This is a genomic window from Blastococcus goldschmidtiae, assembly GCF_031845325.1.
In the GTDB taxonomy this organism is placed as follows: Bacteria; Actinomycetota; Actinomycetes; order Mycobacteriales; family Geodermatophilaceae; genus Blastococcus; species Blastococcus goldschmidtiae.
In genome coordinates, this window is the sequence record NZ_JAVREI010000012.1 from 57286 (window position 1) to 114956 (window position 57671).

The 57671-nt window shown below is 69.7% G+C and carries 47 protein-coding genes and 2 pseudogenes (2 of these 49 only partly in view); 26 read left to right on the forward strand and 23 right to left on the reverse strand.

Annotated features, from left to right (window positions below; genetic code table 11):
* From fdh to nrfD, 3 genes and pseudogenes are all read left to right on the forward strand, one after another.
* Nucleotides 1-324, forward strand: a pseudogene (gene fdh / locus RM425_RS15680) (formate dehydrogenase) (it extends 2979 nt beyond the left edge of the window).
* On the forward strand, nucleotides 321-1385 hold the full coding sequence (locus RM425_RS15685; RefSeq protein WP_311346151.1) for a 4Fe-4S dicluster domain-containing protein: 1065 nt from the start codon (nucleotides 321-323) through the stop codon (nucleotides 1383-1385). The pseudogene fdh and the gene RM425_RS15685 overlap by 4 nt, the downstream one beginning before the upstream one ends.
* A 19-nt stretch (nucleotides 1386-1404) precedes the next feature.
* Complete coding sequence (nrfD, locus tag RM425_RS15690) at nucleotides 1405-2445, forward strand: NrfD/PsrC family molybdoenzyme membrane anchor subunit (protein ID WP_311346152.1); 1041 nt, start codon at nucleotides 1405-1407, stop codon at nucleotides 2443-2445.
* Between the two features lie 695 nt (nucleotides 2446-3140).
* Here the strand turns inward: nrfD and RM425_RS21685 are convergent.
* Both RM425_RS21685 and RM425_RS15695 read right to left on the reverse strand, forming a co-directional pair.
* A complete protein-coding gene (locus RM425_RS21685; RefSeq protein ID WP_396137056.1) occupies nucleotides 3141-3956 on the reverse strand; it encodes a glycosyltransferase in 816 nt (271 codons plus the stop codon).
* Nucleotides 3953-4603 carry an O-antigen ligase family protein gene (locus tag RM425_RS15695; protein WP_311346153.1) on the reverse strand — a complete coding sequence of 217 codons (651 nt, stop codon included), beginning with the start codon at nucleotides 4601-4603 and terminating at the stop codon, nucleotides 3953-3955. Before RM425_RS15695 ends, RM425_RS21685 begins: the two co-directional genes overlap by 4 nt.
* A gap of 833 nt (nucleotides 4604-5436) precedes the next feature.
* Between RM425_RS15695 and RM425_RS15700 the strand changes: the two genes are divergently transcribed.
* Nucleotides 5437-6150 carry a hypothetical protein gene (locus RM425_RS15700; protein WP_311346154.1) on the forward strand — a complete coding sequence of 238 codons (714 nt, stop codon included), beginning with the start codon at nucleotides 5437-5439 and terminating at the stop codon, nucleotides 6148-6150.
* The gene (locus tag RM425_RS21690; protein ID WP_396137057.1) at nucleotides 6140-7618 is read left to right on the forward strand and encodes an oligosaccharide flippase family protein; all 1479 of its coding nucleotides are present in this window, start codon (nucleotides 6140-6142) and stop codon (nucleotides 7616-7618) included. Before RM425_RS15700 ends, RM425_RS21690 begins: the two co-directional genes overlap by 11 nt.
* Before the next feature lie 1154 nt (nucleotides 7619-8772).
* Here the strand turns inward: RM425_RS21690 and RM425_RS21695 are convergent.
* Nucleotides 8773-9060: a hypothetical protein gene (locus RM425_RS21695; RefSeq protein WP_396137058.1), complete on the reverse strand. Its 288-nt coding sequence runs from the start codon at nucleotides 9058-9060 to the stop codon at nucleotides 8773-8775.
* A gap of 509 nt (nucleotides 9061-9569) precedes the next feature.
* On the opposite strand from RM425_RS21695, the gene RM425_RS15710 reads away from it, so the two are divergent.
* Nucleotides 9570-9704, forward strand: a complete 135-nt coding sequence (locus RM425_RS15710) for a hypothetical protein (protein ID WP_311346155.1) — start codon at nucleotides 9570-9572, stop codon at nucleotides 9702-9704.
* A gap of 362 nt (nucleotides 9705-10066) precedes the next feature.
* Here RM425_RS15710 and RM425_RS15715 read toward each other — a convergent pair.
* Nucleotides 10067-11252, reverse strand: a pseudogene (locus RM425_RS15715) (IS3 family transposase).
* 1077 nt (nucleotides 11253-12329) lie between these two features.
* On the opposite strand from RM425_RS15715, the gene RM425_RS15720 reads away from it, so the two are divergent.
* Together RM425_RS15720 and RM425_RS21700 are read left to right on the forward strand one after the other, a co-directional pair.
* Nucleotides 12330-12932: a hypothetical protein gene (locus tag RM425_RS15720; protein WP_311346156.1), complete on the forward strand. Its 603-nt coding sequence runs from the start codon at nucleotides 12330-12332 to the stop codon at nucleotides 12930-12932.
* Between the two features lie 219 nt (nucleotides 12933-13151).
* The gene (locus RM425_RS21700; RefSeq protein ID WP_396137059.1) at nucleotides 13152-14093 is read left to right on the forward strand and encodes a glycosyltransferase; all 942 of its coding nucleotides are present in this window, start codon (nucleotides 13152-13154) and stop codon (nucleotides 14091-14093) included.
* 671 nt (nucleotides 14094-14764) lie between these two features.
* Here the strand turns inward: RM425_RS21700 and RM425_RS15725 are convergent.
* The 4 genes from RM425_RS15725 to RM425_RS15730 form a co-directional block, all read right to left on the reverse strand.
* Nucleotides 14765-15355, reverse strand: coding sequence for a class I SAM-dependent methyltransferase (locus RM425_RS15725; RefSeq protein ID WP_311346157.1), 591 nt, complete (start codon nucleotides 15353-15355; stop codon nucleotides 14765-14767).
* A gap of 259 nt (nucleotides 15356-15614) precedes the next feature.
* A complete protein-coding gene (locus RM425_RS21705; RefSeq protein WP_396137060.1) occupies nucleotides 15615-16625 on the reverse strand; it encodes a glycosyltransferase family 2 protein in 1011 nt (336 codons plus the stop codon).
* Nucleotides 16622-17167, reverse strand: a complete 546-nt coding sequence (locus tag RM425_RS21710) for an acyltransferase (RefSeq protein WP_396137061.1) — start codon at nucleotides 17165-17167, stop codon at nucleotides 16622-16624. The genes RM425_RS21705 and RM425_RS21710 overlap by 4 nt, the downstream gene beginning before the upstream one ends.
* Nucleotides 17168-17296: 129 nt before the next feature.
* Entirely contained in the window at nucleotides 17297-18454 is a 1158-nt protein-coding gene (locus RM425_RS15730; protein ID WP_311346158.1) for an LCP family protein, read from the reverse strand.
* 236 nt (nucleotides 18455-18690) lie between these two features.
* Here RM425_RS15730 and RM425_RS15735 point away from each other — a divergent pair, with 236 nt between their 5' ends.
* The 4 genes from RM425_RS15735 to RM425_RS15750 all read left to right on the forward strand — a co-directional run bounded on the left by RM425_RS15735 (nucleotide 18691) and on the right by RM425_RS15750 (nucleotide 23281).
* Nucleotides 18691-20313: a sugar transferase gene (locus RM425_RS15735; protein ID WP_311346159.1), complete on the forward strand. Its 1623-nt coding sequence runs from the start codon at nucleotides 18691-18693 to the stop codon at nucleotides 20311-20313.
* 127 nt (nucleotides 20314-20440) lie between these two features.
* Entirely contained in the window at nucleotides 20441-21328 is an 888-nt protein-coding gene (locus RM425_RS15740) for a hypothetical protein (protein ID WP_311346160.1), read from the forward strand.
* 106 nt (nucleotides 21329-21434) lie between these two features.
* On the forward strand, nucleotides 21435-22430 hold the full coding sequence (gene rfbB, locus RM425_RS15745) for a dTDP-glucose 4,6-dehydratase (RefSeq protein ID WP_311346161.1): 996 nt from the start codon (nucleotides 21435-21437) through the stop codon (nucleotides 22428-22430).
* Nucleotides 22427-23281: an SDR family oxidoreductase gene (locus RM425_RS15750; RefSeq protein ID WP_311346162.1), complete on the forward strand. Its 855-nt coding sequence runs from the start codon at nucleotides 22427-22429 to the stop codon at nucleotides 23279-23281. Before rfbB ends, RM425_RS15750 begins: the two co-directional genes overlap by 4 nt.
* A 1-nt stretch (nucleotide 23282) precedes the next feature.
* Here RM425_RS15750 and RM425_RS15755 read toward each other — a convergent pair whose 3' ends face one another.
* Together RM425_RS15755 and RM425_RS15760 are read right to left on the reverse strand one after the other, a co-directional pair.
* Nucleotides 23283-23450: a hypothetical protein gene (locus tag RM425_RS15755; RefSeq protein WP_311346163.1), complete on the reverse strand. Its 168-nt coding sequence runs from the start codon at nucleotides 23448-23450 to the stop codon at nucleotides 23283-23285.
* Between the two features lie 81 nt (nucleotides 23451-23531).
* Entirely contained in the window at nucleotides 23532-23699 is a 168-nt protein-coding gene (locus RM425_RS15760) for a hypothetical protein (protein WP_311346164.1), read from the reverse strand.
* Between the two features lie 242 nt (nucleotides 23700-23941).
* Between RM425_RS15760 and RM425_RS15765 the strand changes: the two genes are divergently transcribed.
* Complete coding sequence (locus tag RM425_RS15765; RefSeq protein WP_311346165.1) at nucleotides 23942-25261, forward strand: UDP-glucose dehydrogenase family protein; 1320 nt, start codon at nucleotides 23942-23944, stop codon at nucleotides 25259-25261.
* Between the two features lie 57 nt (nucleotides 25262-25318).
* On the opposite strand, the gene RM425_RS15770 is transcribed toward RM425_RS15765, so the two are convergent.
* Genes RM425_RS15770 through RM425_RS15780 form a run of 3 tightly spaced genes read right to left on the reverse strand, consistent with a single transcriptional unit; the run spans nucleotide 25319 to nucleotide 29429 of the window.
* Nucleotides 25319-26449 (reverse strand): right-handed parallel beta-helix repeat-containing protein, encoded by a 1131-nt coding sequence (locus tag RM425_RS15770; protein ID WP_311346166.1) that lies wholly within the window; start codon nucleotides 26447-26449, stop codon nucleotides 25319-25321.
* Nucleotides 26446-28161, reverse strand: coding sequence for a right-handed parallel beta-helix repeat-containing protein (locus RM425_RS15775; protein ID WP_311346167.1), 1716 nt, complete (start codon nucleotides 28159-28161; stop codon nucleotides 26446-26448). Before RM425_RS15775 ends, RM425_RS15770 begins: the two co-directional genes overlap by 4 nt.
* Nucleotides 28158-29429, reverse strand: a complete 1272-nt coding sequence (locus RM425_RS15780) for a glycosyltransferase (RefSeq protein ID WP_311346168.1) — start codon at nucleotides 29427-29429, stop codon at nucleotides 28158-28160. The genes RM425_RS15775 and RM425_RS15780 overlap by 4 nt, the downstream gene beginning before the upstream one ends.
* Nucleotides 29430-30037: 608 nt before the next feature.
* On the opposite strand from RM425_RS15780, the gene RM425_RS15785 reads away from it, so the two are divergent.
* A complete protein-coding gene (locus RM425_RS15785) occupies nucleotides 30038-31357 on the forward strand; it encodes a UDP-glucose dehydrogenase family protein (protein ID WP_311346169.1) in 1320 nt (439 codons plus the stop codon).
* A gap of 290 nt (nucleotides 31358-31647) precedes the next feature.
* On the opposite strand, the gene RM425_RS15790 is transcribed toward RM425_RS15785, so the two are convergent.
* Nucleotides 31648-32352 (reverse strand): GAF and ANTAR domain-containing protein, encoded by a 705-nt coding sequence (locus RM425_RS15790; RefSeq protein WP_311346170.1) that lies wholly within the window; start codon nucleotides 32350-32352, stop codon nucleotides 31648-31650.
* 381 nt (nucleotides 32353-32733) lie between these two features.
* Between RM425_RS15790 and RM425_RS15795 the strand changes: the two genes are divergently transcribed.
* The gene (locus RM425_RS15795) at nucleotides 32734-33462 is read left to right on the forward strand and encodes a GAF and ANTAR domain-containing protein (RefSeq protein WP_311346171.1); all 729 of its coding nucleotides are present in this window, start codon (nucleotides 32734-32736) and stop codon (nucleotides 33460-33462) included.
* A 166-nt stretch (nucleotides 33463-33628) separates the two neighbouring features.
* Here RM425_RS15795 and RM425_RS15800 read toward each other — a convergent pair whose 3' ends face one another.
* Nucleotides 33629-33904 (reverse strand): hypothetical protein, encoded by a 276-nt coding sequence (locus RM425_RS15800; protein ID WP_311346172.1) that lies wholly within the window; start codon nucleotides 33902-33904, stop codon nucleotides 33629-33631.
* Between the two features lie 54 nt (nucleotides 33905-33958).
* Nucleotides 33959-35164, reverse strand: a complete 1206-nt coding sequence (locus RM425_RS15805) for a L,D-transpeptidase family protein (RefSeq protein WP_311346173.1) — start codon at nucleotides 35162-35164, stop codon at nucleotides 33959-33961.
* Between the two features lie 288 nt (nucleotides 35165-35452).
* Between RM425_RS15805 and RM425_RS15810 the strand changes: the two genes are divergently transcribed.
* On the forward strand, nucleotides 35453-35776 hold the full coding sequence (locus RM425_RS15810; RefSeq protein WP_311346174.1) for a hypothetical protein: 324 nt from the start codon (nucleotides 35453-35455) through the stop codon (nucleotides 35774-35776).
* Nucleotides 35777-36036: 260 nt separating this feature from the next.
* Here RM425_RS15810 and RM425_RS15815 read toward each other — a convergent pair whose 3' ends face one another.
* On the reverse strand, nucleotides 36037-36237 hold the full coding sequence (locus RM425_RS15815) for a hypothetical protein (protein WP_311346175.1): 201 nt from the start codon (nucleotides 36235-36237) through the stop codon (nucleotides 36037-36039).
* Nucleotides 36238-36642: 405 nt separating this feature from the next.
* Here RM425_RS15815 and RM425_RS15820 point away from each other — a divergent pair, with 405 nt between their 5' ends.
* Nucleotides 36643-37947 (forward strand): sugar transferase, encoded by a 1305-nt coding sequence (locus tag RM425_RS15820; protein WP_311346176.1) that lies wholly within the window; start codon nucleotides 36643-36645, stop codon nucleotides 37945-37947.
* Nucleotides 37944-38984: a glycosyltransferase family 2 protein gene (locus RM425_RS15825; protein ID WP_311346177.1), complete on the forward strand. Its 1041-nt coding sequence runs from the start codon at nucleotides 37944-37946 to the stop codon at nucleotides 38982-38984. The genes RM425_RS15820 and RM425_RS15825 overlap by 4 nt, the downstream gene beginning before the upstream one ends.
* A 41-nt stretch (nucleotides 38985-39025) precedes the next feature.
* On the opposite strand, the gene RM425_RS15830 is transcribed toward RM425_RS15825, so the two are convergent.
* Nucleotides 39026-41626 (reverse strand): alginate lyase family protein, encoded by a 2601-nt coding sequence (locus RM425_RS15830; protein ID WP_311346178.1) that lies wholly within the window; start codon nucleotides 41624-41626, stop codon nucleotides 39026-39028.
* 405 nt (nucleotides 41627-42031) lie between these two features.
* Between RM425_RS15830 and galE the strand changes: the two genes are divergently transcribed.
* From galE to RM425_RS15850, 4 genes are all read left to right on the forward strand, one after another.
* Nucleotides 42032-43042 carry a UDP-glucose 4-epimerase GalE gene (gene galE, locus RM425_RS15835; protein ID WP_311346179.1) on the forward strand — a complete coding sequence of 337 codons (1011 nt, stop codon included), beginning with the start codon at nucleotides 42032-42034 and terminating at the stop codon, nucleotides 43040-43042.
* Nucleotides 43039-43944, forward strand: coding sequence for a metallophosphoesterase family protein (locus RM425_RS15840; RefSeq protein WP_311346180.1), 906 nt, complete (start codon nucleotides 43039-43041; stop codon nucleotides 43942-43944). Before galE ends, RM425_RS15840 begins: the two co-directional genes overlap by 4 nt.
* A 166-nt stretch (nucleotides 43945-44110) precedes the next feature.
* Complete coding sequence (locus tag RM425_RS15845) at nucleotides 44111-45310, forward strand: YveK family protein (RefSeq protein WP_311346181.1); 1200 nt, start codon at nucleotides 44111-44113, stop codon at nucleotides 45308-45310.
* Nucleotides 45310-46500, forward strand: a complete 1191-nt coding sequence (locus RM425_RS15850) for a phosphotransferase (protein ID WP_311346182.1) — start codon at nucleotides 45310-45312, stop codon at nucleotides 46498-46500. Before RM425_RS15845 ends, RM425_RS15850 begins: the two co-directional genes overlap by 1 nt.
* 36 nt (nucleotides 46501-46536) lie before the next feature.
* Here RM425_RS15850 and RM425_RS15855 read toward each other — a convergent pair whose 3' ends face one another.
* The 3 genes from RM425_RS15855 to RM425_RS15865 all read right to left on the reverse strand — a co-directional run bounded on the left by RM425_RS15855 (nucleotide 46537) and on the right by RM425_RS15865 (nucleotide 49931).
* On the reverse strand, nucleotides 46537-47799 hold the full coding sequence (locus tag RM425_RS15855; protein WP_311346183.1) for a hypothetical protein: 1263 nt from the start codon (nucleotides 47797-47799) through the stop codon (nucleotides 46537-46539).
* 288 nt (nucleotides 47800-48087) lie between these two features.
* Nucleotides 48088-48855 carry a polysaccharide deacetylase family protein gene (locus RM425_RS15860; protein WP_311346184.1) on the reverse strand — a complete coding sequence of 256 codons (768 nt, stop codon included), beginning with the start codon at nucleotides 48853-48855 and terminating at the stop codon, nucleotides 48088-48090.
* Nucleotides 48852-49931: a glycosyltransferase family 4 protein gene (locus tag RM425_RS15865; protein ID WP_311346185.1), complete on the reverse strand. Its 1080-nt coding sequence runs from the start codon at nucleotides 49929-49931 to the stop codon at nucleotides 48852-48854. Before RM425_RS15865 ends, RM425_RS15860 begins: the two co-directional genes overlap by 4 nt.
* Before the next feature lie 205 nt (nucleotides 49932-50136).
* Between RM425_RS15865 and RM425_RS15870 the strand changes: the two genes are divergently transcribed.
* The 4 genes from RM425_RS15870 (at nucleotide 50137) to RM425_RS15885 (ending at nucleotide 55919) form a co-directional block, all read left to right on the forward strand.
* A complete protein-coding gene (locus RM425_RS15870; RefSeq protein WP_311346186.1) occupies nucleotides 50137-51351 on the forward strand; it encodes a hypothetical protein in 1215 nt (404 codons plus the stop codon).
* The gene (locus RM425_RS15875; protein WP_311346187.1) at nucleotides 51348-53084 is read left to right on the forward strand and encodes a hypothetical protein; all 1737 of its coding nucleotides are present in this window, start codon (nucleotides 51348-51350) and stop codon (nucleotides 53082-53084) included. Before RM425_RS15870 ends, RM425_RS15875 begins: the two co-directional genes overlap by 4 nt.
* Nucleotides 53085-53250: 166 nt before the next feature.
* Complete coding sequence (locus RM425_RS15880; protein WP_311346188.1) at nucleotides 53251-54357, forward strand: hypothetical protein; 1107 nt, start codon at nucleotides 53251-53253, stop codon at nucleotides 54355-54357.
* Nucleotides 54358-54599: 242 nt separating this feature from the next.
* The gene (locus tag RM425_RS15885) at nucleotides 54600-55919 is read left to right on the forward strand and encodes an O-antigen ligase family protein (RefSeq protein ID WP_311346208.1); all 1320 of its coding nucleotides are present in this window, start codon (nucleotides 54600-54602) and stop codon (nucleotides 55917-55919) included.
* On the opposite strand, the gene RM425_RS15890 is transcribed toward RM425_RS15885, so the two are convergent.
* Both RM425_RS15890 and RM425_RS15895 read right to left on the reverse strand, forming a co-directional pair.
* A complete protein-coding gene (locus tag RM425_RS15890; RefSeq protein WP_311346189.1) occupies nucleotides 55871-57124 on the reverse strand; it encodes a glycosyltransferase family 4 protein in 1254 nt (417 codons plus the stop codon). The genes RM425_RS15885 and RM425_RS15890 overlap by 49 nt on opposite strands.
* A gap of 232 nt (nucleotides 57125-57356) precedes the next feature.
* Nucleotides 57357-57671 carry the final stretch of a flippase gene (locus RM425_RS15895; protein WP_311346190.1) on the reverse strand. Its footprint extends 1344 nt past the window's final position, so the window shows 315 of its 1659 coding nt (coding positions 1345-1659); its start codon lies off the right edge, out of view — the gene reads right to left on this strand; its stop codon occupies nucleotides 57357-57359.

Below are 57671 nucleotides of genomic sequence, written 5' to 3' on the forward strand. Positions count from 1 at the left end.
ACCGAGCGGATGCGGCCCATCAGGCTGCGCAACGGCACGGTCGTGCACCAGATCGGCATGCCGTACCACTGGTCCTACAGCGGCATCTCCACCGGGGATTCCGCCAACGACCTGCTCGGGATCGTGCTGGACGCGAACACGCACATCCAGGAGGACAAGGTCAGCACCGCCGACATCGTGCCGGGACGACGCCCGCGCGGGCCTGCGCTGCTCGAGTTCGTGGAGTCCTACCGGCAGCGGGCCGGGGTGGCCTCGGGCCGCGTGGGGCTCAACGGCCGCGACCCGGTGGCGGCCGAAGCCGGAGAAGGGTCGACCCAGACATGACCTCCATCAGCTCGGCGAGCGCAGCGTTCACCGGCCGCGACCCCGGAAACCGGCTCTACGGCCCGGTGCCCGACGTGACGGAACAGTCCGGCTACACCGACGAGCACCCCGCGCGCGTGGGGTTCTTCACCGACACGTCGGTGTGCATCGGGTGCAAGGCGTGCGAGGTGGCCTGCAAGGAGTGGAACACCCTGCCGATGGACGACTCGCACGGTGTGCGGGACGCGATCGGCCTGTCCGGGATGTCCTACGACAACACCGGCCAGCTGGGCGCCAACTCCTGGCGGCACGTGGCGTTCATCGAGCAGAGCCGTGCGGTGGACCTGCCGATGCCGACCTTCGGCCGGCCGGGCGACGACCGGCAGGGCTCCGGCCCGTCGGTCTCCGGGTGCGGCGACCACGACAGCACCGCGAAGGCGCAGGCCAGCGTGCTCAACGTCGAGGCGCTGAGCGAGTTCGATCCGCAGACCGGCCAGAGCGGCGCGGACAAGCAGGTGCGGTGGCTGATGAGCTCCGACGTCTGCAAGCACTGCACGCACGCCGGCTGCCTGGACGTCTGCCCGACCGGGGCGCTGTTCCGCACCGAGTTCGGCACCGTGGTGGTGCAGGGCGACATCTGCAACGGCTGCGGCTACTGCGTCGCCGCCTGCCCCTACGGCGTCATCGACCAGCGCAAGGACGACGGCCGGGTCTTCAAGTGCACGATGTGCTACGACCGGCTGACCGACGGGCTGCAGCCCGCGTGCGCCACGGCCTGCCCCACGCAGTCGATCCAGTTCGGCGATCTCGACGAGCTGCAGGCCCGCGCCGACGCCCGGCTGGCGACCCTCAAGGACCAGGGCGTGGAGACGGCGCGGCTGTACGGCCGCGACGAGAGCGACGGCGTCGGCGGGGTCGGGGCGTTCTTCCTGCTTCTCGACGAGCCGGAGGTGTACGGGCTGCCGCCGGACCCGATCGTGACCACCCGCGACCTGCCGGCCATGTGGAAGGCGGCCGGTCAGGCCGCGGCGATGATGATCGGGGTCGCCGTCACGGCGATCCTCGGCTCGCGGAGGCGTTGATGGCCGGGGGAGGGCGCTCGTGACCGGCGGGATCACCAGCCCGGGCGCGGGGTGGCGCCAGGCCGACCGGGGCCCGGCGACGCAGCAGCCGGCCAGGAAGCGCCGCAAGCGCGGTGGCGGTCGCGGCCGCGGCGAGGTCGCCATGGTCGACGACGTCGAGTTCACCTCGTACTACGGCCGGCAGATCGTCAAGACGCCGGTGTGGAAATCGCCCGACGTGCCGCTCTACCTGTTCCTCGGGGGAGCGGCCGGCTCGTCGGCGATCCTCGGTGCGCTGGCCGACGTCACCGACCGTCCGGCGCTGACCCGCACCGCCCGGCTGACCGCCGGCGGCGGATCGATCCTGTCGGTGGTGTTCCTCATCCACGACCTGGGCCGGCCCGAGCGGTTCCTGCACATGCTGCGGGTGTTCAAGGTGACCTCGCCGCTGTCGGTGGGCACCTACATCCTGGCGCCGTTCAGCGCGGCGGCCGGGGCGACGGCGGCGGTGGAGCTGCTGGGCTGGTTCCCGCGGCTCAAGCGCTTCGGTGGCGCGGTGGCCGCCGTGTTCGGGGGGCCGCTGGCCACCTACACCGGCGTGCTGCTGGCCAACACCGCGGTGCCGTCGTGGCACGAGTTCCACAGCAAGCTGCCGTTCGTCTTCGGCGGCTCGGCGATGGCGGCCGGTGGGGGCATCTGCATGGCGCTGACGCCGGTGGGGGAGGCGGAGCCGGCGCGGAAGATGGCGATCCTCGGCGCCGGCATCGAACTCGCCGTTATTCGCGGGATCGAGGGCAGCGACCGCATCGAGGCCGAGCCGTACCACGAGGGGCGCCCGGGGAAGTTCATGCGGGCCGCGCGGGCGTGCACCGCCGCCGGGGCGGGGTTGGCCGTCGTGGGCGGGCGCCGGCGGTGGGGTGCGGTTGCGTCAGGAACGCTATTGGCGGCCGGCTCGCTGCTCACCCGGTTCGGCGTCTTCGAGGCAGGCATCGCCAGCACCAAGGACCCGAAGTACATCGTCATCCCGCAGCGCGCGCGGATGGCCGCCCAGGTTGCCGACAAAGGCTTGTGGACGCTATGAGGCCGGCCGGAGTACCCACGTGGGATGCCGGCGCGCTTCCCAACTGCCCTCGAGGACCCAAGATTCGACGCCGCGTGTCGCTGGGTGCCCTGGCGGTAGCGCCGCGCGTCACCGGCCAAGGGCTCACCGGCCAGCGAGCCAGGAGAGGTCGGCTGCAGCCGGTCCGCGCGGTGTTCGCTGGCGTGGACACGCGGCGGCGGAATGTTTGTGCTCCAGCTCCCGAAATTGTGGAAGACAGTCCGATTCATTGAGGCCCAGAGTGTTCCGCCCCACCTCGCAAGCACGCGGCGCTTTGGGTCCGCTCGGCCGAGACCGGCTGTAGAATTCCCTGTCCGGTTGCGGTCCGGTTACGCCGCGGAGCTGAGTTGTCGAGCCGCTACCTTAAGGGGCTTCCTCGCACGGGCGACGTTATGGCGGGTCGGCGTCAGCTCCGGCACGGGCCAACCGGCACACATGCACCTGTCCGTCAGTCATCAGTTGAGCTCGGTCTCGGCGTACTAAAGGAGCTTTGCGCCGCCAGTGCCGCTAGCGCGTCCGACGTTGACGCGGTCTTTCCCCATCTGCTATTTATGGGCGTCTGTACCTTCGGATTCAGGCAGTCGGTACGCTAACCCCCGCCAGTCAACCCATCGACAGATGGGCAGATATGACAGACCTCCGCCAACCACGACCAGATTGGCGTGTCCACCCAGACGTCAGGCCGTTCGACCTCGTCGCGATGACTCGTCTCGCGACCAAGCGATGTCTCCTTTCGTCCCACTCAGTCGGACGAGGAAGCGTATCAACAGACTGGTTGCGAAGAAAGCGAGCGCATCCAATGGGTGGGCCAAGCCCCACTCGGTAGGTCGAGGCGCCCGGTCTGCAACCGTAGAAGATACCTGACGATTCCCCTTCTGGATTCTAACTCCGCGGCGAATCAAGGACTTGTAGTTCCGCGGCGGAAAGACGGTTACCGTCTTGCATAGCTGTCGTCGATTGTCGCGCGGAAAAGACGTGCGAACGTAGTGATCGTCGGCCACTATTTCTGGGAATGGCGCAATCGCCGCGTGGCCTTGTTCGCTGAGGCCGTACACTCCAGATCCAACATACGCGTCGTGCAGTACCCTGCGACGCTCCCAGTACCGGAAGTATCGCCCGACTAGCCAAGAGCAGCCGGTGGTGTCCACTCTGACAGTGAGTCCCGCCGCGTGAATCCCGTCCTTACGGAGAGCGGTCGCCAGACCGCGAAGTGCTCCCGGCTCTACCTCGACGTCTGCGTCTAGGTAGATTCTCGGGAACGAGCGCGCGAGCTCGTCGCCACGTCGGAGTGCTCCGCTCTTGCCGACGGCCTCCATTTCTACAACCTCGATATCGGCACTGACCTCACGCGCTGCATCGGCGGTTCCATCCGTGCAGCCATTCGCTACAACCAATACATTGCACGGCTCGTCCGTGAAGTCGTCGAGAACGCGATGTAGGACCTCACGAATCGTGGCGGCCTCATCATGCGCTGGGATAATCACGGTCGTCATGTTTCTCCGCTTCCGAGTTGACGGCCCCCGACACTGCGGCTCGCCGTGCTGTTCGCTTGCGCCGACGACCCGAACAGTGCGCCCAAAAAGGCGAACAGCAGGAAGGTGGACTGCGGGAAGGAGAGCAGATCGAATGACAGGGCACCTACAGCAACAGTCAGGGATCCCGCAACCAGTGCACCTACGTAGGCGCGGCGGCCTGCAGCGATATCGCGCCTACCCAGCACTCGCGATCCCAGATAGAGTGGTGTCACCACAGCCACTATTGCAAAGGTCCCGGCCGCGAAGAGTCCACCGTCGACCAAGGTCGCAAGCCATTGATTGTCCAGAATAAGTCCGCGCAACGGTAGAGGCTGACCGAAGAGGGGATGCTCTCTCACGCTGTCCAAGACGATGGGGTAATCGTCCAACCGACCCGCAACGCTATTGTCTGTTCCTGCGCCCTGAAAGCTTTGCGCCAGAGAGCTGACATAGGATGGCAAGGCCATCGCAGCGGCGGCCGTGGCCGCCAACACAGCAGCCGCCAGGCTTAGGCGGGACGAAGCTGGCAGGAACACGCTCCACACCGCCAGACCCACCAAAATGCAAATAACGGCGGTGCGTGAAATCCCAAGCGGGAGGGAGCAGGCAATCAACGCGGTGGTCAAGTGCCCGATCCGCCGACGCCATACCGTCGAACTATAGCGAGCCATCCAGACAGCGAGGGGCAGGATGGCGGCAAGTATGACTGAGTACTCAATTGCGTGGCCTGTGGTTCCCAGTACCCGCACGGCGCCGAAGCGCTCAGTTAGTCCACCCGGCTCAGGGACGAGTTGTGTCCCTGGCAATCGGAACAGATTTCCCCATGACGCAACAAGTCCCCCCGCCTGCAGCACGGCCACCAGCCCAACGAATCCTGCACCCAAGATGAGCAGAAGCGCAAATACTTCATCGCTCAGTCGACGCTCTGCGAGTAAATCCGTGAGCCTTAAGGCAAGCCCGACGCACGCTGCGATCAGTAGGACCGTTCGCAGGGAAGTGGCTGCTTGACCTGGTGATGGGCCGTTCTGCAAGAACATGGCATACGAGACAACACTCTGACCTAGCAGAATCAGCAGCAGCGTCCGATATGGTCGACCAGCCGGCGCCCTATTCGGATTATGCGCATACGCCGCCATTGCAAGCAATAGGCAAACGTATCCAGCTATACGTGCCGGCGTCCCGTTAGATCTTAGCGGCCCAGCCAAGCTGAGCTCGCTCGGGAGTACGAGAAGTGTTGCGAGCAGGAGGAACGCCGGGTCCGGCCACAGTCGATCGGGTGCCCGATGCCGCCCAAGCATATGGACCTGCGTGGGAGGCCCACTTGCTCCCCCAAGTGCCATAACGCCCGTCCTTCGCACCTTCGCACCTTCGCGTAACGCTAGGCTACGCTATGCCGCCGCTGTCGATAGGCGCGTGCGCCGCCAGCCTAGGCGAACTGCTGCAACGAGGAGCTTCTCGGGTGATGACACTGGCGACAGTACTCAGGATTATGAGCCAGCACCGCCTCCTTGCTGGTTTCTTGCTCGTGGTCGTGGCGGCGGCCGCCTCTGTGCTGTACTTGACGGCTCCCCGCCAATATGCGGGCGCCGCAACTCTCGTTGTCGTACCGAATCAAGAGCTATCTGTCGCCCTAGCATCACCTGTGGACGTGAATCCGGCCACCAACCCCTTTACGTCGGCGGGAGCAGCCAACGCCCTAGCTGGAGTTCTTCAGCAGGTGCTCGCCGACGCGGTGCCAACAGATAAGGCGGTTGCCGCTGGCCCGGGACTGGAAGTAGAGACCCTCGAGGTCACGCGCGATGATGCTTCGATTTCCATTACATATGACGACATCTCACGCCCTCCCTATCTGTCGATCGAGTCGTCGGCTTCGACTGCCCGCGGTGTGAGTCAGGCTCTTGGGGTGACCGAGGATATAGCTAACGAGCGCCTTGTCGAACTGCAGGACGACGCGGATGCCCCGGTCGCCCAACGATATCGTGCCGTTATCGCAAACTCCGCCGGCGGCTTCACCGTCACGTATCCCGACCGACTTCGTAATGCGCTCGGTGCTGCGCTGGTAGGGACGGTCCTGGCTGTCCTTCTGGTCGTCTTCCGTGACGGGCGCCAGCAGTCGGCGGCGAGTCGGCGCGGGAATCAAGCCGGCCGCCAGCGAGCCACTAGTGACGAGTGAGCGAGTCGACAGGACACTCAGTAGGCTGGAAAGAACAGGCAGGAAAGAATCTGCTTTTCGTGGCGCAACGCCAACGCTAGTGGCACGGCTCTTCGTCCAGCTGCTTCAACTTTCTGGACTGGTTGTACTTGGTAGATTGTTGACGCCCAGCGACTATGGCCTAGCGACGATTGTACTAACGCTTACCGCCTTCGCCTTCGTCGTAAATGAAGCTGCACTTTCCTTCTACTTGGTTTACCAACCTCAACTCCGCGACCTCGCCGTAGACACCGCGGTTCTCCTCAGCTTCCTTATCGGAGTCATTCTAACTGGCACCTTTCTTGCCTTAGCGCAACCGTTATCAAGGTTGTATGGAGAACCAGAACTCGCACCCCTGCTATATGCGGTCGCGCCCATGTATGTTTTCGGACAGGCAACGGTCCCGATGGGATTACTCCTCAAGGCGGGGCGGTTCGGCACCGTGGGCTTATTGGAGGTCGCAGGTGCCCTTGCTTCTTTAGGAACCAGCGTTACAGCCGCAGTCCAAGGTCGAGGTGCCCAAGCGTTGGTCCTCGGGCCGGTAGTGGGCACGCTTGTAGTCACGATCGCTGCGTTTTCCATCGTGCGGTGGAGGCCTCGGGCGCGCTCTGATGCCCCAGCTGTAAAGGGCTTGGTGAGGTTTGCTGGTCCAGCAACGGGGAGCGAGTTGCTGACTAACCTTAGCTCTGGCATCGATCGGCTAGCACTGTCAGTGACGGGCAGCCTAGCAACGCTCGGCTATTACTCGCGCGCTTCGTCGATGGCCAACATCCCGGCTGCGTCGCTTAGCTTCATGGTCCATCGTGTAGCCATAAGAAGCTTCGCCGCTGTGAGGGACGACGTTGCGACGCTCTCGAGGCAGTATCATGCTCTCCGAGCAGTTCTCCTGATCAGCTCGACAGCTGTGGCAGCCATCTTGGCTTCGGCGAGCTCGTCATTACTGCAACTCGCATTGGGGCCTGGATGGCGGCCTGCCGCGGCTAGTATGGCTGTCCTCAGTCTAAGCATCCCGGCTCTCGTGCTTCGATCCCTGGCCCTAGCGTTGCTTCAGGCCTTCGGGCGGACGACTCTACAGTTCCAAAGCTCTTTGCTGAGCGCCGCCGTGACTGTCGCGGGCGTCTCTGCGATGGCTGCACAGGGAGAGCCGATACTGGTGGCGTTGGCGGTGGCTGGTGCTTCATGGTTGTCACTGTTCTGGTTCACGCTTAGTGCGTCCCGAGTGCTGACCGAGGGCTGGCGCAGACAACTCAGTAGTATCTCTCGAGCCGGTCTTGTCGCCGCAACCTGTGCGGTGACAACGTGGATCGTCGGAGATGCCACAACGGCGGCCCCAGCCACGGAGGTGGCGATCAGCGTCGGAGTTGCCGCGAGCGTTTCGCTCCTACTCGCTGCCGCGCTTTGTCGGAGAAGCTGGAAGGACCTCCGAGCTCGTCGCGATTCTGCTACATGAGAAGTGCTTTCACCAAAGGATACGAGCCACTTGGGTCGTTCCTGGGTTCGGCGGCCATCAACGCGGACCGTCGGGAGTCAGCGCTACAAGCATGTAATCGTCGCAATTGGGCGGCGTTCTGAAGACTAGCCAAGGATCGGCGTAGTGTTCCTGCGACTTCCCCCCTTGGCAGGCAAGCGGGGGCAGTACAAGTAGGTCGGGAGGCTCGCGACTAAGTGCGACGCGCCGTTCAGGTCGCAAGCGGCGTTGCGTCGCTTCGGCGCCCGTCCCCTACCCATGGCGAACTGAAGCGCAGTAAGCTCAGACGGCACGCGGCCAATCACGTGCCGTCGGCATCGGCTGTATGGTCGACGTATCGCGGGTATCTTGTCGGCCCGCCTCAATCATTGCTGTGCATCCGTAGATGCTGGCCATGGTCATCACCGCGCCGGTGCCGGGCAGGGCCGCTTTCGGGCGATCTCTCCGGTGCCATGATCGCGCCTTGTTCGCCTCCGCCTGGCCGAGAGCGGGGTGTCGATCGCTTCTCGCGTCACGCCGAACGACACAGCTGGTCGCCAATGGCCGGAGCGTCGGAACACTTGGCTTTGGGGGAGGGTACAACGACAGAACGTCTCTCCCCTGCGAACACCCCGAGGAAGGACCGTGGGGAACTGCCAACGGTTCGGTTGACATTGCCGATGAGGTTTTCGGCCTTGCTGGAAGGAGCAGCATCGTGCCTAAGCCGTTCCCCAGGGAGTTCCGGCGTGACGTGATTTCGGTGGCTTGGCCGCGTGACCGCTTCTGCGAGCAGGCTGTCGACGAGTAGCAGGTGAGCCCGGTGAGCCAGCGCGACTGGGACGATGCGCACCTGATCAACGGCGCTGCACCCTCCGCGATGGCCGAGAGATCGGCCACCAGTTCATCGCCGACGAGCTCGCCGACCAGGGGCTGCCGGCTCGCGCAACCGGGTCATCGGCTGTGCTCATCGGAGCGGCCTTGATCAGTCCACTCGCGAAAGCGCAGCCTGAGCTGCAGCCTCGGACCGCCGGTGCAGGACGACCTTAGTGCGGCGGGAGTCCACCGCCAGGCACAACTACCTGCGGCTGATCGACACCACCGACCACCCCGCCGCCGAGGCAAGCTCTGCCGCTGCGCCAACAAGGACCAGTTCCAAGTCATCGTTGGGGGACTCCCCAGCCTTCAGTGGACTCTGTTTGGTAGGGGCGGGGAGGCCCGCATGCCCTGGTCGGCGAGTTCGGCGGCGATGAACGGTAGCCGAACTCGGGGTCGTCGTGGTGGATGTCGATCGCTGCGTTGATCAGGTGCGCGTCGTCCCAATCGCGCTGGCTGACCGGGTTGGCCTGCCATTTGTAGAAGGCCTGCTTGGAGAAGCCGAGCACCCGGCAGGTCACCGCGACGGGGATCTTATCGGCGGCGAGATTTTGGACCAGCGGGTACATCATCTTGGGAGAACGTCGCGGGCGAAGTAGGCCGTGGCCCGGCGCCGGATCTCTTTCTCCTGCTCCAGCTACTTGGCCCGCTGCGCAGCTCCCTATTCGCGGCCTCCAGGTCGACGCCGGCGCTCGAGCCGGCCGTCGAGAAGGTCGCGGCGGTGAGGCCGTCATCGCGGTCGGCGACCTTCGGCCAGCGTTGCAGGCAGGACTGGAGATCCCAAAGCTGCTGGCGACATGCGCGATCGACTGGTCACCCTGCTGGGCCACCGCGATCACGTCACGCCGGAACTCCTTGGGGAACGGCTTGGGCACGATGCTGATCCTTCCAGCGAGGCCGCAGCCTCACAGGCAAGGAGTCAACTGAACCTTGGGCAGTCCCGGATGTCGTCACCAACGTCCGTGGCGAGTCCACCTAGCGCGCTCTGCTCACCAGCCCCGGGTGCCTCAGCCGCCACGACCTCCTGGCGCGCCGCGGCGCGCCTGCCTCGTGAGCGGTGGTCCGGTTGCAGGCTTACCGGGTGATGTTTCTGCTGGAGTCGACGTGGCTCGCCCTCACCATCTGGGCGAACCAACATGGCGCACTACTCGCCGCCGTCGCCGCCTCGGGCGTGCAGGCGCGCGCCAGCCACCGCCGAGCCTCAGTAGGCGCCTGACCCGCGCGGCTCCGCCCCAACGGTCTGCCACAAGATCACGAAGTTGAAGGTCGATGACCAGTTCTCGACGGAGTAAACGTCACAGACTCAAGTCATCCTAGGGCAGGTTGGGGCTGCTGCAGCTTCGGTCGACGGCGGTTGGGTCTGATCCGGATGCCCTCGGCGGGCCAGGTCACGGACCAGCGGGTAGCTCTTGGGAGCATGCCGGCAGCGAAGTCCGCCGCGGCCCGGCGCAGGAGCTCCGTCATCGACGTCAGCCTGGCGCACCAGCGGCGCATCGACTCGACCGAGATGTCGAAGTGGGCAGCGACCTTGGGCCGGCCCATGTCAGGGACCGCTGCACGGATCGGTGACAGGTTCGGTCAGGCAGCCTGAGCGGCCAGTGTGGGCGTGATGGTCTCGTACTCGATGGGCGTGAGTCGACCGAGGCTGGCTTGGCGGCGTCGGCGGTGGTAGGTCCGTTCGATCCAGGTGACGATCGCGATCCGCAGCTCTTGTCGAGTGCGCCAGTGCTGGCGGTCGAGCACGTTCCTCTGAAGTAGCGAGAAGAACGACTCCATCGCGGCGTTGTCGCCGACCGCGCCGACTCTGCCCATCGATCCGGACAGCTGGTGGCGGTTCAGGGCATGGACGATTTCCGGCCGCGGAACTGAGATCCGCAGTCCGAATGCACGATGCAGCCGGCGACGTCGGCGCCGTCTGCATGGCGCCGGGCCACGGCGGACTCGAGCGCGGTGACCGCCAGCCGGGACTTGATCCGGTCACTGATCGCGTAGCCGACGATCCGGTTGGAGTGCATGTCCTTGACTGCGCACAGGTAGAGCTTGCCCTCGGCGGTGCGCTGCTCGGTGATGTCGGTGAGCCACAGCTGGTTAGGCGCTACGGCGGTGAATACCCGGTTGACCCGGTCGTCGTGCACCGGCGGCCCGGGACGGCCGCCCTTGCCCCGACGGGGCTTGCCGAACGCGCTCCACCAGCGGTTGGCCGCACAGATCGCCCAGGCGGTACGCGCGGCCATCGGCTGCCCACTCGCGGCGGCCTCGTCGATGAGTAATCGGTAGCCGAACTCCGGGTCATCGCGGTGAGCGTCGAACAGCGCGTTCGCCCGGTAGGCCGCGACGAGATCGCTGCTCGTGACCGGGGCGGCCAGCCAGCGGCAGTAAGGCTAGCGGGCAAGCCTCAGAACCCGGCACGTCACCGCGACGAGGATCCCGTCGGCGGCGAGCTCACGGACGAGCGGGTAGATCATTTTCCCGGCAGGTTCGCCTGCGACAGATAGGCCGCCGCCCGGCGCAGCACCTCGTTCTCCTGCTCCAGCAGTCGGATCCGGTTGCGGGCCTCACGGAGGTCGGCGTTCTCCGCCGCAGTCGTGCCGGGCTTGACCCCTTTTTCGACGTCGGCGGCCTTCATCCAGTTCGTCAGACACGACTCGCTGATCCCGAAGTCAGCAGCGATCTGCTTCAGGTGCTGACCCGGCCCACGGTTGCGAGCGACGTTCACAACGTCGTCGCGGAGTTCCTTGGGGTAGGACTTGGGTACGGTGAACATCCTTCCAGCGGCACCTGTCGGCACCACAGATCAGATGTCACCTACTCGAGCAGCAGTCTTTCACGCGGCGAGCGACCCAGACAACATCACGCTTGAACTCCGGCGGGTGCAAGCTGCCACCGCAGCGTGCCAGACGGCAGCGTCACGGGCGAGGCGGCGGGTGCAGGGGCCCTTCTCGACCCCGACCAAACGACGATGCGCCACCCTGAGTGGGTGGCGCAACTCCGACGCGGCGCTAACATTGACGCACGGATCCGGGCGGGTACCTGCTAGCGACTCTTAGGCGTCTAGAGGTCCATAACGAGAAGGACGCAGCGATCGCCTTATCGTCGATCTCTCGGGCGATGGCCAAGCGGTCTGCGGTGGCCGTGGTGGGAGAACACTCAGATCGCCGACAAAGCAGGCGTCAAGATCCGCGATAGACATAATTTCGGAAGGCCTGGACTTGGACGTGCCGTCGTGAAAGCCATCGGGAACCGTACACCGGCGAAGATTGCCGCCTGGGCCGCACTGGCCCTGACTCTAATTCTCGTCACAGTACTGGTCTTGAGTGACAGTGGCGGTCCTGGCGGGTCGACCGCGCAACGTTCCGCTCTCGATAGCAGAGAGTCGGTCCAAACGAGCAGCACCCCCATCCGGCCCAGTCAAGCGCAGGAACCCCTGGCGGCAGCGCAGGAGCCCACCATCGGTGCGGATGCGGGCAGTTCGCCACCCCCGCCGGGCCAGCAGCCTCAGCCAGCACCAACAAGCGACCTTCCCAGCGCGTCACCTTCGCCGGCGGGGGATCAGTCGTCCCCTGCGCAGGGGGCAACGAAGGAGAGGTCCATTGGACGTCTCGTCTCCTACGCAGACGGCAATGTCATCCCGAGTGGCTTTCCTTCCGCGTCTACTACTGGCGTTCCACCCGGGCGACCTCTAAGCCGCCACTCCGGCGACTTGCAGGTGACAACCAAAGGTGCCGTTATCGACGGTCTGCAAGTCTCTGGATGCGTCATTGTCCGTGCAAATGATGTCACAATACGCAACAGTCGCATAGCATGCGATGGGTCGGGGGGCAGCCCCTTTCCGATACGAATCATGAGCGGTTTCGGAGGCCTCCTGATAGAAGACAGCGAGATTGACGGGATGGGGAAGGCGCCGGTTGGGATATACGGGGCAGACTGGACGGGACGGCGACTCAACGTGCACAGCGCGATCGACGGAGTGCGCCTAGAGAGCAGCACAACCCTCCAAGATTCTTACGTACACAACCTGAGTCGACTGCCGGGGTCGCATAATGATGCGGTCCAAACCTTAGGCGGCTCCGAAATTGTGGTCGAGAACAACACTTTATTGGCGTATAACCCTGCAACCGACGACCCAATGAACGGCGTTATCCAGACAGGCGAACTTTCGACACAACTGGACGATGTTCGAGTCGCCGGGAACTACATGGACGGGGGGAGCTTTACTGTGCGAGGAGGTGCCGGTCCACGCGACGGCGACCTTATTGGTGACTACACCTTTGAAGACAACATCATTGGGCCGAACTGCGGCTACGGCCCGATGCACGGTGTCGAGCCACCAGTCACCTGGGGTGCAGGCAACCGATGGGCGGTCACTGGGGAGACGATCCTCATATCTGGCCAGGATGAATCCGTCAATTGTCTCAAGGAGCACCGTAGTCGCGTGTTCCCGTGACCACCGCTGAAACTCAAGGGTTTGAGGACCTATTGTTGTAGCGCTCTTCTTGAACAGGCGTGGCATCGAAGGCCGCCCTGACGCCGCTGTTTTCTGCGGCGATCCCTAGTCGAGCGCTGCCGAGCCGTCTCGCCATGCGATGATCTGCTGACCAACGGGCGGGCTCAAGTGCGCCAGCTTGACGCGCCTTGATCGTTAGAGTGCCTACTGAGGAGACAAATGACCGTGCTGTTCGCTGCCAATGATGGCGGCCACCTAGCGCAACTTTGGGCGCTTGCGCCGCGGCTCGGACCGGCCAGTCAGGGACGAGTCTGGTTCACAGGCGAGACGGAACAGTCGCGCGATCTCCTCAAAGAAGAGCGAGTGATCTGGGCGCGCCGAGCCCCCAGTCGAAACTTGACGGACGCTCTACAAAACTTTCGATCCTTGGGCGAAGTATGGAATCAGTACTCCTTCACCGCCGCAGTCAGCACCGGATCAAGTATCGCAGTCTCAGCCCTTACGCAAGCAGCTGCACGACGGACGCGAGCGGTCTATATCGAGAGTGCCACTCGAGTGGACGGCCCGTCTCTGAGTGGTCGACTTCTTGCGGCGGTCCCAGGCGTCGAACTCTACACACAGAGCGGCGCGTGGACTTCTCGTCGCTGGTCATATGTCGGGTCTGTTTTTGACGGTTTTCGAGCACTGCCTGCACTCTCGACCCCAAGACCGAGCCTGCGAGTGTTCGTTAGCCTCGGAACCTCCAGCAAATACACGTTCCGACGCCTGCTCGATCGGCTGGTGCAGATTGTCCCTGCAGAATGGACTGTGGAGTGCCAAGTCGGCTCTACCGACTGTCAAGGCATACCTTTCGCGTGCTATCCACATCTACCCTACAGCGAAATGAGACGGCAAGTCAATTCCGCTGACATCGTTGTCGCTCATGCGGGGACAGGGATCGCCTTAGCCGCTATCGAAGCGGGTCGATGCCCCGTACTTGTTCCGCGAGAGGGTCAAGAGCACGTCGACGATCATCAACGTCAACTGGCGCAGGACCTCAAGAGTCGAGAGCTGGTCTTGGTCTCCGACGTTGATTCGCTATCGCTAGCCACCCTCATGGAAGCTCAACAACGACGAATCGAGAAGACAGGCGAGCACCCCTTGCGCGTTCGGGTTTGGTGAAGGCGCGGCGGAGTTGACGACTTAGTAGGTCCGAGGCGCACGGCAGGAATCCTCGCCGGCCAGCCTTGGGTCGGCCGACCTATTCAGTATCGGCGCCGCGCCCAAAGCCGTTTCCACCGTTGTTGCAGGCTGCGGACCTGTAGGTCCGCGCGGACGGCCGGTTGGCCAACGTGCAAGCCCTGGCCGTGACCGGCGTGACAGCCTGACGTGCACCGGGCAGTCCCGCGTCTGCAGGCATCAGCGCCGAGGAAGGCGACGGCTGGCTCGGTTCTTCCGCGGCTCAACCGCCCGCGGCCTGACCGAGTTGCCGCTGGTCACCTCGGATGCGCACCGCAGCCTGGTGTGCGCGATCGGCGTCACCTTGCCAGGAGGCACCCGGCAGAGGTACCGCACGTACTGCGCGGCCGGCCCGATGGCAGCCTGCCGAGAAGCCCCTGAAGGTCCCGAGCACCTTGAGGCCGCCCGCGACGACGTGCTGGCCGAGTAGTACGACGCATGGACCGAGGGACGCCGTCATCTGGCCTCGACGTCCTCGCTGGCTACCGGATCCGACCCATCCCTGGCATCGACGCCACAGGCACCGGCACCGGGTAGGTGACCATCCCCGCCCAGAGGCACAGCGCCGAAGCCCCACCTCGGGCTAGGTCACTGCTCGTCGTGAGGGCAGTGATCTAGCCGTTCCAACTAGCGACGAGCGTCATCGCGTTGATGCGCTTCACCTCAAAGGTCATGTCCAGGCGCGCGAAGTCTCGGCGGCCGAACAGCCAGTAGTGCTCGGTGTCCCAGTGTGGCTTGCCGGCGCGAGCAAAGGCGTTCGCCTGCCAATCCCGGGGCAGCCAGTGCAACAACGGTAGTTGCGTATGCACCTCGATTGGGAACCAGCGGTCGGGTGTGGTGTGGAAAGCACCTCTGCGCGCGACCCGCCGGCTCTCAGCCAGCATCAGCCGAGCGCGAGCTGGCCCGCCGACGTGCTCGATGACGGCGTTGCTAACGACATAGTCGAATGAGGCGTCAGGGAACGGCAGGTCGCAAGCATCGCCGACGGTGAAGGGGATACCCAACCCAGGGTCGCCGCCGTCGTGGACGAGGGCGTGTGCCTCCGTAAACTCCATCACGCCGCGCTCAACGACGTTGTTGGTTGACACCACCGTCCCGTCCCATGCAGTAGCTCCAACAAGCAAGACGGTGCAGTTCGCATCGATGCGCTGCCGCAGCCATTCGACCTTGCCCTCCCGGGAGCGACGGGAGATCGCTGACGCCAACGCCCTACGCACGGATGCGCCTCCGTTCGACTTCAGGTGAGCAGATGAGTGCGATCAGGGTAGGGCCATGCACCACGTATGCGCCAGCGCCCCCCCAATTCGACCTCCTGCGCCTACGACGTGATTATGCGCAATGCTGAGTCGCACGGCGCTGAGTTGATGCCTAAAGCCCGGGACGAGCGCAGGGACGAGGCGGTGGTTCGCCCCAGAACATCACGCAATAACCCGTCTTGAGCCTCCGCGACAATGCGTTAGTGGGTCAAGGCTCTGTTCCTGCATTAAGCCCACCGTCACCAGTGTCCCGGTCTGGATGCGACCGGCCGTCGAGGCTCACTCTCGGCTGAGCTTCCCAACCTCCGAGCCAGTCGTGCCGTTTCTCCCAAAGATGGCGGTACACCATTCCGCTTGCGGTTATGCGGGAGGCCCCCGCCCTTACGGCCACGCCCACATAGAGCGAAATGAGGCATAGCCATCGGCGAGGTCGCGTCATGTGCCTCTTGACTATAGAGACCTTGCCTCGATAGAGGAGGATGCTCTTTGCGGCTGCAGAGCTACTGCTGGCACCCTTAGAGTGTGTAAGCACGGCGGTTGGCTCAATGCTGGGCCGATAACCTAGCGCCCGTGCGCGAATGGTAAGGTCCGCATCTTCCCCGTACATAAAGAAAGTCTCGTCGAAGCCTCCGAGTCGATCCCACAACTCACGTGATATCAGCAGAAAACAACCGGTAACGACTCCCACTTCGCGGAAGGTGCTGCGATCCCATCCGCCGATTTCCTCTGGATTAGCGATGACGCTATTCGGCAGCAGCGCAGACAGCCCCAGCGCGAATGAGACGTGGGACCAAAGGCTTGGTGCTCCCCAGCAACTCGCAGGATCAACTCGACCATCAGGATATAAAGTACGCCCGCCGAGGACCCCGATATCGGGGTGTTCGTGGAGTCGGCTCAATGCGGCCTCGATGGTGCCCGGGTAAAGGTGCGTGTCCGGATTCAGGAGGAGTAGATTACGCCCCGTTGCGCTGCGGGCGGCCAGATTTACGGCCGCCGCGAACCCAACGTTCAGGGGAAGAAGGATCCGTTGCTGCACAGCCGGATGACTCTCCACCAGCCGTCGAGTCGCTGCATCGCTGGCGTTATCGACAATTACAACTTCCCATGAAGCGTCAGTATGTCTGGCCGACGCGATGCTGTCTAAACAGTCACGAAGAAACGCCTCGGCATTATAAGAAACTATAAGAATCGAGACTTCAACGTCCACGCGGTGAGTCACTCGCGTGAACCGATTCGCCGAGCGGGAATGCCTCCGTAAATTCCGCCCGGCTCAAGGTCATCGACCACTACGGCATTTGCGCCGACTATACACCCGTCACCAACGGTGACTCCAGGGAGAATCACGGAGTTGTATCCCAACCAAACGTCGTTGCCGATCAAGACAGAGGCGATCTTCCGATCTTGAGAGGAGATGAGGGCTCCTCTGGCATTGCCGTAGTTACTGGTTGTAATCATAACGCCTGGGGCGATGATCACGTCATCCCCAATGTCTATGGCGCCACCTGGTGAGGCGCACCATAAACATGCCCGTTCGCCGACTCGTACATTCTTGCCAACCGTTAAAAGGTGGGCGTCTCGAAGGCTGGCTAGCGGAGACAGTCTGAAGCCGGTGCCGTGTGTTGCAAGCTTCTTTTGATTGACGTTATTGTCCGCATAGAACTCCAAGACTCGAAGGGCGTGAATCCACGCGGACGGGCGGCCAAGCTTGCTGAGGCCGGCCACCGCTCTTGCGCCTTTGCGACCAAAAGACGCTCTCATCATCGCCACCTTCCCGACCGACTGTTAAGATCAGAGCCAACAACATCATTCTTTGAGGAACCGAGATGGTCAAGTCCGGCACGGGCCTAACTCTACGCACGTCGAGACCCAGTCGCGCACTCGGGAGACTTGCTAACGCGGGGTGTCAGGAAGCGCTTGACTCGCGAATTCCGCGACGTTCTTCGCGAGTGAGTCGTTCTGCAGGTAGGCCCACATCCGGTCGCCCGTCGATTGGTCGAGATACACCACGCTCGCGGGTCCCTCCATCCCCGTCCCGAGAACCGGCGCGGTGAAGAAGTTGACGTTCTCCGGCCGGACATCGCGCAGCGAGTAGGCGAGCCGTAGGAGGTCGCCGTTCCCCAGGGTGTCGTCCACCGCCACCGCGCTGGTGACGGCTAGGAGGGCAGAGTCGAGGCGCCCGGGATCGGTGAAGGTGTTCGTGCTGAACAGCTTGGTGAACATCGACTGCAGGTACTGCTGCTGGCGACGCACCCGGTCGAAATCTCCCCCCGGAAGCCCGTAGCGCTGGCCGAGGTACCACCGCGCTTCGTCACCGTTCAACTGATTGACGCCGGCGGGGAACGTGTAGGGGCCGTTGCTGGTGGTCTCAGCCACAACCACATCCACGCCGCCCAGGTCGTCCGTCACCTGGATCAGGCCGTCGAAGTCGATCGCGAGGTAGTGGTCGATGCGCACCTGGGTGAGCTGCTCGACGGTCTGGATCAGCAGTGACGGTCCGCCGAACGAGTAGGCGGCGTTGATCTTGTTCATGCCGCGGCCGGGAATGTCCACCCACGAGTCGCGGGGGATGGAGATGAGCTGCGCGTGCTGCCGGTCGCCGCTGAAGCGGGCGATCATGATCGCGTCGGAGCGTCCTGACGGGTCTTCGCCCTCGATCGCGGCTACCCGGGTGTCGGATCCGACGAGCAGGAAGGTCACCGGCTCAGCAGAGGCCTCTCGGGCGGGCGTAGCGGGTGCTGGTCGGGTCTGTTCGTCGAGGCTGTCGAAGACGTCGGCCACGCGGTCGATGTTGCCGCCATACCGCTCGGTCAGGTACCACGCGCCACCGCCGACCAGGAGGGCCAGCACCAGCGTCAGGACGCCCAGCGAGATCAGCACCCGGCGCAGCACGGGATAGCGACGTCCACGAGGGGCGGGCTCGACGTCCTGGCCCGTCGTCGGCGCGCCCCTGTCATGCGGAGAGGTGCTGTCATCGGCAGCTGTGGCTGCGAAGGGGGGCTCGGCGTCGCCTCGGTCCGTGCTGGACTCGTTGTGCTTGTAGGCGCTCACTGCGACCCCCGTCTACGGACATTCCTGCTCCGAACGTACGGCGGCATGAACGTCGCTCAAAGGGGAGTTCACCCCGCTGGGGGGCTAGGGGCAGCCAGTGCAGCCGCTGACGCTGCACACGAGCCTCCCGGCCGCCAGTGAATCTTCGCATCCTTCAAACTCGGAGGCCGTTGTGTGACCTCGCAGCTACTGAAGGTGCTGTGACTTAGTGCCTCTTGCGGAACCGCGCGGACTCCGTGAGCATTTGTGAGCCGGTTGGACACAGAAGTTCGCCGGCGACGCTTATTGCATCGGCTTGGTCACTGGGCGTTAGGTGGATAGCCGTTACTTGCACGGGGGTGCGTCGTATGGCTGTCACGCGTCAAGAGCCAATGCGTGAATCTCAGGTCAGCAACCGTGGCCGCGGTTGGGGCTTCGTCGCTCCTCGCCTGCGCGGCGAGGGAACCGCAGCCCGCCGTGCCTGGCGTGGTGCCTACGTGCGCCGGCTCGTCATCGTCGATGCAGCAGTGGCTGCGTTCGCCGCGCTGGTGGGCTACCTCGTCCGCTTCGGACCGGTCGACGCCACGCCTTCGAACGTTCCCTTCGCCATCGCCTTGGCGATTCCGGTCGTGTGGGTGCTGGCGATGACGGTGGCGCGTGCCTACGAGCAGCGCTTCCTGTGGGAGAGCCCGGAGGAGTTCCGCCGGGTCACCGCAGCCGCCGTCCTCATGCTGGCGACGGTCGGGACCGTGTCCTGGGCATTCCAGCTCGACGTCGCGCGCGGCTTCGTGGTCCTGGCGCTGCCGTTGGCGACCGCTCTCACCGTCATGGCCCGCTACGTCCAGCGCCAGGTTCTGCACCGCACACGTCGGCGGGGCGGGAACATGCAGACGACCATCCTGGTGGGTCACCGCGGAGGGGTCGCCGCCCTCGATGAGCAGCTCGACCGCGAGGCCTTCCATGGCTACCGGGTCATCGGGTGCTGCCTGCCGGCAGGTCAGCACGGCTTGGGCAAGGACGCTTTCAACGGGCTCCCGGTCCTCGGCGATCTGACTCAGGTTGCCGACGTCGTCAAGGCGTACGAGGTCGACACCGTGGCCGTGCTCCCGTGTCCGGAGCTCGACGGACCGACCCTTCGCCGGCTGGGTTGGGAGCTGGAGGACACCGACGCGGAACTCCTGCTCGCCCCGGCGGTCACCGAGATCGCCGGCCCCCGTGTGCGCATCCGCCCAGTCTCCGGATTGCCGCTGTTGCATGTGGAGCGACCGGAGCTCCGCGGCATCCGGCGTTTGACCAAGGAGGCCTTCGACCGCACCAGCGCCGTCCTCGGCCTGATCTTCCTGGCGCCGCTGCTGCTGGGTGTCGCGCTCGCCATCGCGCTGACCAGTCGCGGCTCGGTGTTCTTCCGGCAGGAACGGGTCGGCCGCGACGGGCGCACCTTCTCCATGCTCAAGTTCCGCAGCATGGTCGTGGGCGCCGACCGCATGGTCGACGGGCTCGCCTCGGACAGCGACGGCAACGGCGTTCTTTTCAAGAAGAAGGTCGATCCTCGGGTCACCCGCGTCGGGCGGGTGCTCCGCCGCTACTCCATCGACGAACTCCCGCAGCTGATCAATGTCGTGCGGGGCGACATGAGCCTCGTCGGTCCTCGCCCTCCCCTCCAGCGTGAGGTGGAGCAGTACGGCTATGACATGCGCCGCCGGTTTCTGGTGAAGCCGGGCCTGACCGGTCTGTGGCAGGTCAGCGGTCGCTCAGACCTGTCGTGGGACGACTCCGTGCGCATCGACGTCCGCTATGTGGAGAACTGGTCGCTCGCCTTCGACTTCATGATCCTCTGGAAGACGGCTGGTGCAGTGCTTCGAGGCAGCGGCGCCTACTGACCGGCCGCCGCCTCAACATGGCGGCACGCGCTCTCGATGGCGTTCCAGGCGCGCCGTGAACTGCACGGCACCGACTTTTCAGCGGTAGGTCCTCACGTTTCGTCGCTGGACTGCCGATGAACTGGACGTGTTGTGGGTCTGGGTTCTGGGTGCGGTCGCCGTGTGGGCGCTCGCCGCCGTCGTGGTCGGTGTCGTCGTCGGCCGCGGGATCCGGATGGCCGACGAGCGCCGGCCGGGAGCCGCGCGCGAGCTCAGCACCGCTGACGTTCCCGGCTTCGCCGCCCAGCCGCAGCGCACCGCCGCCCGCACCCGCCGCCGCGCCGTCCCCCTCCCGCCGGTCGGCATCGCGCTCGCCGCGCTGGCCGTAGCGCTGGAGACGATCGGCTTCGTCGTGCGCCTCCGCGGCGAGACCGGCCCCATCGCGGGCACGCTGTCCATGGACGCCCCCTACTCGGTGCCCCGCACCTTCGTCGCCGTCCTCTTCGCCGTCGCGGCCGTCGCTGCGGTGGCGGGCGCTTCCCGCCTGCCCGGGCGCCGTGGCTGGTGGCTGGGCGTCGGGCTGGTCGCCGGCCTCATCGCCACGGTCAAGGCCGGCAGCACCGTCCACGTCAACGCCAGGCACACGCTCACCGACGCCCTCGGGGACGCCGGAGCGCTGGCGGTCAGCGTCGCGGCGGCCGCCGCCGTCATCGGCGCGCTCTGGTTCCTCAGCCGCACCGAGCGCCGTGACCGGCGACGGGTGCTGGGCGTGCTCGCCCTCTACGCCGGCGCATCGGTCGGTCTCTCCGCCGTCTCCAGCGTCGCGAACGGCTTGACCGCGAACGTGGCCGCCGCGGCAACCTATCTCGAGGAGTCCGGCGAGGCGCTGGCCGGCGTCGCCTTCCTCATGGCCGTGCTCCTCGGCGTCGCACCGCGCCTGGTGCTGCCCGCCGCATGGGCGCTGCGCCGCACCGCCGACGCCCAGACCCTCGACGTGCCGGTCGCCGAGACCCACCAGCGCCCGGTGTCCGGCTGACCCGGACGGGTCAGACGGCAGGACCAGGCGCCGCGCGCCCACTAGCCTGGTGACCTGCAGTGCGGGTCGGGGACCTGCCCAACGCACCACAGTGGGGGATTCGGCAATGCGCATGCTTGTCACCGGGGGCGCCGGGTTCATCGGCGCCAACTTCGTGCACCAGACGCTGCGCGAGCATCCGGAGCACTCCGTCACCGTGCTCGACGCCCTCACCTACGCCGGCAACGAGGCGTCGCTGGCGCCGGTGCGCGGCGACATCGAGTTCGTGCACGGCTCGGTCGCCGACGCCGACCTGGTCGACCGGCTGGTCGCCCGGCACGACGTGGTCGTCCACTTCGCCGCCGAGTCGCACAACGACAACTCGCTGCGCGACCCCTCGCCGTTTCTGCAGACGAACCTGATCGGCACCTTCACAATCCTCGAGGCGGTGCGCCGGCACGGCGTCCGGCTGCACCACATCTCCACCGACGAGGTCTACGGCGAGCTCGAGCTCGACGACCCGGCCAAGTTCACCGACCAGACGCCGTACAACCCGAGCAGCCCCTACTCCGCGACCAAGGCCGGCTCCGACCTCCTGGTGCGCGCGTGGGTGCGTTCGTTCGACATCCACGCCACGCTCTCCAACTGCTCCAACAACTACGGGCCCTACCAGCACGTCGAGAAGTTCATCCCGCGGCAGATCACCAACGTGCTCGCGGGCCTCCGGCCCAAGCTCTACGGCGCCGGTGAGAACGTCCGCGACTGGATCCACGTCGACGACCACAACGCCGCAGTGCACCTGATCCTGGAGAAGGGCCGGGCGGGGGAGACCTACCTGATCGGTGCCGACGGTGAGAAGAACAACCGCGAGGTGCTCGCGCTGATCCTCGAGCTCACCGGCCGGCCCGCCGACGCCTTCGACTCCGTCACCGACCGCGCCGGGCACGACCTGCGCTACGCGATCGACGCCACGAAGCTCCGGGACGAGCTGGGCTGGGCGCCGCGGTACACCGACTTCCGCGACGGCCTGGCCGCCACCATCGACTGGTACCGCGAGAACGAAGCGTGGTGGCGCCCGCTCAAGGGCCAGATCGAGGCGCAGTACGCGGCCGCCGGCCAGTGACCACCCTCATCCTCGGCGCCAACGGACAGCTCGGCAGGGCGCTGCAGCGGCAGTTCCCCGACGCGATCGCCCTCGACCGGTCGCAGCTCGACGTCTCCGACCCCGCGGCCGTGCGGGACTACCGCTGGGACCGCGTCGACGTCGTCCTGAACGCCGCGGGCTGGACGGCGGTCGACGCCGCCGAGGACCCGGCCAACCACGCCGCCGTGCGCGCCGCCAACGCCGACGCCGTCGGCTACCTCGCCCGCGCGGTGCGCACCTGCGGCGCCACCCTCGTGCACGTCTCCAGCGAGTACGTCTTCGACGGCCGCCACGAGGGGCCCCACCCCGAGGACTGGCCGGCCAACCCGCTGAGCGTCTACGGGCAGAGCAAGGCCGACGGCGACACCCACGCCGGCCACGTGACCAAGCACTACCTGATCCGCACCACCTGGGTGGCCGGCGAGGGTGGCAACTTCGTGCGCACCATGGCCGATCTGGCCGACCGCGGCGTCTCGCCGACGGTCGTCGACGACCAGATCGGCCGCCCCACCTTCGCCTCCGACCTCGCCGCCGGCATCGCCCACCTGCTGGACACCGGCGCGCGCTTCGGCACCTACAACCTCACCAACGCCGGCGATCCCGCCTCCTGGGCCGACGTCGCCGCCGCCGTCTTCGAGGCCCGCGGCCGGTCCGCCGACGACGTCACCCGGATCAGCAGCGAGAAGTACTTCGCCGACAAGCCGGGGGCAGCGCCGCGGCCGCTCAACAGCGTCCTGGACCTGAGCCGGATCCAGGCCGCGGGGTTCGCGCCGCGCGACTGGCGGAGCGTCCTGCCCGCCTACCTAGAGGGGATCGGGGCGCCGGTGTAGGTCAGGACGACGGCGCCGAGGCCTGTTCGCGCAGATAGCGCTCGACGCTGTCGGTCCGGAAGGGCGCCTCGGCAGCCTCGTCGCCCAACCGGATGGCGCGACCGAACAGTGCTGCCACGGGCAGGGCGAGCGTCGTCCAAGCGAGTCCCGCCAAGATCACCGTGGTCATGACCCATGTCTACTGGGCGCGCTGTGATCCTGTGTATCGCCACGCAGACAGAAAGTGACGAACCGCTTCCTCCCCGGATGGCTAGGAGGTCGGTACCGCCTGGCGCTCGCGCGTGGCCGGGCGGACCTCGTCGCGGCCCGTGCGGGTGGGAATGCGCGCGTCGGCGAGCCGGATGCCGTGCCCGACGACGAAAGCCGTGGCCACTGCCAGGAACGTCCAGGCGAGGGCGAGGGCGACCAGTGCGGTCATGGAGTGTTCCTCCGGGCCGAGCCGGTCCTCATCGATCCGGCGTGGACAGGGATGGCATGCGACGGTCGCTATCGCGACATGAGTTCCCCCGGTCACACTTTCGGCAAACTCCATGGGGTGACGCGTCGTCGTCGAGTCCGACTCCACGCGAACAGGCACTGGCCCGGCGGCGAGCGAGCCTTTACGGTTCCACTGCTGCGGGGCGTCTCCGTGGCGTACCCCATCAAGAGAAGCGAGCACGCGTGAAGATCTCGGTCATCGGTTGTGGCTACCTCGGCGCGGTCCACGCGGCGTCGATGGCCGAACTGGGTCACGAGGTCGTCGGTATCGATGTCGACGCGGCGAAGGTCGCCTCCCTCGCTGACGCACAGGCCCCGTTCTACGAGCCGGGCTTCGAGGAGCTGCTCGAGCGCACGCTGGCCACCGGACGGCTGCGTTTCACGACGGACTTCGCCGAGGCAGCGGGCTCCTCGGTGCACTTCGTCTGCGTCGGCACCCCGCAGAAGCGCGGGGAGTACGCCGCCGACATGCGGTACGTGCAGGGCGCGGTGGAGTCACTGCTCGGCGTGCTGGCACCGGGGGAACTCGTCGTCGGCAAGTCCACGGTTCCGGTCGGTACGGCCGCCGCGCTGGCGGACCTCGTCGCCGGCAAGGTCCCCGGCGCCCTGCTGGCCTGGAACCCCGAGTTCCTGCGCGAGGGCTTCGCCGTCCAGGACACGCTGCACCCCGACCGGCTGGTCTACGGCCTCCCGGCCGGCGCCGACGGGGCCACGGCGCGGGCGCTCCTGGACGAGGTCTACGCGACGATCGTCGACCGCGGGACGCCGAAGGTGGAGAGCGACTACGCCACCGCAGAGATGGTGAAGACGGCGGCCAACTCCTTTCTGGCCACCAAGATCTCGTTCATCAACGCCATGGCCGAGCTGTGCGAGGCGACCGGCGCCGACGTGAAGCTGCTGGCCGACGCGATCGGCTACGACGACCGGATCGGCCGCAAGTTCCTCAACGCCGGGCTCGGCTTCGGCGGCGGCTGCCTGCCCAAGGACATCCGTGCCTTCATGGCCCGCGCCGGGGAGCTGGGTGCCGACCAGGCGCTGACGTTCCTGCGCGAGGTGGACAACATCAACATGCGCCGGCGCATCCGCATGGTGGAGCTGGCCCGCGAGGTCTGCGACGGCTCGCTGCTCGGCAAGCGGGTCGCCGTCCTGGGGGCTGCGTTCAAGCCCGACAGCGACGACATCCGCGACTCCCCGGCGCTCAACGTCGCCGCCCAGCTGCAGTTGCAGGGCGCCGTCGTCCGGGTCACCGACCCGGCTGCGGTGGAGAACAGCCGACGGCAGTGGCCGCAGCTCGACTACGCCGAGACGGCGGAGGAAGCGGCGCAGGGGGCCGACGCCGTTCTCGTGCTGACGGAGTGGAAGCAGTACCGGGAGCTCGACCCGGTCGAGTTCGGCAAGGTGGTCAAGCAGAAGCGGGTGCTCGACGGCCGCAACGCCCTCGACCTGGACGCGTGGACCGCGGCGGGCTGGAGCTACCGCGCCCTCGGGCGCCGCGCCGGCTGACCTTCCCCGCCCCTCCGGCCCGCCGCGGCCTCCGGAGCGGCGGCGGGACGCCCCGGCTCAGATGTCAGAGCAGGGCACGTTGCTGAGGGCCGTCCCGCCGTCACCGGTGTTGTCGCATCCCACGGTGGTGCTGGCCCGTAGCTCCCGGTTGCCCGCGGCGTTGATGGCCAGCTCGCTGATCCCGGCGGCGCGGTTGCCGGAGAACACGTTGCCCCGTCCCCAGCCGTCGGCGACGTCGTGCACCTGGAAGCCGTCGGTCGGTGAGGTGATCCCGCTGTTGCCCTCGATCCGCCAGTCGTTGCCCTTGATGTCCACCCACGAGTCGGCCTCGACCATGGCCGAGCCGTCGAACGTGTTGCCGCGCAGCACGCCCCCCGTCGTGCCCTCCTTGATGTCCACCGCCTCGGCCGTCGTGCCGGCGATGTCGTTGCCCACGATGAGGTTGCGGTCGCTACGGTCGGGCTCGCAGTCGGTCTGCCGGCACCAGTTGCTCTCCGCGCTGCCGACGTAGATGCCCTCCCCGTACTTGGGCTTGCGCAGGCCCGTGTCGCGGACGGTGTTGCCCGCGACGACGTTGTCCGAGCTGTTGGTCCGCAGGTGGATCGCCTCGTCACCCATCGACGTCACGAGGAGGCCCTCGATGCGGTGGCCGGTGCCGGCGTCGACCATGACGCCCTTCTTGCCGCCGGTCACGGTGAACCCGAGCAGGTGCCAGGACGACGCGCCCTGCAGGTGGAGGGCGTAGTCGCCGTCGATGTCGCCACCGTCGAGCACGGCATCCCGGCTGCCGCACAGCAGGATCGGCGCGTCCGGCGTGGCCTGCGTGGTCGCGACGAAGTTGCCCTCGTACATGCCGTCGGCCAGCCGGATGACCTGCCCTGGCTCGGCGTCCTCGAGGGCGACCTGCAACGTGTCGGCGTCCTGCACCTCCACGCCACCGGTGGCGGCGCAGCCCTCCGGCACTGCGGCCGCATCGCCGCCGACGGTCTCGCCCGGCGGCGGCGTCGGCGTGGGGGTCGGGGATGCGGTGTCGGGCAGCGGCACGGCCGACGTCGTCGGCGCGGACGACGGCTCGGACGGGTCCGAACTGCATGCGCCGAGCGCCAGCAGCGCCACGGCGCTGGGCAGCAGCACCCGACTGCCGAGCGCCCTCCGAGAGAGCGAGGGTCGGCTGGGGGTGCGGGTCACGCGTGGCCTCCTGGGGAGATGGGCCGGCCGAGATCGGCGCGGCGCGGGGCGGGACGGTCGCGCCAGATCTGGTCGCGGTACGGCGCGCTGCCGACCGCGAGCCGGTTGCGGCGGGCCCGCAGGCCCAGGGCCAGCGGTGCCCCCAGGATCACGACCCACAGCACCAGCATGGGGTGGTTCGGTACGAAGGTGGACCAGTAGACCCAGTTGTCGCGGTCCCGGACCCACTGCTCCAGGTCGTTGCCCGACTGCTCGATCACCACGCCTGGAGCCAGGCGGTGCAGGTCCAGGCCGCTGGGTCCGCGGCCGGCCACCGTGTTGTCGACGACGGAGGTGGCGACCGCTGCCCCGACGACCGAGATGCCGTGGTTGCTGGCCTCCTCGACCGTGTTGCCGGTGACGGCCGCGCTCGCCGCCCGGATGCGGATCGCGGTTTCCCCCTCGGTCACCCGGTTGTCGCTGATCGTGGCCGCGCCCCCCGTCGCCGAGATGCCGAACCGGTGGTCGCCAGTGACCGTCGTGCCCGCCACCGTCGTCGGGGCGGCGGTATCGACCAGGACGATCCCGTCCCGGTTGTCGGCCACCTCGGTGCCCACGATGGCCACGTCGTTGGCACCCACGACGCGTACCCCACCCTTCCCGTTGTCCGTCAGCTGTCCGCCGGTGATCGCCAGATTCCCGTAGGCGCGCAGCGACGCGCCACCGGCCGACGGTCCGTCGGAGAGCGGCCGTCCGCTGAAGTAGACGCCGTACTCCGCGTTGCGTGCGGCCCGGATGCCGGTCAGCGTGACCTCCTCCGAGCCCTGGTCGGCGGAGACCCCGTTCCGGTCGTTGCCCGTCGCCGTCGAGTCGATGACGGTCGTGTCGACCGTCCGCCGGTGCAGCGTGAGCCCGTCGATGGCATTCCGGGCGAACCGCGACCCGGTGACCTCGAGGCCGTCGGTCTCGGACACGAAGACGCCGTAGTGCCCCTCCTCGAACGAGGAGTCGGTGATCGTGCCGGTCGCCGGGCCGCTGGAGCCGCCGGTCAGCGCGACGCCGCCGGTGCGGCCCGCCCAGAATCCCAGACCGGCGACATCCACGTGGCTGGTCTCCAGGTCGCCGCTGACGGTGCGGATGTAGGCCCGCCCGTCGGTCACGTCGTCGTCGGGCCGGGCCGACCGCGCGTCCCAACTCGTGACGGTGAGGGCGTCGCCGTCGTCACCGGCCAGCTCGAGGTCGGCCTTCCAGGCCACCAGCGACGTGATCCCGGTGGCGTCGCTGCGCAGACGCAGGTCGCCTCCCGGGGCCACGATGCCGAGCCGGGCGCCCGGCGCCACCAGTACGTGCCTGGTGAGCAGCACGGCTCCGTCGGGCAGCACCTCGGCGGCGCCTTCGGCGACCAGATCGGCCAGCCCGTAGTCCAGCCCGCGGGGGGTCAGCACGAGCGTCTCGGTGCCCTCGACGGCCTGGACGTACGGAGCCGAACCGGGGCGCAGCCCGGCGACCAGGCGCAGCAGCCGCTCGTCCTCGCTGATCAGCAACGCGCGCTGCTGGCGGTCGGAGTCGTCGACGCTGCGCGACTGGGCGGCCACGAGCGCCGGTGACACCGGTGTCGGGATCGGGTCGTCGTCGAACGGATGGGTCACGGCGATGCCCAGCACGGCGGCCGTCAGGACGAATCCGGCGAGCAGCCGCGTCCCGGTCACCACTCCCGCGGCGTGGCGGCTCATGCCGGCGCCGTCGCGTCGGCCGCGGCGGGTACCGCCGCCGGTGCGGAGGTCGTGAGGCTCGCCTCGTCCTGTCCCTCGCCGCCGAAGAGATCGGCGCGGCGGGTCAGCCAGCCCTGCTTGTTCATGGTCACGAATGCGTAGGTCTTGATAGGGAGGGCGACCATGACGATCACCAGCGTCACCAGCGGCAGGATCAGCAGGTCGGCGGGGCGGCGGCGGAGATGGCTGATGCTGCGGATCGCCCGGCCGACGAACAGCCAGGTCATCGCCAGCCCCAGCCCCCACCACCCCGGACCCGTGATGCCGGCCGTGAGCACGTAGTAGACGGCGGCGAACATGGTGACCGGGGTGAACAGGATCTGCAGCACCGTGATCTGGCTGACCAACGGCACGTGCCACAGCCAGCCCTTCCAGGCGGCGGTGAGATAGCAGCGGTAGCTGTTCCGGCTCCACCGCACGCGCTGCTTGCAGAACGCCCGGAAGGTGCCGGGGAACATCGACATCGCCCGCGCGGTGTCCTGGTGCACGGTCTTGTACCCGCTGGCCAGCACCAGCCAGGTCAGCCGCCCGTCGTCACCCGCGACGCACCGCCGGCCCAGGAAGAACTCGTGCTCCAGGTTCTCCAGCACCGGCAGCACGGCGCTCCGCCGGTAGGCCGCCGTCCGGCCCGACACGCACACCACGGCGCCGGCGCGCCCCGTCGCCGGGACGTAGTCCAGGTAGCGGAGATCGATGATCCAGTCGGCGACCCGCCGCCAGATGCTCGACATCGGCAGGTGCACGTTCTGGCGGGTGCCCACGGCGCCGACCGCGGGGTCGACGAAGGGCATCTGCACCGCATCGAGCAGGCCGGGACGCCAGTTGGTGTCCGAGTCGCACAGGACCAGCACGTCGTACTTGGCCTCCCGGATGCCGACGCCGAGGGCGGAGCGCTTTCCCTCGTGCGCGAAGGACAGCACCGTCAGCCGCGGCTCGTCCCGCGCGGTCAGCCGCCGGAACGCCTCGTGGTCCTCGACGTCCAGGACCACGATCACCTCGGTCGGGTCCTGCGCCAGCCAGGTGTCCAGGCACCGCTCCAGGACGTTCGGGTCCTCCCGGAACGACGGCACCACGACCGACGTCGTGGTCCGGTAGTCGTTGACCGTCGGCCGGTACCGGGACGACAGGACCTTGCGGATCAGCCAGATCGACCAGGAGAGAGCTCCCACGACGCCGAGGGGAACCAGCAGCTGCCAGTCGCGGGCGATCACGGACAAGAGGTCGGACATCGAGACGTTTCTCCGAGATGGATGCGGCAGCCGATGACGAACGCGGCATGCCGCAATAGCGGCGCGCCGAGCCGGGGGAATGCCTCCACCGACCGGGATGTCCGGTCGCTGGGCATGCCGGCGGAACGTCTGTCGAGTGCGGGTGAATGGCTCAGCCGTCGAATGCGGCGCCTGGGGATGGCCCGGTGGGGTCACATTCGGACAAGGAGTCGACGGTCAGGGATCGGGCACGCCTCGCGCTCCGTGTTCACGGAACGAGGGTGCGACCGCTCACTGGTGGGATCAGGTTCGGTCCCGGCCGGAGGAGCTGTCCGGCGTCCACGACCTCGGGGACACCGCCATCTGCAGCGGCGCGCCACCCGTCGGCGGTGCGCCCAACCGAGCGTGGACCAGGAATCGGCCGGCCGCTCGTCGAGCTTGGTTAACTCTGAGTGAAGTCACTCGATGAATGAGGTCGCTGACTCAGAGTAAATGCGCTGGTAGGTGCGGGATATATGTCACTACGCTCGCCACGACGCCGGGTCGTCGCTTACCGTCCGTATTGTCGAACCCGTTCCGGCGTTTCTCGGCGCATCTCTCCACCCGCCCTCGTACATACGGAGTAGCTCGTGAAGTTGTCGGTCATCGGATGTGGCTATCTCGGTGCCGTGCACGCGGCCTCGATGGCAGAGCTGGGGCACGACGTGGTCGGCATCGACGTCGACGAGCGCAAGGTGGGCGCGCTGTCGCAAGGCACGGCGCCGTTCCACGAGCCCGGTTTCGAGGAGCTGCTCGAGCGGACCCTGGCGACGGGGCGGCTGCGGTTCTCGACCGATTTCGCCGACGCCGCCGGCTCCTCGGTCCACTTCGTCTGCGTGGGGACGCCGCAGAAGCGCGGGGAGTACGCCGCGGACATGCGGTACGTGCAGGGCGCGGTCGAGTCGCTGCTCGACATCCTCGCGCCGGGCGATCTCGTGGTCGGGAAGTCGACGGTCCCGGTCGGGACGGCGGGGTACCTGGCCGAACTGGTCGAGGGCAAGGTGCCCGGCGCCCTGCTGGCCTGGAACCCGGAGTTCCTGCGCGAGGGCTTCGCCGTCCAGGACACGCTGCACCCCGACCGGCTGGTCTACGGCCTCCCGGCCGGCGCCGACGGGGCCACGGCGCGGGCGCTCCTGGACGAGGTCTACGCGACGATCGTCGACCGCGGGACGCCGAAGGTGGAGAGCGACTACGCCACCGCAGAGATGGTGAAGACGGCGGCCAACTCCTTTCTGGCCACCAAGATCTCGTTCATCAACGCGATGGCGGAGCTGTGCGAGGCGACCGGCGCCGACGTGAAGCTGCTGGCCGACGCGATCGGGTACGACGACCGGATCGGCCGCAAGTTCCTCAACGCCGGGCTCGGCTTCGGTGGCGGCTGCCTGCCCAAGGACATCCGTGCCTTCATGGCCCGCGCCGGGGAGCTGGGTGCCGACCAGGCGCTGACGTTCCTGCGCGAGGTGGACAACATCAACATGCGCCGGCGCATCCGCATGGTGGAGCTGGCCCGCGAGGTCTGCGACGGCTCGCTGCTCGGCAAGCGGGTCGCCGTCCTGGGGGCTGCGTTCAAGCCCGACAGCGACGACATCCGCGACTCCCCGGCGCTCAACGTCGCCGCCCAGCTGCAGTTGCAGGGCGCCGTCGTCCGGGTCACCGACCCGGCTGCGGTGGAGAACAGCCGACGGCAGTGGCCGCAGCTCGACTACGCCGAGACGGCGGAGGAGGCGGCGCAGGGCGCCGACGCCGTTCTCGTGCTGACGGAATGGAAGCAGTACCGCGAGCTCGACCCGGTCGAGTTCGGCAAGGTGGTCAAGCAGAAGCGGGTGCTCGACGGCCGCAACGCCCTCGACCTGGACGCGTGGACCGCGGCGGGCTGGACCTACCGTGCCTTGGGGCGCCGCGCCGGCTGACCGGCGCCTGCCGCGAGGTCCGAGTGGGGCGGCCGCCCCGACGGCTCAGAAGCCGGGGCGGACCTGTCCGCAGCGGCAGCGGTACAGCGTCGCGCTGCTGAACGCGTCGGCTCCTGCCCCGCGGAACCAGTGCACGTGCCAGGGCGTCGGGCGACCCGCCACGCCCGCAGCGCGGCTGCCGGAGCGCCGGCGGAAACCCCCGGGAACGGACACGAGCCGATCGTCCCACCGTGGGGGGAGTCGGGTCGATTCCAGAGGCGTCATCGCGATGGCAGCGGCCGGTGACGACGTCAGGACGTGGAGGCCGACCCGCCACTCACGCCCTCGACGAGGGACTGGGCGATGTCGCGCAGCTTGCGGTTCGACCGCTGGGACGCCTCCGCCAGCAGGCTGAACGCCTCCGCCGCGTCGCAGCGGCGCTGGCTCATGAGGATGCCCTTGGCCTGTTCGATGACCGCCCGGCTGCGCATCGCCGCGTCCAGGTTGGTGGCCCACTCCCGTGTGGTCTCGAAGAGGTGCATGTTGCGCACCGCGACGGCCACGTAGGCGGCGAACTCCCGGCCGGTCGCGTGCGACGTGGCGTCGAACGCGTGCGCCTCCCGCCCGTACAGGTTCAGCGCCGCCTGGATGTTCTCGCGTACCGGCACCGGCACCGACAGGGAGCTCAGCGAGCCGCGCTCGACGCAGACCGGCGTGTACTCGGGCCAGCGGGTCTCCTCCCGCGCGTCGGTGATCTCCCGGATCTCCTGGCCGACGGCGGCCTCCATGCACGGCCCGTAGCCGTGGGCGTACTGCGACTCGTCCAGGTCGATCGCGAGCTGACCGGTGAAGGCCGGGGTGCTCGGCTTGTCGTCGGCGATGAGGCTCACCGAGGCCTCCGCGACCCCAGGGATGACCTGCTTGGACAGGTCGGCCACCCGCTGCAGCAGTTCGTGCATCGAGGTGTCGTCGAAGGAGAGGCGCCCGAGCTGGGCGAAAGCATCCCGCGTGTCCACGGAGGGTCGCTGGACGGAGGGTCCGTCGGTACTCACTGCGGGTCCTGCCCGTCGGGTCCGGCTGCCGAGAGCTCCGCTCTCGTCCGGAGTGCGCCCCGGAACGAGGCGCAGTAATCCCTAGGCCGCTGTATGACCCACAGAAACCGCCGAAGCGGCGCACCACGGACCTTACCCCCACGTCGGGGCCGGAATGACGCACCCGCGCCGCCACCGGCCCGGCCTCCGGGACGGCCCCGCCAGCCCGGGCTTGGACTGGCAGGACCTGGCCGCTGGGGCTTCCCGGGACAGACCACAGGGCGTGCCCGGCGGAGTGCCCCGTCCCCGCCGGTCCAAGCGCGGATTTCGCCCCGCGAAGTGCCGGATCCGCACTAGGGTTCGACGATGACGGAGGACCAGATCACCGCCGATCCGAGGCGACATCTCGGGGATGCCATGAGCCGCGTCGCCCGGCAGCTGCAGGAGGAGCACGGCGACGTCGAGGCCACGCTGCAGGCGATCGCCGCGGCGGCGGTGGCCACCGTGCCCCACGCCCAGGAATGCAGCGTCAGCTACGTGATCGGGCACGCGAAGGTCGAGCCGCGCGCGTCGACCGGTGAGTTGCCCCGCCACCTGGACCGGCTGCAGCAGGAGCTCGAACAGGGCCCCTGCCTCGACGCCATCTGGGAGGACGCCGTGGTCCGCGTCGACGACATCGGCTCCGACGAGCGCTGGCCGACGTTCGGCGCGCGGGCGGCCGAGCACGGCATCCACAGCATGCTCTGCTTCCAGCTGTTCGTCGCCGGCGACCAGCTCGGGGCCATGAACCTGTACGCGCGGCAGCCGCACGCCTTCGACGGGGAGAGCGAGGAGATCGGGCAGATGTTCGCCAGCCACGCCGCCGTCGCGCTGGCCGGCGCGGAGCACGAGGAGCACCTGCGCGCCGGGCTGAACAGCCGTGACCTCATCGGCCAGGCCAAGGGCATCCTGATGGAGCGGTTCCGGCTCACCGCCGACCAGGCCTTCGGCGTGCTCTCCCGCGTCTCGCAGGAGAAGAACCGCAAGCTCGTCGACGTCGCCCGTGAGCTCACCGACAGCGGGGCGCTTCCCACCCGGGGCGTCCGGCGGGGCTGACGGGCGCGCTCGGCGCCCCGGGGGTCAGCGTGTGAGCCCCTGCCGAGGTCGGCGCACGCCGTGCGCAAGCTGCGTACGGTCCGTCACAGCCGGTTGGACGTTCACGACGACGAGCGTCCGCGGTCAGGCTCCATCGGTCGAACAATGCGCTGGTGGGGCCGAACCCTCAGCCGTTCCGCTCATCGGCCTCCCGCCCGTAGCGGTCCCATCGGGACTCGTTGAAGCGTGCTCGGTTCGCGTCGGTCGGCCAGCCGTGCGCCCGCCCGTACTTCTGGACCGTGTTGGGTGACACCCCCAGCTCGGACACCGCCCGCACCGAGGCGCCGTTCAGCAGGGCCTGGGCGACGGCCCGCTCCAGGTCGTCCTGCGCCGCGAGGACGCCGGCGAGGGCGGACCGGATCGCATCGGCGTCCTCGCCGCCGATCGGCCGGGCGTCGGGCACGCCGTCGAGACTAGGCGTCTCCCGGAGACGCCGCCCCGACCGGCCGACCTGAGGTCAGCCCACGCCCATGGCGATGACCGGCTGTGCACCGGGCTGCAGCCAGCGCATCAGCCTCTCCAGCGCGGCGCGGTCGATCGCGACGCAGCCCGCCGTCGCCTGGCCGTTGCTGATGTGCAGGAAGAAGGCCGACCCTGCACCCCGCCGTCCCTCGCGGTTGTAGTCGATGACCACGGCCTGGTCGTACACCGGGCCCTGGGCGTACAGGTTCTCGCCGGTCCGCTCGTCGAAGTCGCAGGTCCCGGGCGCGCACTGGGCGTACCGGTTGTAGCGGGGGCTGTCGACGTCGGACACCCACCAGTCGTCGCCGTCGACCCGGCGGTAGGGGAGCGCCGTACCGGGGTTGCCGGCCCGGCCGAAGGCCTCGGTCAGCCGGAACGTGCCCGCCGGGGTGCGGGTCGAGCCCTCGCTGGCCGCGCCCACGCCGGCCGAGCCGATCCGCGCGGTCACGGGGCCCACCGCGACCCGCCAGCCGTCGCCCACGCGCTCCCACGCGGTCAGCGTCGCGGTCGTGGACCCGGCGGCGGGGGCGGCCACGGTGACCACCTGCGTCCCGGGCGGTGCGACGCCGAGGGACGGCGCCCCCACCACCTGCGTGCCGGCGTTCGGGAACCACCGGATCGAGCCGTGCTGGAAATCCTGCGCGCGGCCGCCCGGGATGGCGAACTCGCCGGTGACCGGGAAGCCGAGCGCCGAGTTCTCCCAGCCCATCGACGCCCACCGGGTGCGGATGGCCCCGTAGATCGGCTGGGCTCCGGTCTGCGGCGTCCAGTAGATCGAGCCGCGCTGGAAGTGGTTGAACCGCCCGTACTTCGTCGGCGTGGGCAGCTCGTCGGTGGTCGGGAAGCCCAGCCGCCCGCCCTCCCAGCCCATCGCGGCCCAGCGCCCCAGGATCGCGCCCCACACGGCGTGCGCCCCGGTGCCCGGCGTCCAGTAGATCGAGCCGCCCTGGAAGGCGTTGAACCGGCCGTACACGCGCGGGGTGGCCAGCTCGTCCGTCAGCGGGTAGCCCAGCCGGCCGGCCGGGCCGCCGTGCGCCCGGTAGTGGTTCAGGATCGAGCCGATCACGCTGTGCGTGCCGGTGGCCGGGGAGCTGAAGGTCTCGGCGTGCGCGCTGGGGGCGCTCAGGGCCACGACCGCCCCGACGACGGCGGTGACGAGGGCCGCGGCTGCGCGGCGACGCGGATGGGTGCTGCGGAACATGCAGGCTCCTGGACGGTCGGCCGTCGTGGGAGCGATCGGCACGCGTGCGGCCGGGGCCGCGATCGCGGTCACCGTAAACGGAACCGGCCGGATTCGGTGACGATCCGGCCGCTCCGTACAACCAGGACCGCTCCGGCACCACGGGTCACACCGCCGAGGACCTCCAGCGCTGTCATGCACCGGTTCGGCCCGGCCGCCGGCGGCCCGGGAGCGCGTAGCCGTCACCCCGACCCGGGCTACCGGCACCTGGAAGTCGGGCGATCGCCACAACGTCAGCCCGGGCCGGAGATGGTCACCGGCCATGCCGCCGTCGCGCTGGCCGGCGCCGTGCACGAAGAGCACCTGCGCACCGGGATGAGCCGCTGCGACCTCATCGGGCAGGCCGAGGGCATCCCCATGGAGCCCTACGGGCTCACCGCCGATCAGTCCTGCGGCATGCTCGCCCGCGTCTCGCAGGAGACTGCAGGCTCGTCGACATCGCCCGCGAGCTCTCCGACCCCGGGGTTGATGCCGCGGGCGACCGGCCGGCAGGCCCGACGACGCGCCGGCGCCGGCCTCAGAGGCCGGGGCGCACCTGGCCGCAGCGGCACCGGTACAGCGTCGCGGCGCTGAACGGGTCGTCGCAGAGCCGGCCGAACCAGTGCAGGTGCAGACGGGGTCGGACCGATCTCACCGGGACCTCCCGTGTCCATGCGCGCGGTGCGGGCGTGCCGGCGTCCTGGCCACCGCGTTCCGCACGACCCCGAACCGCGAGGCACGTCGGGTCGATCTCCCGGAACACCCAGCGTGGTCGTCGCAGAGGATACGGCCCGCGACCGCGCCGGGGAAACCGTCACCTGGGCCGTCGCCGGGAGGCATGCAGCTGCCCCTGGTCACCTCCGCGCGGCCGCCCGAGGACGGTCGGTGGAGGCCGGTGCGTCCAGCGGTGGGTCGGCCCAGAGGTCAGCCTCGAGGAAGTCGAACAGGCTTCCCGCATGTCGGTGCTCGCCGGCGCGGATGAACCGGGCCACCGCGAGTGCCGCGATGAGGGACAGCAGAACCCACGTCAGGCCGATGGCCATCACAGAGATCACCTTCCATCGATACGTGCGGTGAGGCGTCGGGTCGTGGCGAACTCGTCACGCGGCGTACCCGCCAGGTGACGCGGTGACATCCGCACCGCACATCGGCGGCTCGCGAGGAGGAATTGCGCATCCCTCGGTTGTCATCGGTCCCATGGAACGACATGATCGCGACCTAGTCAGGTATGGCAGGCAAAGGCTTTGCGAACGGCAGGCGGGGAATTGGTGTTGGAAGCTTCGAACGCGCACCGAGGCGACAGGCACGCGACAGCGGCGTTGCCGCGTCCCACCCCTTACGTCCCTCGGACCCAGTCATCCGCTGACTCCACCGGCGACACCGATCCCCATCCCGCGGAGCACCCGCCGGACCCGGATGCCCTCGGTGGCCTGCGTCGCCGTCGCGTCGTCTGGACCGCCGTGCTGCTCGCGACCGACGTGTCCACCGCACTCCTGGCCACCCTGGCCGTGCCGGATGTCACCTGGAAGGTCGTCGCTGCCTTCTCCGTCCTGGTGCTCCTGCTCTTCGCCAACGGGGGGCTCTACCGCGCCCGGCTCTACCTGTCCGTGCTCGACGACCTGCCGTCGATGGTCGGCCGGGTCGCCGTGGCCGGATCGCTCGCCACGGTCATCGGAGTCTTCGGGGACGAGTGGGCCAGCCGGAGCATCCTGTACTTCACGGGGGCTTTCCTCGTGCTGACCGTCTGCACGCGCGCGATCGCCTTCGCCCTGGCGCGACAGGCTCGCAAGCAGCAGCGGATGCGGCACCGGGCGCTCATCGTGGGCGGCGGAGAGGTCGGGGCGCTGCTCGCCCGCACGCTGATCGACCGCCCGGAGTCCGGGCTGGTCCCGATCGGTTTCCTGGACGACGATCCGCTGCTGGCCCTCGAGGACTGGCCGGTGCGCCACCTGGGCGGCAACCGGGACCTCCTCGACGTGGTCCGCAGGTGGGACGTCGACCACATCATCGTGGCGTTCGGGTCGGCGCGGGAGGCGGCCGTCGTCGACGTGCTGCGGGAGTGCGACCGCCTCGCCTGCGAGCTCCTGTTCGTCCCGCGCTTCTACGAGGTGCACTCCACCGGCCGTGACATGGAACTGGTCTGGGGGATCCCCCTCGTGCGCATGCGCCGGGCGCCGTTCCGCAGCTTCTCGTGGCGGCTCAAGCGTGCACTGGACGTCGCGTTCTCGGTCGTCGCCATGCTCTTCCTCGCGCCCGTACTCGCGGCCTGCGCCCTCGCGGTCCGGCTGAGCATCGGTTCACCGATCCTCTTCCGGCAGGAGCGGGTGGGCCTGGACGGCCGGCCGTTCACCCTGCTCAAGTTCACCAGCCTGCGGCCGGTCGACTCGTCGGAGTCGGCACGGCACTGGAACATCGCACACGACGACCGCCTGACGCCCGTGGGCAAGCTGCTGCGGCGCACCTCGCTGGACGAACTACCTCAGCTGTGGAACATCGTGCGCGGGGACATGAGCCTCGTCGGGCCGCGTCCCGAGCGCCCGTACTTCGTCGACGAGTTCACGCAGAAGTTCCCGCGGTACATGGCCCGGCACCGGGTGCCCGCCGGGCTCACGGGCACCGCCCAGGTGCACGGGCTCCGGGGCGACACGTCGATCGCCGACCGGGCGCGCTTCGACAACTACTACATCGAGAACTGGTCGCTGTGGGAGGACGTCAAGATCCTGCTGCGCACCGTCTCGCAGGTCCTCGGAGGGGCCGGGCGATGAGCACAGCAGAGGCCGCGCAGGACGTCGCGCCGCAGGGGGCGCACGCCGACGAGCTGGTGACCGTGGTCATCCCGGCTCGCAACGAGGAGCGCGCCATCCGCGACTGCGTCGCCTCCATCCAGGCGCAGACGCACCGCAACCTGCAGATCATCGTGGTGGACGGGGACTCCGAGGACGGCACCGCGGGCGTCGTGAAGGAGATCGTCGACGCCGACCCCCGCGTCGAACTCGTCGTCAACCCGCAGCGGGTCATCCCCGTGTCGCTCAACATGGCCGTCCAGGCCGCCAGGGCGCGCTGGCTGGTGCGGGTGGACGCCCACGCCACGGTTCCGCCGGACTACGTGGCCCGGGCACTGAGCCATCTCGTCACCGGCCGCTGGGGCGGCGTCGGCGGCCGCAAGGACGGGGTCGGCCGGACCGCCGCGGGGCGTGCGGTGGCCGCGGCCATGGCGTCGCGCTTCGGTGTCGGCGGCTCCACCTACCACCACGGCACCACCCAGCGCACCGTCGAGCACATCCCCTTCGGGGCGTATCCGCTCGACGTCATCCGGCAGCTCGGCGGCTGGGACGAGCGCCTGCGGGTGAACCAGGACTTCGAGTTCGACTACCGCGTGCGCGAGGCCGGCCACGAGCTCCTCTTCGATCCGCAGCTGCGCATCGACTGGGAGTCCCGGCAGTCCGTGCCGGCCCTCTTCAGCCAGTACCGGCGGTACGGGCACGGCAAGGTGCGGGTCGCCCGCCTCCACCCGGCGTCCCTGCGGGTGCGGCACCTGGCCGCGCCGGCCCTGGTCGCCACGGCGGCCACCGCGGCCGTCGTCGCCGTCCGCCGGCCCGGCCGCGCCGCGGCGATGATGGCGCCCTACGTCGTCGCTCTCGGCCTGGCCAGCGCCCGCACCGCACGCACCCTCGACCGGGAGGCCAAGCCCTGGGTGGCGCCGGCCTTCCTGGCCATGCACGTCGGCTGGGGCCTGGGTTTCTGGAAGGGCGTGGCCGAGGCCGCGCAGGAGAGACTGCGCGGCCCCGGCCGGATGCACTGACCTTCCTTCCTCGAGGGGGCATCAGCCTCCTCGAGGGAGCCTCAGCCGCCGAGCCAGTCGGTGAAGCCGAACTGGCGGCCGTGGCCGGCGGTGGCGACGGGGCCGAGGGTGGTGCCGTAGGCGGCGTTGATCTCGTGCGGGATGTACTGGTTGGCGCGGTAGCGGGGGGCGTAGCCGCCGTTGTTCTTCAGGAACTCTCCGGCGCGCAGGAGGGCGTTGTCGTTCCACTGCCAGACGTCGGTGTAGCCGGCCTGCTGGAGGATGCGGGCGGTGAGGGTGGCGCCGCCGAGTGCTTCCCAGGAGTAGGTGAGTCCGGTGCTGTCGGGGGTGCTGCCTGCGCTGCGGCTGATGTCCTCGACCAGGGCGCCGCTGCGGGCGCCGCAGTCGGCGGGGTTGATGGGCACCCATTCCTTGCCGCCGCAGGCCCAGGCGGCTTCGAAGTCGCCGGTGGGCTGGAAGCCGGCGTAGGCGGAGCGGTCGCCGGTGAAGCCGCGGAAGACGGTGGCTGCGCGCTGGAGGTCGGTGGTGTCGTCGAGGTAGGCGCTGATGGCCACGCGGGTGGACATGGCCCAGGTGCCCCAGTTGTTGGCGCTGTTCTCGCTGGTGCCGCTGATGGTGGTCCAGCGGCCGTGGCCGCCGATGTCGTGGGTGCGCATGCCGCCGAGCCAGGTGGTGAAGGCGGTGTCGCGGTAGCCGACGAGGTCGGCGGCGGTGGCGTAGCCGGCCAGTTGGCGGCTGACGGACAGGACGCGGGCGCCGGACAGCGATGCCGTGGGCAGTTGCCGGAGGACCGAGACGACGTGGTCGCGGTGGGCGGTGTCGCCGGTGCGGGCGGAGACCAGGGCGGCGGCCAGGGTTCGTGCGGCGTGGGTGTTGTCCTGATCGGCGAGGTTCACCCCGCCGGAGCGGTCCTTGGCGGCCTTGACCACGGCGTCCCAGGCGGGCCCGGAGGTGGGCCGCGCAGCCAGCTCCGCCGCACCCAAGAGCATGCCGCCGTCCCCCGTGTCGGGAGCCGGCGCCACTGCGTCGGCCGCGACGCCCCCGGCCGCGCGCACCTCGGTGACCGAGGTGGCGGCGGCCGGCGAGGTGTCCGCGAGGGGAACAGGGACAGCCGACGGCTCCGGTGCCGGCGACTGCGCGGCGAGCATCGTCGTCGCCTGTGCGGCCGGCGCCGCGATCCCGAGCCAGTCGGTGAAGCCGAACTGGCGGCCGTGGCCGGCGGTGGCGACGGGGCCGAGGGTGGTGCCGTAGGCGGCGTTGATCTCGTGCGGGATGTACTGGTTGGCGCGGTAGCGGGGGGCGTAGCCGCCGTTGCTCTCGAGGAACTCTCCGGCCCGCAGGAGGGCGTTGTCGTTCCACTGCCAGACGTCGGTGTAGCCGGCCTGCTGGAGGATGCGGGCGGTGAGGGTGGCGCCGCCGAGTGCTTCCCAGGAGTAGGTGAGTCCGGTGCTGTCGGGGGTGCTGCCTGCGCTGCGGCTGATGTCCTCGACGAGGGCGCCGCTGCGGGCGCCGCAGTCGGCGGGGTTGATGGGCACCCATTCCTTGCCGCCGCAGGCCCAGGCGGCTTCGAAGTCGCCGGTGGGCTGGAAGCCGGCGTAGGCGGAGCGGTCGCCGGTGAAGCCGCGGAAGACGGTGGCGGCGCGCTGGAGGTCGGTGGTGTCGTCGAGGTAGGCGCTGATGGCCACGCGGGTGGACATGGCCCAGGTGCCCCAGTTGTTGGCGCTGTTCTCGCTGGTGCCGCTGATGGTGGTCCAGCGGCCGTGGCCGCCGATGTCGTGGGTGCGCATGCCGCCGAGCCAGGTGGTGAAGGCGGTGTCGCGGTAGCCGACGAGGTCGGCGGCGGTGGCGTAGCCGGCCAGTTGGCGGCTGACGGACAGGACGCGGGCGCCGGACAGCGATGCCGTGGGCAGTTGCCGGAGGACCGAGACGACGTGGTCGCGGTGGGCGGTGTCGCCGGTGCGGGCGGCGACCAGGGCGGCGGCCAGGGTGCGGGCGGCGTGGGTGTTGTCCTGGTCGGTGAGGTCCACCCGGCCGGAGCGGTCGGCCGCGGCCTTGACCACGGCGTTCCAGGCGGGGCCCGAGGTGGGGCGCGCGGCCAGATCCGCCGCGCTCATCAGCATCCCGCCTGGCAGTGCGGTCGTCGCGGCGGCACCGCGCACGTCCGACGGTGCCGGGGCCGCGTGAGCAGCGGCGCTCACGCCCGCCTCGGTCGAACCGCCCTGGGGCACGGCGGCGAAGGTGCCCGGCGCGACGATCAGCGCGAGGGCGCAGCCGACGGAGAAGCCGGCGATCCGGCTGCTCACACGTGTCCGCCCTCGTCGGGCGGTGCCGTGCTCCTGCCGGTCCCTGCGGCGGGCCTGGAGCCTCGTCCCGGCGCCGGCCTCGACCAGGGGTGCCCCCGCGGGCTCGGCGTGGAGCCGTGCGGACCGCTGCTTCGGCAGCTCGACGACCGGCAGCACCGCGGTGACGCCCCGGGGCGGCACCACTCCTGCGCGATGCGGCGGGACGGGAGGCATCCCCGCGCGACGGATGACCATCGCCGGGTCGTCCGCATCGCGCCGGTGGGTCCGGTGCGGTGTCGAAGGGGCGGCGATCCGATCGAGGAAGTCCTCGATGTCGTCGCGGTTGCGGTGGCGGCCCATGCCGTCTCCTCGGTGCTTGTTTCGGGAAGATCCAGCACGGCCGCCCACCCCTCTCGGCGCGGCACACTCGGGGTGGCGGCACGAGCGAACGCGGGGGAATCGTCCAGCCTGTCCGGTCACAACATGGACCGAACGTGACTAGCGGGTGACTCCGTGCTGTCGTAACCGTACCGTAACCCAGAGTGGCCGAGGGGGGAAGAGTTTGATTTCGACTTCACTTCACGGGCCTCCTGCCGAGGGCCCGCCTCCTCCGGCGCGTCATCGGCGGGCCTGGCGATGTCGCCGCGAGGCGCGGAGTGGCGCCGTCCCGACCAGGACCTGCCCGCTCCCCGGAGGTCCCGCTCGATCGGGCTATTCCGCGCCTGCTCGTAGGGAACGGGGCCGTCCCGCCGGTAGCCTGCAGCCGTGACCTGGCTGATTACCGGTGGAGCGGGCTACATCGGCGCGCACGTGGTCGACGCCATGACGCGTGCGGGTGAGCGGGTCGTCGTGCTCGACGACCTCTCCACGGGGGACCGCGCCCGGATCGCCGGCGTCGACGTCGTCGTCGGCTCGGTCAGCGACGCCCCCCTCGTCGCCCGGGTCCTCCGCGACCACGGCGTGCGCGGGGTGGTCCACATCGCGGCCAAGAAGCAGGTCGAGGAGTCCGTCCGGCTCCCCCTCTACTACTACAAGGAGAACGTGGAGGGACTGCGCGTCCTGCTCGATGCCGCCGTCGACGCCGAGGTGGAGTCGTTCCTCTTCTCCTCGAGCGCAGCCGTCTACGGGGCCCCCGATCTCGCTCTGGTGACCGAGGCGGTCGAGTGCCGGCCGGTGAATCCCTACGGGGAGACCAAGCGGGTGGGGGAGCGCATGGTGGAGGCGGTCGCAGCAGCCACAGGCCTGCGGTTCGCGAACCTGCGCTACTTCAACGTGGCGGGCAGCGCGAGACCCGACCTCGCCGACCGCGGCTGCTCCAACCTGGTCCCGATGGTGTTCCAGCAGCTGAGCCTCGGCCGGGCGCCCCAGATCTTCGGCGATGACTACCCCACTGCCGACGGCACCTGCATCCGTGACTTCGTCCACGTGGCCGACATCGCGTCCGCGCACGTCGCAGCCGCCCGGGCGCTGTCGGAGGGGCAGCTCACCGCACTGACCGCGAACATCGGGCGGGGTGAGGGCGTCTCGGTCCGGGAGATGGTGACCATCATCCGCGATGTCACCGGGACCGCGGCCGAGGACTGGGCCGAGCCGGTCCTGCAGGCGCGCCGCCCCGGCGACCCCGCCCGGGTCGTCGCCTCCGCGGACCACATCCGGGGGAGCCTCGGCTGGCGGGCGGAGTACGGCGTCGAGGAGATGGTCCGATCGGCCTGGGAAGGCTGGACCAGCCAGAGCTCTGACCGATCCGCCCTCCCCCCGGCTCGAGGGACTGCATGAGAGAGACCTGGATGCGGATCACCGCATCGATCGCTGCCCTGCTCGCCATCGTGGCGTTCGCCGCCCTCCGGCCGTGGGAGTCCGACGAGCCGCAGGACGAGCCGGGGACGGTCACCGTCCTCGCCGTCGGCGACATCGCCCGGTGCGGCAGCGACGCAGACGAGCAGACCGCCGAGCTGGTGCAGCGGTACCCGTCGGCCGCCGTGCTGGCACCGGGGGATCTGGCCTACAACAGCGGCACCGCGGAGGAGTTCGCGGAGTGCTACGACCCCGTCTGGGGACAGTTCAACTCCCGGCTCTACCCGGTGCCCGGGAATCACGACTACGGGACCGATGACGCCGCCCCGTACTTCGACTACTTCGGCCAGCGGGCCGGCGAGCCGGGCAAGGGCTGGTACAGCTTCGACCTGGGGGCGTGGCACGTGGTCGCCTTGAACAGCAACTGCTTCGCCGTGGCCTGCGACGAGGGGTCCGAGCAGGAGCAGTGGCTGCGCGCCGACCTCGAGGCCGACGACTCCCGCTGCACCCTGGCGTTCTGGCACGCGCCCCGCTTCAGCTCCGGCCGCCATGACGGCACGCGGTCGGTGGAGGACCTGTGGCAGGTCCTGCTCGACCACGACGTCGAGCTGCTGCTCTCCGGTCACGAGCACCTCTACGAGCGCACGGCGCCGCTGGATGCCGACGGGGCGGTCGACGAGTCCGCCGGCGTCCGGCAGTTCGTCGTCGGCACCGGGGGAGGCAACTTCTACGAGATCGAGGAACGGATGCCCGGGAGCGAGGCGGCCATCACCGACGCCCTGGGCGTGCTGCGGCTGTCGCTCGGCGAGGACAGCTACGAGTGGGACTTCCTGCCGGTGACCGAGGACGGCACGGACGACCGGGGGTCGGACCAGTGCAGGTGACCGCCGTGCACCGGCGTGCCGGCGGGCGCGTTCCGGGCGGATCCCTGACGTATCCTTCGCTCTTCGTCCAGCCCGGACCCGGTCCTGGATCCCGCCGATTCGACCGACGTAGGGACTGATCATGACAGCGGCGGGAGCACGCCACGACGCGGGAGACGAGAAGCCGATGACAGGTACGGGGACCGACGCCGTCGGCGCTCTGCGGTGGGGTCTGCAGCGTTACTTCCCGGTCTTCCTCGCCTGCCTGCTGCTCGGCGGGCTGCTCGCGCCGTTCGCCGTGCTGCGCGTGGAGTCCCCGGCGGAGGCCGACGCGCTGGTGATCGCGCAGCGCCTCGACATGGATCTGGAGGCGCTCGCGCGGTACGGCGAGGCGGTGTTCAACAACGGCCCGGTGGCGCAGGCGGTCGCCGGCCGGTACGGCGCCGGCGGCGACTTCCAGGACGTCATCCCCGACCGGGTGAGCCTGCTGGCGACGCAGGACTCCATCGTCTTCGAGGTGACCGGTCGCGATCCGGACCCCGATGTGGCCGCCGGCATCGCGAACACCGCCGCGGAGGCCTTCGTCGAGGAGCTCAACTCCGCAGGTGTCGGGGTCGGCATATTCGCGGTGCAGAGCCCGGCAGTGCCGCCGGCGGAGGCGCCCTCGGGCACCTCGACCACCGTCGCAACCGCCGTCGGCATCGCCGCCGGACTCCTCCTGGGGCTGGTCGCCGTGTCGCTCCTGCTCGTCGTCCGCCGGCCGGTCATCACGCCGCAGGACGCCGAGGAGGCCACCGGGGTGCGTGCGCTGGGTGTCGTGGCCGTCCCCGGCACCAAGCGCGGGCAGGTCGCGCCCCCGCACGCCTTCGCCGGTCTCATTCCGGTGTGCCGGCGCCTGCTGGCGCTGTCGATGCCGACCATCCTGCTGTTGAGCCGGCCCCGGGAGGAGTCCGCCCGCCGCAGCCTGAGCGTCGCCCTCGCGCAGATCCTCATGCGGGTCCGCGACATCCACTACGTCGGCGCACCGGAGGACGAGGCCGCGGTCGAGGGCGCCCACGGGGACCGGCCGGGGAGCCCGCGAGCGGAGCGGTTGCCCGCCGCGCACCACCGTCAGGGTGCCGACCCGGACATGACGGTCATCGACGGGAACCACCCCCTCGCGCTCGTGCAGCCGCCGGACGTCACGGCGAGCGTCCTGGTCGTGCCCGAGGGCATCAGCGCCGCGGCGCTGCGCACCGCCGTCGTGGAGCACCTCGGTGGCAGTGCCGAGCCCCGGATCCTGCTGGTCAAGCCGGCCGCCCGGTGGAAGGGTGCGTCGTCCGACCGCGCGGCCGGGGACGAGCAGGAGCCCGTGCATGCGGAGCAGGACGCGGGTCAGAGGATCTGATGGCCGCATCCCCCGTGCCGTCGGCCGGGCACCATCGCGGTTCGGCGGAGGACGAGCAGGCCCGGGACGTCGAGGACGCGATCGTGCGCCGTGTCGCCGAGGGCGCCGCGGAGTGGTTTCCCCAGGTCCGGACCGGAGGCGCGCCGCGGCTGCGGCGGCTCGTCGTCCGGCCGCGGGCCGCCCTGTACGCCGTCCACCTCGACGAGTCGCCCGTGCCCCACGTCCTGGCCAAGCTCCGGCGGGACGCGCCGGGCGACGTGACCGGCCGCTGGGCCGGCACGCGTCCCCGGCTGGCCACCGGCCCGCTACCGACGTCGGAGACCGCGGCCCTGGAGTTCCGGGGGCTGTCCGCCATCTCGGCGATGATCGAGCCGGACGATCCCGAGCTCACCGCGGTCCGGCCACTGGCCCTCCTGCCCGACGCAGACACCATCCTCATGGACTACGTGGAAGCCGACACGCTGCGCGACCGGATGCTGGGTCGTAGCCGGCTCCCGCTCGCCCGGCCCGGGTGGCGCCGCGGCCCGGAGGACGGCCAGTGGCAGCAGGTCGGCGCATGGTTGCGGCGCTACCAGCAGACGATGCCCACGACCGAGGTGCCCGCCCGGCAGGCCAGGCGCGAGGAGGTGGTCGAGCGGATCACCGCTTACGGCGAGTACCTCGGCGCGCGGCTCGGCCATCGGGCGGTGGGGGACATCGCCCGCAGGGGCGCCGAGCTCGCGTCCGCGGTCCTGCCGGAGCGACTGCCGCTGGCCGTGGTCCACGGGGACTTCGCACCGCGGAACGTGTTCGTGTTCCCCGACGGTCGTTCGGCCGTCTTCGATCCCATGCCCCGTTCGGCCGCACCCCGCTTCGATGACCTCGCCGCCGCGCTGGTCGCCATGCGACTGCTGGGGGTCCAGCTGCACACGCGCGGAGCGGCGTTCAGCCGGCAGGACCTCGCCCGGCGCGAGCGGGAGCTGATCGACGGCTACTTCGGCGACGAACAGCCCGCCCTGGCCGAGCTGCACTGCTACCAGCTGTTGCTGACCCTGGACCGCTGGTCCGCGCTGGTGGAGGAGCGTCCCGCCGGCGCCCGAGGGCAGCTGCGGCGGATGTCGGTGCGGTGGGCGTCGGGGTTCCTGCGCGGTGAGGCCGGCCGCCTGGCCGACCTGGTCGAGCGCGAGACCGCCGGGCCGCTGCCACGCTGACCGGACGGGCGTCACTCTCCTGCGGGGCTCGACGCGTCAGCGGAGCCAGTCGCTGAAGCCGAACTGGCGGCCGTAGCCGGCCGACCGGACCGGTCCGAGGTCCACGCCGTAGGCCGCGTTGATCTCGTGCGGGATGTACTGCAGCACGGAGTACTCGGGTGGGTAGCCGCCGTTGTCCTCGACGAACTGCGCGGCGCGGAGCAGTGCCTGGTCGCCCCACGACCACACGTCGCGGTAGCCGGCGCGCTCGAGCAGGCGGGCGCTCAGCGTCGCTCCGCCGAGCACCTCCCAGGAGTACATCAGTCCCTCGTCGTCCACCTGGGGATAGGAACCGGAGCTGCGGCTGATGTCCTCGACGATGGCGCCACCCCGGTCGCCGCACGATGCCGGGTTGATGGGCACCCAGCCGTCGTCCCCGCATGCCCAGGTCTGGTCGAAGTCGTCGGTCCGGCGGAAGTCGTCGTACGCATCCGGTTCGCCGGTGAAACCCGCGAAGACCTCGGCGGCCCGCTCGAGGTCGCTGCCGTCACGGAGGTACGAGCTGACGGCGATGCGGGTGGCCATCGCCCACGTGCCCCAGTTGTTGGCGCTGTCCTCGCTGGTCTCGGAGATCGAGTTCCACCTGCCGTGGCCGCCGAGGTCCTCCGTGCGCATCTCGTCGATCCACGTGGTGAACTCCGCGTCGCGGTAGCCGACCAGGTCGGCGGCGAGGGCGTAACCGCCGAGCTGCCGGCCGACGGACAGCACCCGCGCTCCGGACAGTGATGCGTCCGGCAGCTCTTCGAGGACCGAGACCACGTGGTCGCGCTGCTCGGCGTCGCCGGTGCGGGCATGCACCAGGGCCGAGGCGAGGGTCTCCGCGGCATGCCGGCTGTCCTCGTCCGACAGATCGATGTCGTCGGACTGGACGTTCGCAGCCGACAGGAGCGCGTCCCACGCGTAGCCCGAGGTGGGCAGGGCCTGCAGCTCCTCTGCGGTGGTCAGCGCGCCCGGCACCCTGCCGCTGCCCGGGCCGAGCAGCCCGGGGACGCTCGGGTCGGGGAGGTTCGGGTCGGCGGCGTTCGGGTCGGCGGCGCTTGGCTCGGCGGGGCTGTCGGTCGCTGTGCTGACGTCCTCGTCGGGGGAGGACACGGTCTCGTCGGGCGATGAGGAGAGGGCCCACACGGTGAGCAGGATCCCCGCGGTGATCAGCGCGCCGACGAGTCCGGCGACCACCAGGCGGGCGCGCTGGGCCGGCCCACCGGGACGGCTCTGCTCAGGGGCCGGCCGCTCCGTGACGGTCTCGGGAGTTCGGTTCATGCCGTCGCCGCCACGCCTCTCCTCGCGTCCCGGGGTGAGCCACTACGATCCGGGTACACCCGATTTCCGGAACGGCCCGGCAGGGCCGTGCCGTGGCGGTGGACCATCGTCACCCCGCGCGCAGTGGCGTGCTGTCGAGGACGACGGTACCCGAGTGCGACGGCAGCCCGGTTCGCATCGTCGGCCCTGGCCAGCGGCGTGGGCCGCCACGAGCCGGACGTGGTCGGCCATCCCAGCGTGCGGCAGGGGGGACCCGAGTCGCGAGATCCCGGGCGGTCCGGCTCGGCGTCAGTGCCACGGGCGGCCGCGCAGCGCGCGCTTGGCACGCCGGGCGGTCGAGGCGAAACGCTCCGACGTGCGCACCGGGAGATACGGCCGCGCGGCCTTGATCCGCAGTGCGAGCTGCCCGTTGCCGCGGTAGATGCCGACCCGCGGAACGGCGAAGTCCTCCGGTTCCTCCCGGCCCTCGGGCAGCGCGAAGGCGTGCGTGTAGCCGGCCCGCTCGGCGGCCCGGCGCACGTGGGCCTGGTGGAGTCCGCGCGGGTAGGCGAGGAGGGTGACCGGACGACCCAGCAGGTCGCTCAGCAGCTCCCGGCTGTCCCGGAGATCGGTCACGCACTCGGCCTCGGAGAGCTCGGTGAGCCGCAGGTGCGCCCAGCTGTGCGACTGGAAGTCGACCCCCGCATCCTGCATCTCCAGGATCTGGTCCAGCGTCAGCGTGGTCAGCGGCTTCGTGCCCGGGGTGTCGACCCAGTCGACCGGCTGACCCTGGGGAGTCAGGGTCTGTGCCACGAGGAACACCGTGGCCGGCAGTCCCGTCCGCCGGATCACCGGCAGCAGGTGCTCGTGGAGGGCGGCGAAGCCGTCGTCGAAGGTGAGGGCGGCCTCCCCGGAGGGCAACCGCCCGGACGCGTCGAGGCGGGGGAGGGCGTCGGCGAGCGGCAGCAGGCGCCGATGCCGCTGCAGCCAGGCGGCCTGCTGGAGGAAGGCGTCGGGCTCGACCGCCAGCGGGGACTCCCAGCCGCATTCCACCGAGTGGTAGCAGAGGATGGTCATCGGGTGACCGGCCGCAGCTCGGCGTACAGCGCCGACACGGCGGCAGCCGTGACGGCGCTGGAGAACCGCTCCGTGACGCGCTCCCGGCCGGCGGCACCCATCCGCCGTCGCAGCTCCGAGTCGGTGAGCAGCGGCTCCAGTGCGGCGGCGAGCTTCTCCGGGTCCTGCGCCGGGACGACGTACCCGGTCGTGCCGTCGGAGACGGCCCGCCCGACGTCCCCGACGTCGGTGGCCACCACCGGCAGTCCGGCGGCCATGGCCTCGAGGACCGACAGCGGCATCGCCTCCCACCAGGACGGCAGGCAGAACACGTCGGCGTCGGCGTAGGCCTCGTGCATCTGCTCCGGCGGCCGGCTGCCGAGGGCCTTCACGTCGTCGTCCATCGCGGCCCTGACCGCGGCTTCCGCGCTCGGCCCCTCGTCAGGAGTGCCGCCGACGAGGAGCAGCTCATGCCGGACACCTCTCTCCCGGAGCAGGCGCGATGCCTCGAGGAGGTCCACCACGCCCTTGCGGGGGGTGAGCAGCCCGACGTACAGGATCCTCGGCGGCTGGTGCTCCTGCCGCTCGGTGGGTTCCCCCACGGGGACACCGTTGTCGACGAGGACCACCCGCTCGGGCGGTGCGACCGTCTCCAGGATCTCCCGGCCGGCCGTCCACACGGCGACCATGCGGTCGGCGGGCCGGAGCGCCAGCCGCATCAGCCGGCGGCGCCCCGGGGAGTTCAGCCAGGACTGCAGGCCTCCGCCGTGGGCGTGCAGGACCACGGCGCACCCCCGGGTCCGTGCTGCGCCAGCGAGGAGACCGGCGCGGAGGGCCGTGACCGCGGGGGCGAGGGCGGAGTGGATGTGCACGATGTCCCGGTCGCCCGCGGCGCGCCACACCGCGACGACGTCCTGCAGGGTGCGGCGGGCGTTCGACAGCGAGAGCCGCCCGCCCTCCGGTGTCCCCGTGTGCGCGAGGTTGAGGAACCGCAGGTCGTGCTCCTCCCGGAGCCGGCTGGTCAGCAGGGTCTCCAGGAAGGTGGGGATGCCGCCCCGATCGGGCGCGCCCTTGCCGACGAGCAACACTCTGCTCATGTGCTGATGTCTCCGGGAGGTCGTAGGGCCGGCTGGACGAGGGCCGCGGGGGCTGCGGACGTTACCGGCCGGGGCCCCGGCCCGGCAGCCGCCGTCGTGCGCATCGCCCTAAGCGGTGAAGCGCGCCCACGAACCCACGCGCACCGACGACTCCCGGTTACCGTGTGACACGCCGCCTCGGCGAATCGAGATGAGGGATCAGCGCGTGAACGCGGAACGGTCGTCGTACGCAGGGCGGCTGCTGTGGTGCCTGCAGCACTACGCGTGGGTGGTCGTCGTCGCCTTCCTGGCCCTCGCCGCGGCCCCGCTCATGCTGGCACCGAGCGCGCCCACCTACCAGGCCGACGCGCTCGTCGTCGCCCGGGACTTCACCTTGTCCCCGGACGCGCTGCCGGACCTCGCCGAGACGATGTTCGCCAACGGTGCGGTGGAGGCGGCCGTCACCGCGGACCCCGCGGTGCAGGACGACGCGGATCTCGTCCCGGATCGCCTGTCGGTGCTGGCTCCCGAGGACTCCATCGCGCTGATCGTGCAGGCCCGGGACGCGGACGCCGCGACCGCGGTGCGGATGGCCAACCTCGCCGCTGCAGCGTTCAGGGGCGAGCTGAACGCGGCCGGCGCCGGCGTCGGCGAGTTCTTCGTCCAGGCTCCGGCGATCCTGCCCACCGACCCCCTCCCCGAGCTGCGGCCCGAGCTGCGGGCCGTCCTCGGTGGCCTGGCCGGTCTGGCGCTGGGGCTCGGGGTCGTCGCGCTCCTGGCGGCGATCCGCAAGCCGGTGATCACCTTCGAGGACGTCGAGGCCACGGCCGGCGTCCCTCTCTTGGGCACGGTGCAGCTGCGGCGCAGGTCCGCGACCGCCCACACCGGGCCGTGGGGGGTGCGCGGCATCGCCGGGGTGACGCGCTGGCTGTCCGCGGTGCCTCCGGGGCGGCTGCGCCTGGTGGGCCCGGCGACCGACGGGGACTCCTCGGAGTCCTGGATCCGCGACCGCCTGTTCGTGATGCTCGGGGTGGCCCTGTCGAGGTCGCGCCCGGTGCGCCTTGAGGGCCCGCCGCACCTGGTCGACGCCGTCCAGCGCCTGGGCGGCGGCCCTCGGAAGCTCCCGAGGACGCAGGACACCGCCGGTGACCGCGGCGCCGAACTCGTGCTGATCCATGACGACTCCCCGGTCGGGCTGGTCGACCCCACGTCGAGCAACGTCTCCGTCGTGGCTGTCGTCCGGCGCGGGGCGTCCCAGAGCGCGCTGCGCGCCCTGACCGGCGACTACGTGGGCGGGATACTGCTCGGCGTGGTGCTGGTCGACGTCAAGCCGGGCGGCCGCCGTCCCGAGCGGCAGCCGGTCCGGGCGCCGTCGGCCAACCGCGCTCCGGCGAGCAGTCACAAGGCTGTCGCTGACGTCGCGGAGCCGGGTCGGGCATGAGGCTCGGACGGTTGCTCGCGACCGGTACGGCGGTCGCGCTCGTCTGGCCCGCGGTCCTGACGGCCGGGACCACGATCCCGGCGGCCGCGGCGCCGGAGGCTGCGCAGACCTATCCCGGCCCGGCGTACAGCGCCGACTTCCCGACGACGCCCACGGCCGAGGCGAACCAGACCAAGCTCTGGTTCCACGCGGGCGCCTGGTGGGCACTCCTCCTCGAGCCGACCGGCCGCACCGTGCGCGTGCACGAGTTGATGCCCGACCACTCGTGGCGGCCCACCTCCGCGATCGTGAACGCCGACACGGGCGCGGTCGGTGACGCCTTGCACGACGGCGATCTGGTCCACGTCGCCACGCGGACCGCCGACGAGGCGCTGCGGTACGTCCGCCTCTCCTTCGACCCCGCCGCTCGGGACTACCGGGTCGGCGTGCCCAGTCTCATCACCCCCCGGGGCTCCCTCGAGCCCGCCAGCCTCGCCGAGGACACGACCGGGAGGCTGTGGGCCGCCTACGCCTCCTACAGCGACGTCCTGATCAGCTACAGCGACGACGGCGGACTGACCTGGGCGCCGCTGGAGTCCATCGCCGCCACGGGCACCGGGCAGGACTCGGAGATGGCCGCCCTCGTGTCCTACGACGACCGGGTCGGCCTGATGTGGTCCGACCAGCGGACCGGCACCTTCGAGTTCGCGTCGCACCAGGACGGTGACGCCCCCACCGCCTGGGTGAGGGAGACGGTCCCCCCCGGGCCCGCTGGGGCCAACGACCACATCAGCCTCACCCGGATCCCCGGCGAACCGTCGGACAGCCTGGTCGCCGCGGTGATGACCTCGGCGCAGGAGACGGGAGAGTCGATCGACGCGCCGCTGACCGAGGTGCTGGTCCGGCGCCCAGGGGGGCAGTGGTCGCGAACCACCGTCTCGACGGTCGCCGACGACCTCTACAACCCCGTGGTCGCAGTGGAGGAGTCGACCCGGACCCTGCACGTGTTCATGTCCCTGTACGGCAGCATCGTCGCCAAGCGGGCGTCCTGGGAGGATGTCCGCTTCCCGTCCGGACAGGGACAGCTGGTCGTGAACGGTGCGGACACCGACGTGGCCGACGGGCCCGAAGCCGGGCTGGTGGACCCGACGGTCGGCCAGGAACCGGTCAACGCAGGATCCGGACTCGTGGTGCTGGCCAGTGACCGGCGGGACAAGGACTACCGCCACGCGGAGGTGCCGATCGGCTCCGGGATCCCTCCTGCCGATCCGGATGACAGCACCCCGCCGGAGGCCCCCGCGACGCTGCAGGCCAGCGTCCTGTCGCCCACCGAGGTGGTCCTGACCTGGCCGGCGGCCACGGACGGGAACCGGTGGTGGCCGGCCGCCGACGGCGTCCCCGTCGGGTCGTACGTCGTCTCCCGCGACGGCGCCGAGATCGGCACGGTGTCGTCGACATCGTTCGTGGACCAGGATGCCCGCCCGGAGACCGAGGACGCCGCGACCGTCGTCACCTATGACGTGCAGGCGGTCGACGCCTCGGGGAACAGGTCCCCGGCCGCTCGCGTCGAGGTCCAGCTGCCGGCCCTGTCCGGGTCGGACCTGCCGCTGTTCGCCGGGGTAGGGCTGCTGGCGCTGGCCGCGCTCGCCGCCGGTGTCGCCGTCTACCGCCGGTACGTGCCGGCGGCGCCGCAGGACGCCCAGGAGGACGAGGCGCTCACGGCTGGTGACGCACCTCTGACCCCGTCGCGGTGAGCCCTTCCGCATCGCGCATCCTCTTCGTCGCTCGGAAATCACTCACCGCAGTCGCCGCGCCTGACGCGCCTCCGGCGCGGTAACCGATCGGAGACATCCGCCCCTCCCGTTGTCACACATCTGGGTGAATGACCCCGATCGGCGACGCACGGTGACGAGGAGCGACATGAACGAACGGCGACGGCCGTCCCGCTACGTCCGGAGCCGGCTCGTCCGGACCGGCGCCGGCGTGCTCCTGCCGCTCTCGTTGTTCTTTCTGCTGTTCGGTGCAGCCACGTTCGTGATGAAAGAAGTCGTGAGCCCCGCGCGGCCCTCCGTCGCCGTGGCGAACGAGGACTTCCCGGCCCCGAGCGGGGTCGACGACGACCACCTCGAGCTGCTCGGGGAGCTGGAGCCACCTCCTCGGGACAGCAACCTCGCGGGTGTGGTGGGCGCGCCGGTGCTGGAAGCGACCGAGGAACTCCGGGACGGGGGCTTCCCCGTCGTCCTCGTGGAGGACGTGCGCAGCGACGTCGACCCGGGCGACGTCACGGCTGTCGCCACCAGCGACGAGCGGGTCGTCGTCTTCTTCGCGTCTCCGCCGGCCCGGCCGGGGACGACGGCCGCCGCCGGCCCCGCGCTCTCGTCCCTGGGCGGCGACGACGGTGTGTCGATCCTCGCCGCTCCGGCACCGGCCGGGCCGGGCCTGAGCACGCCGGGAGGGTTGGTGGCCCTTTCGCCCGACCCCACGCCTTTCCCGGGGGATCCGGTGCCCACTCCGGGCCCGCAGCCGGACGCACAGCCGGCCCCCACCCCGGCCCCGACGCCGGGCCCGACTCCCACGCCGGTCCCGACTCCCACGCCGGTCCCGACCCCGACGCCGGGTCCGACTCCGGACCCGACGCCGACGCCGACCCCGGACCCGACCCCGGACCCGACCCCGACCCCGACGCCGACCCCGGACCCGACTCCCACTCCGACGCCGGACCCGACTCCCACGCCGACGCCGGACCCGACTCCCACGCCGACGCCGGACCCGACTCCCACGCCGACGCCGGACCCGACTCCCACGCCGGACCCGACTCCCACGCCGACGCCGGACCCGACTCCCACGCCGACCCCGACCCCGGACCCGACTCCCACGCCGGACCCGACTCCGACGCCGGCTCCGACGCCGGAGCCGACCGCGACCCTGGCTCCCGAGCCCACCCCGGCCCCGGAGCCCAGCCAGGAGCCGACCGCGACCCTGGCCCCTGAGCCCACCGCCACCCCGACCCTGGAACCGGCTCTCTAGCCGATCACCGCGCCATCCGCCGAGCCGGTGCCGGCAGCCCCTGACCCATCAGGCTCCGTCGATGCCGGTCTGAACTGTCGGACCGGCGCCTGCTCGTGCCCCCGTTGGAGTGGTTGCGGTCTCCGGCGGGCTGACGGAACGCCACCGTGTGGCAGACTCCGAGGTCCGTGCCCGCAGCGAGGCGACGTTTGCGTGGACGGCGGACCGAGCAGGTCACGGACAGACGGGAGCCGACGCGCGTGATGCCGACGCCCCTCCTCGTGGTGGCGCTGACGCCCCTCGTGGTGGCGTACCTGATCGCCGCCTTCCGGGACCCGCTGCGCTGGGTGCTCCCGCCGTACGCGGCATCGCTGCCGTTCAGCTCGCTGCTCTCCGTCGGTCCGGAGCCGTTCGGCTCGGCGTCCTCGGTGCTCGGGATGCTGCTCGGTGCGGCACTGCTCATGCAGTTGGTCACCACGCAGCGCGGCAACCCGCGTCTCTCCGTGGTGGTGCCGATCTGGCTGACGTTCCTCGCGCTCACGGCGTTGTCGTTCCTCTGGACCATCGGCCGGACGGTCACCATCGACGGCGTGATCGTGCTCGCCAGCCTGGTCATCCTGTTCGTGGCCCTGGCACTCTCGCGATTCGACCGGATCGCACTGCGGCGGTTCGAGAACGCGGTGATGGCCGGGGGGCTGCTGGTCGTCGGTTACGGCCTGTACCAGGTGCTGTTCGCCGGCGGTCTGCCCACCACGATCGGAGGCACCGCCCGTTTCGGCGACGACCTCCTCGACGCCAACAACCAGGCGGCCGCCCTGCTGCTGCCGTTGGTGATCGCGGCGGGCCGATCGCTCAGCGGCGCACGATCCTCGCGACTGCTCCACGGAGCGGCGACGGTCCTGCTGCTCCTGGGCATCCTGCTGACGGGGTCCCGAGGTGGACTGATCGCCTCGATGGTGGCGATGGCGGCAGTCCTCGCCCTGTCGGCCGGACGGGGGGCGCTCAAGGTCGCGGTCGCCGCCATCGCGGCCCTCCTCCTGGTGACCCTCCTCGTGATCAGGCCGTTCGGTGTGGGCGACCGTCTGTTCGAGCGGGGCGAGTCCTCCTCAGGCCGGACGGACATCTGGACCGTGGGGTTGCACTCGTGTGACGAGTACTGCCTGTTCGGTGCCGGATGGGGCACCTTCCCGCTCGTCTACAAGGAGCAGCTGGCGAAGGTCCCCGAGGCGCAGGCCGGCGGCGGCCGTCCGGCCTACGAGGCGCACAACATCTACCTGCTCGCGCTGGTCGAGGTCGGCGTCCTCGGGCTGGCGCTGATGGTGCTGGGGCTGGGGGCCGGGCTGAGGACCGCCCTACGCCTGCCGGTGGGGCTCCGGGGCCCGCCCGCGGCCGCGCTGATGGGCCACCTCGTCTCCTCGTTCTTCCTGTCCAACCTGGAGTACAAGTTCTTCTGGGCGATGCTCGCCTACATCGTGATCGCGGAGTCCGTGGCCGTGATGGAGCGGTCCGGCTCCCGATCGGCGGCGGGCCATCCTCAGCTGTCGGCCACACCGGTGCGCGAACTGGCGGCCCGCCCGGCCTGACGGTCGTCGCCCGGCCGGTCGGTGATGCGTGGCCGGTCGGTGATGCCGGCACGAGCCTCAGCCGGTCGTTGCGCGAGCACTTCTTCGTACACCTGTGTGAAGTACTCCGCCCGGCTGTCCCAGTCGAACGTCGCCATGTGCCTTCTCCCTGCTGCTCCCATGCGGACGCGCAGTTCCGGTTGGGTTCCGAGCAGACGGATCGCCGCCGCCAGGCCGCGCACCGAGTCCGCCGGGCCGGAGGCGGCGATGCGGATGCCGGCGTCCTCCCCGACCAGCGCGGCGGGGCCGCCCGTGTCCAGGTAGATGACGGGCCGCCCCGCCGCCATCGCCTCGAGGCACACCGAGCCGCCGGAGTCGTGCAGGCTGGGATGCACGAGCGCGTGGCATTCGCCCAGCGCCCCCATGGTCTCGTCCCGCCCGAGCCTGCCCAGGAAGCGGACCTGCCGGGCGATCCCCAGCCGCGCCGCCAGCCGCTCCAGAGACGCGCGCTCGGGTCCGTCCCCGACGATCCAGTACTCCGCGTCCGGGAGTCCGGCTGCCGCGAAGCCGGCCAGGCCGTACTGGAAACCCTTCCAGTGCAGGAGTCGAGCGATGCTGATGACCCGCAGCGGTCCCTCCGCGGCCGATGGCCGGGATCCGAGCTCATCGATCTCCCCACGCGGCAAGCAGATCCCCGGGAGCGTGCGGACCCTCGGGGCGCCCAGGGCGAGGAGCCGCGCCGAGGTCTCCTCGGTGGCCCCGTAGGCGAGCACGCTGCGTCGCGCGCTCAGGCGGACGAAGGGATCCCGTGCGCCCGCAGCGCGGATGCCGTCACGCGCGGCCTCGTACAGCCTCCCTCGTACACCCAGACCTCGGTAGTACGACGGAGGAGCCGACTCGCCACCGCCGACCGGCCCCCAGATGAGGGGTACGTGCAGCAGGCAGAGGAACGTCGGCATCCAGAACTTCATCAACGTGACGTGATGGATGAGGTGGAAGCCCACGCGGAGGTGCAGGCGCTTGGCGACGAAGTACGCCAGGACCTGCCATGGGTAGTAGTAGACGCTCCACCGCATGTGCTGTTCCTGGGTCCGGCGCCCTATCCACGACGGCAGGTCGCAGTAGACGACGTGCAGATCCGAGCAAGGACTCCGGTCCAGCTCCGAGTCGATCGCGGCTCGATTGGCGGCGCTGGTGAGCACCCAGACCTCGTGATGCTTCGCCATGGCGTGGGCGAACCCCCAGCCGGTCCCCGGATCCGATCCTCGACCGGGGCTGCAGTCGAACGCGGAGATGAGGATCCTGCGATACACCGGAGGCATGGCGCGGGAGGCTAGCGGCGCCCCTCACGGATAGGAAGGCGGACCGTGCTGGTGACCCCGACCACCGCTGCAGCTCGCGTGACGAGCCACCGGGCGTCTCCGTCGGACGAGCCGGGGAGGGCGGGTCGCCGGAGCATCAGCGGACGAGCCACCGCAGGAACTTCACCCGGCGTAGTTCGGGGAAGGAGTCGCCCAGCTCGATCGCATCGCGGCTGAGGACGAGCACCAGGAGCGAGGCGACTGCTGCGGCCAGCCCCGCCACGACCAGCCCCGGCTCCACGAGCACCTGGAATGTCCAGAGCCCGACCGCGGCCACCAGGATCACCAGGAAGCAGCGCCGGCACCGGGCGTCGATGAGGGAGGTGCCGATCGTCTTCCGGAGAGCCCACTGGTTGATCAGGTTCAGCGCCACCATGGCGCTCATGTTCGCGATCGCGACGCCCAGCCCGCC

Excerpts from the sequence above, each read along its gene's own strand:
- RM425_RS15755 (WP_311346163.1), bottom strand. The coding sequence starts at position 23,450 with ATGACCACGGTGATCTTGGCGGGACTCGCTTGGACGACGCTCGCCCTG.
- RM425_RS15810 (WP_311346174.1), top strand. The coding sequence starts at position 35,453 with ATGGTCACCGGCCATGCCGCCGTCGCGCTGGCCGGCGCCGTGCACGAA.
- RM425_RS15850 (WP_311346182.1), top strand. The coding sequence starts at position 45,310 with ATGGCCGCATCCCCCGTGCCGTCGGCCGGGCACCATCGCGGTTCGGCG.
- RM425_RS15890 (WP_311346189.1), bottom strand. The coding sequence starts at position 57,124 with ATGGCGAAGCATCACGAGGTCTGGGTGCTCACCAGCGCCGCCAATCGA.
- rfbB (WP_311346161.1), top strand. The coding sequence starts at position 21,435 with ATGCGCATGCTTGTCACCGGGGGCGCCGGGTTCATCGGCGCCAACTTC.
- RM425_RS15885 (WP_311346208.1), top strand. The coding sequence starts at position 54,600 with ATGCCGACGCCCCTCCTCGTGGTGGCGCTGACGCCCCTCGTGGTGGCG.
- RM425_RS15795 (WP_311346171.1), top strand. The coding sequence starts at position 32,734 with ATGACGGAGGACCAGATCACCGCCGATCCGAGGCGACATCTCGGGGAT.
- RM425_RS15845 (WP_311346181.1), top strand. The coding sequence starts at position 44,111 with ATGACAGGTACGGGGACCGACGCCGTCGGCGCTCTGCGGTGGGGTCTG.
- RM425_RS21685 (WP_396137056.1), bottom strand. The coding sequence starts at position 3,956 with ATGACGACCGTGATTATCCCAGCGCATGATGAGGCCGCCACGATTCGT.
- RM425_RS15685 (WP_311346151.1), top strand. The coding sequence starts at position 321 with ATGACCTCCATCAGCTCGGCGAGCGCAGCGTTCACCGGCCGCGACCCC.
- RM425_RS15865 (WP_311346185.1), bottom strand. The coding sequence starts at position 49,931 with ATGAGCAGAGTGTTGCTCGTCGGCAAGGGCGCGCCCGATCGGGGCGGC.
- RM425_RS21695 (WP_396137058.1), bottom strand. The coding sequence starts at position 9,060 with ATGATGTACCCGCTGGTCCAAAATCTCGCCGCCGATAAGATCCCCGTC.
- RM425_RS15855 (WP_311346183.1), bottom strand. The coding sequence starts at position 47,799 with ATGAACCGAACTCCCGAGACCGTCACGGAGCGGCCGGCCCCTGAGCAG.
- RM425_RS15775 (WP_311346167.1), bottom strand. The coding sequence starts at position 28,161 with ATGAGCCGCCACGCCGCGGGAGTGGTGACCGGGACGCGGCTGCTCGCC.
- RM425_RS15805 (WP_311346173.1), bottom strand. The coding sequence starts at position 35,164 with ATGTTCCGCAGCACCCATCCGCGTCGCCGCGCAGCCGCGGCCCTCGTC.
- RM425_RS15760 (WP_311346164.1), bottom strand. The coding sequence starts at position 23,699 with ATGACCGCACTGGTCGCCCTCGCCCTCGCCTGGACGTTCCTGGCAGTG.
- RM425_RS15875 (WP_311346187.1), top strand. The coding sequence starts at position 51,348 with ATGAGGCTCGGACGGTTGCTCGCGACCGGTACGGCGGTCGCGCTCGTC.
- RM425_RS15840 (WP_311346180.1), top strand. The coding sequence starts at position 43,039 with ATGAGAGAGACCTGGATGCGGATCACCGCATCGATCGCTGCCCTGCTC.
- RM425_RS15830 (WP_311346178.1), bottom strand. The coding sequence starts at position 41,626 with ATGGGCCGCCACCGCAACCGCGACGACATCGAGGACTTCCTCGATCGG.
- RM425_RS15880 (WP_311346188.1), top strand. The coding sequence starts at position 53,251 with ATGAACGAACGGCGACGGCCGTCCCGCTACGTCCGGAGCCGGCTCGTC.
- RM425_RS15780 (WP_311346168.1), bottom strand. The coding sequence starts at position 29,429 with ATGTCCGACCTCTTGTCCGTGATCGCCCGCGACTGGCAGCTGCTGGTT.
- RM425_RS21700 (WP_396137059.1), top strand. The coding sequence starts at position 13,152 with ATGACCGTGCTGTTCGCTGCCAATGATGGCGGCCACCTAGCGCAACTT.
- RM425_RS15860 (WP_311346184.1), bottom strand. The coding sequence starts at position 48,855 with ATGACCATCCTCTGCTACCACTCGGTGGAATGCGGCTGGGAGTCCCCG.
- RM425_RS21710 (WP_396137061.1), bottom strand. The coding sequence starts at position 17,167 with ATGATGAGAGCGTCTTTTGGTCGCAAAGGCGCAAGAGCGGTGGCCGGC.
- RM425_RS15720 (WP_311346156.1), top strand. The coding sequence starts at position 12,330 with ATGAGCGGTTTCGGAGGCCTCCTGATAGAAGACAGCGAGATTGACGGG.
- RM425_RS15825 (WP_311346177.1), top strand. The coding sequence starts at position 37,944 with ATGAGCACAGCAGAGGCCGCGCAGGACGTCGCGCCGCAGGGGGCGCAC.